This is a genomic window from Bradyrhizobium sp. 2TAF36, assembly GCF_052114925.1.
Lineage (GTDB): Bacteria > Pseudomonadota > Alphaproteobacteria > Rhizobiales > Xanthobacteraceae > Bradyrhizobium > Bradyrhizobium barranii.
In genome coordinates this window covers 57502-111910 of sequence record NZ_JBFRFR010000008.1, presented here as the reverse complement: position 1 = coordinate 111910, position 54409 = coordinate 57502, and the positions used below count along the sequence as shown (strand labels likewise).

General features: G+C 64.5%; 59 protein-coding genes and 1 pseudogene (2 of these 60 running past the window's edge). 27 read left to right on the top strand and 33 right to left on the bottom strand.

All coding sequences use genetic code 11. The annotated features are described in order from the left end of the window. A protein-coding gene (gene epmA / locus AB4Z51_RS06145) for an EF-P lysine aminoacylase EpmA (protein ID WP_441497166.1) crosses the window boundary here: on the bottom strand, positions 1 to 405 show its 5' end (the start). The gene continues 660 nt to the left of window position 1, outside the view; 405 of the gene's 1065 nt are visible here — the first part of the coding sequence; it begins with the start codon at positions 403 to 405; the stop codon falls past the left edge of the window. Between the two features lie 162 nt (positions 406 to 567). On the opposite strand from epmA, the gene efp reads away from it, so the two are divergent. Beyond that, on the top strand, positions 568 to 1134 hold the full coding sequence (gene efp, locus AB4Z51_RS06140; protein WP_063983478.1) for an elongation factor P: 567 nt from the start codon (positions 568 to 570) through the stop codon (positions 1132 to 1134). A gap of 17 nt (positions 1135 to 1151) precedes the next feature. Then, the gene (locus tag AB4Z51_RS06135; RefSeq protein WP_135213540.1) at positions 1152 to 2774 is read left to right on the top strand and encodes a M23 family peptidase; all 1623 of its coding nucleotides are present in this window, start codon (positions 1152 to 1154) and stop codon (positions 2772 to 2774) included. Positions 2775 to 2805: 31 nt separating this feature from the next. On the opposite strand, the gene AB4Z51_RS06130 is transcribed toward AB4Z51_RS06135, so the two are convergent. Together AB4Z51_RS06130 and AB4Z51_RS06125 are read right to left on the bottom strand one after the other, a co-directional pair. Continuing rightward, complete coding sequence (locus AB4Z51_RS06130; RefSeq protein WP_135213539.1) at positions 2806 to 3309, bottom strand: cupin domain-containing protein; 504 nt, start codon at positions 3307 to 3309, stop codon at positions 2806 to 2808. A 32-nt stretch (positions 3310 to 3341) separates the two neighbouring features. Continuing rightward, the gene (locus tag AB4Z51_RS06125) at positions 3342 to 3821 is read right to left on the bottom strand and encodes a carboxymuconolactone decarboxylase family protein (RefSeq protein ID WP_441497165.1); all 480 of its coding nucleotides are present in this window, start codon (positions 3819 to 3821) and stop codon (positions 3342 to 3344) included. A 53-nt stretch (positions 3822 to 3874) separates the two neighbouring features. Here AB4Z51_RS06125 and AB4Z51_RS06120 point away from each other — a divergent pair, with 53 nt between their 5' ends. Next, entirely contained in the window at positions 3875 to 4405 is a 531-nt protein-coding gene (locus tag AB4Z51_RS06120; protein ID WP_135213537.1) for a MarR family winged helix-turn-helix transcriptional regulator, read from the top strand. 6 nt (positions 4406 to 4411) lie between these two features. Here the strand turns inward: AB4Z51_RS06120 and AB4Z51_RS06115 are convergent, their stop codons facing one another. The 3 genes from AB4Z51_RS06115 to AB4Z51_RS06105 form a co-directional block, all read right to left on the bottom strand. Next, entirely contained in the window at positions 4412 to 4600 is a 189-nt protein-coding gene (locus tag AB4Z51_RS06115) for a hypothetical protein (RefSeq protein ID WP_135213536.1), read from the bottom strand. An 84-nt stretch (positions 4601 to 4684) separates the two neighbouring features. Then, positions 4685 to 4936 (bottom strand): hypothetical protein, encoded by a 252-nt coding sequence (locus tag AB4Z51_RS06110; protein ID WP_028161293.1) that lies wholly within the window; start codon positions 4934 to 4936, stop codon positions 4685 to 4687. A gap of 73 nt (positions 4937 to 5009) precedes the next feature. Further along, positions 5010 to 5270: a hypothetical protein gene (locus AB4Z51_RS06105; RefSeq protein WP_135213535.1), complete on the bottom strand. Its 261-nt coding sequence runs from the start codon at positions 5268 to 5270 to the stop codon at positions 5010 to 5012. 133 nt (positions 5271 to 5403) lie between these two features. Here AB4Z51_RS06105 and AB4Z51_RS06100 point away from each other — a divergent pair, with 133 nt between their 5' ends. Continuing rightward, positions 5404 to 6633 carry a lytic murein transglycosylase gene (locus AB4Z51_RS06100; protein WP_135213534.1) on the top strand — a complete coding sequence of 410 codons (1230 nt, stop codon included), beginning with the start codon at positions 5404 to 5406 and terminating at the stop codon, positions 6631 to 6633. A 70-nt stretch (positions 6634 to 6703) separates the two neighbouring features. Here the strand turns inward: AB4Z51_RS06100 and AB4Z51_RS06095 are convergent, their stop codons facing one another. The 3 genes from AB4Z51_RS06095 to recJ form a co-directional block, all read right to left on the bottom strand. After that, positions 6704 to 7501, bottom strand: coding sequence for an aldolase (locus tag AB4Z51_RS06095; RefSeq protein ID WP_071914263.1), 798 nt, complete (start codon positions 7499 to 7501; stop codon positions 6704 to 6706). A gap of 108 nt (positions 7502 to 7609) precedes the next feature. Further along, positions 7610 to 8419 carry an SDR family NAD(P)-dependent oxidoreductase gene (locus AB4Z51_RS06090; protein ID WP_071917473.1) on the bottom strand — a complete coding sequence of 270 codons (810 nt, stop codon included), beginning with the start codon at positions 8417 to 8419 and terminating at the stop codon, positions 7610 to 7612. 92 nt (positions 8420 to 8511) lie between these two features. Further along, on the bottom strand, positions 8512 to 10353 hold the full coding sequence (gene recJ / locus AB4Z51_RS06085; RefSeq protein ID WP_441497164.1) for a single-stranded-DNA-specific exonuclease RecJ: 1842 nt from the start codon (positions 10351 to 10353) through the stop codon (positions 8512 to 8514). A gap of 283 nt (positions 10354 to 10636) precedes the next feature. On the opposite strand from recJ, the gene AB4Z51_RS06080 reads away from it, so the two are divergent. Beyond that, the gene (locus AB4Z51_RS06080) at positions 10637 to 11713 is read left to right on the top strand and encodes a methyl-accepting chemotaxis protein (RefSeq protein ID WP_135213532.1); all 1077 of its coding nucleotides are present in this window, start codon (positions 10637 to 10639) and stop codon (positions 11711 to 11713) included. Between the two features lie 80 nt (positions 11714 to 11793). Here AB4Z51_RS06080 and AB4Z51_RS06075 read toward each other — a convergent pair whose 3' ends face one another. Next, positions 11794 to 12552: a sulfite exporter TauE/SafE family protein gene (locus AB4Z51_RS06075; protein WP_135213531.1), complete on the bottom strand. Its 759-nt coding sequence runs from the start codon at positions 12550 to 12552 to the stop codon at positions 11794 to 11796. A 615-nt stretch (positions 12553 to 13167) separates the two neighbouring features. Between AB4Z51_RS06075 and AB4Z51_RS06070 the strand changes: the two genes are divergently transcribed. Beyond that, the gene (locus AB4Z51_RS06070) at positions 13168 to 13911 is read left to right on the top strand and encodes an SDR family oxidoreductase (RefSeq protein WP_441497163.1); all 744 of its coding nucleotides are present in this window, start codon (positions 13168 to 13170) and stop codon (positions 13909 to 13911) included. Positions 13912 to 13961: 50 nt separating this feature from the next. Continuing rightward, the gene (locus AB4Z51_RS06065) at positions 13962 to 14375 is read left to right on the top strand and encodes a cupin domain-containing protein (RefSeq protein WP_071914269.1); all 414 of its coding nucleotides are present in this window, start codon (positions 13962 to 13964) and stop codon (positions 14373 to 14375) included. 10 nt (positions 14376 to 14385) lie between these two features. Here the strand turns inward: AB4Z51_RS06065 and AB4Z51_RS06060 are convergent. After that, a pseudogene (locus AB4Z51_RS06060) lies at positions 14386 to 14523 on the bottom strand (4-hydroxythreonine-4-phosphate dehydrogenase PdxA); the annotation flags it as partial. On the opposite strand from AB4Z51_RS06060, the gene AB4Z51_RS06055 reads away from it, so the two are divergent. From AB4Z51_RS06055 to AB4Z51_RS06025, 7 genes are all read left to right on the top strand, one after another. Next, positions 14483 to 14962: a GntR family transcriptional regulator gene (locus tag AB4Z51_RS06055; protein WP_343287523.1), complete on the top strand. Its 480-nt coding sequence runs from the start codon at positions 14483 to 14485 to the stop codon at positions 14960 to 14962. The pseudogene AB4Z51_RS06060 and the gene AB4Z51_RS06055 overlap by 41 nt on opposite strands. A 110-nt stretch (positions 14963 to 15072) precedes the next feature. Next, positions 15073 to 15558: a bleomycin resistance protein gene (locus AB4Z51_RS06050; protein ID WP_135213530.1), complete on the top strand. Its 486-nt coding sequence runs from the start codon at positions 15073 to 15075 to the stop codon at positions 15556 to 15558. A gap of 276 nt (positions 15559 to 15834) precedes the next feature. Next, positions 15835 to 16521, top strand: a complete 687-nt coding sequence (locus AB4Z51_RS06045; protein ID WP_135213529.1) for an alpha/beta fold hydrolase — start codon at positions 15835 to 15837, stop codon at positions 16519 to 16521. Between the two features lie 265 nt (positions 16522 to 16786). Continuing rightward, positions 16787 to 18208 carry an L-lactate MFS transporter gene (locus tag AB4Z51_RS06040; protein ID WP_441497162.1) on the top strand — a complete coding sequence of 474 codons (1422 nt, stop codon included), beginning with the start codon at positions 16787 to 16789 and terminating at the stop codon, positions 18206 to 18208. Positions 18209 to 18235: 27 nt separating this feature from the next. After that, the gene (locus AB4Z51_RS06035; protein WP_167767883.1) at positions 18236 to 18394 is read left to right on the top strand and encodes a hypothetical protein; all 159 of its coding nucleotides are present in this window, start codon (positions 18236 to 18238) and stop codon (positions 18392 to 18394) included. 4 nt (positions 18395 to 18398) lie between these two features. Continuing rightward, entirely contained in the window at positions 18399 to 18524 is a 126-nt protein-coding gene (locus AB4Z51_RS06030) for an MFS transporter small subunit (protein WP_275552071.1), read from the top strand. A 55-nt stretch (positions 18525 to 18579) separates the two neighbouring features. Further along, the gene (locus tag AB4Z51_RS06025) at positions 18580 to 18741 is read left to right on the top strand and encodes a hypothetical protein (RefSeq protein WP_244623017.1); all 162 of its coding nucleotides are present in this window, start codon (positions 18580 to 18582) and stop codon (positions 18739 to 18741) included. A gap of 18 nt (positions 18742 to 18759) precedes the next feature. Here the strand turns inward: AB4Z51_RS06025 and AB4Z51_RS06020 are convergent, their stop codons facing one another. The 6 genes from AB4Z51_RS06020 to AB4Z51_RS05995 form a co-directional block, all read right to left on the bottom strand. Continuing rightward, a complete protein-coding gene (locus tag AB4Z51_RS06020; protein ID WP_135213526.1) occupies positions 18760 to 19653 on the bottom strand; it encodes a LysR family transcriptional regulator in 894 nt (297 codons plus the stop codon). 75 nt (positions 19654 to 19728) lie between these two features. Next, a complete protein-coding gene (locus AB4Z51_RS06015; protein WP_135213525.1) occupies positions 19729 to 20448 on the bottom strand; it encodes a haloacid dehalogenase type II in 720 nt (239 codons plus the stop codon). Positions 20449 to 20590: 142 nt separating this feature from the next. Next, the gene (gene glpX, locus AB4Z51_RS06010) at positions 20591 to 21592 is read right to left on the bottom strand and encodes a class II fructose-bisphosphatase (protein ID WP_063983497.1); all 1002 of its coding nucleotides are present in this window, start codon (positions 21590 to 21592) and stop codon (positions 20591 to 20593) included. Between the two features lie 139 nt (positions 21593 to 21731). Continuing rightward, the gene (locus AB4Z51_RS06005; protein ID WP_135213524.1) at positions 21732 to 23048 is read right to left on the bottom strand and encodes a homoserine dehydrogenase; all 1317 of its coding nucleotides are present in this window, start codon (positions 23046 to 23048) and stop codon (positions 21732 to 21734) included. A gap of 30 nt (positions 23049 to 23078) precedes the next feature. After that, complete coding sequence (locus AB4Z51_RS06000; protein ID WP_014495524.1) at positions 23079 to 24299, bottom strand: LL-diaminopimelate aminotransferase; 1221 nt, start codon at positions 24297 to 24299, stop codon at positions 23079 to 23081. A gap of 209 nt (positions 24300 to 24508) precedes the next feature. After that, positions 24509 to 24784, bottom strand: coding sequence for a hypothetical protein (locus AB4Z51_RS05995; protein WP_135213523.1), 276 nt, complete (start codon positions 24782 to 24784; stop codon positions 24509 to 24511). Positions 24785 to 25037: 253 nt separating this feature from the next. Here AB4Z51_RS05995 and AB4Z51_RS05990 point away from each other — a divergent pair, with 253 nt between their 5' ends. Beyond that, complete coding sequence (locus AB4Z51_RS05990; RefSeq protein ID WP_441497161.1) at positions 25038 to 26846, top strand: PHA/PHB synthase family protein; 1809 nt, start codon at positions 25038 to 25040, stop codon at positions 26844 to 26846. A 63-nt stretch (positions 26847 to 26909) separates the two neighbouring features. Continuing rightward, the gene (locus AB4Z51_RS05985; protein ID WP_063983501.1) at positions 26910 to 27308 is read left to right on the top strand and encodes an MAPEG family protein; all 399 of its coding nucleotides are present in this window, start codon (positions 26910 to 26912) and stop codon (positions 27306 to 27308) included. A 19-nt stretch (positions 27309 to 27327) separates the two neighbouring features. Here AB4Z51_RS05985 and AB4Z51_RS05980 read toward each other — a convergent pair whose 3' ends face one another. The 4 genes from AB4Z51_RS05980 to AB4Z51_RS05965 form a co-directional block, all read right to left on the bottom strand. Further along, positions 27328 to 27915, bottom strand: coding sequence for a class I SAM-dependent methyltransferase (locus tag AB4Z51_RS05980; protein WP_085401209.1), 588 nt, complete (start codon positions 27913 to 27915; stop codon positions 27328 to 27330). Between the two features lie 14 nt (positions 27916 to 27929). Then, complete coding sequence (gene argC / locus AB4Z51_RS05975) at positions 27930 to 28976, bottom strand: N-acetyl-gamma-glutamyl-phosphate reductase (protein ID WP_063983503.1); 1047 nt, start codon at positions 28974 to 28976, stop codon at positions 27930 to 27932. Positions 28977 to 29072: 96 nt separating this feature from the next. Further along, complete coding sequence (gene argC, locus AB4Z51_RS05970) at positions 29073 to 30059, bottom strand: N-acetyl-gamma-glutamyl-phosphate reductase (protein WP_135213521.1); 987 nt, start codon at positions 30057 to 30059, stop codon at positions 29073 to 29075. Beyond that, entirely contained in the window at positions 30056 to 30724 is a 669-nt protein-coding gene (locus AB4Z51_RS05965; protein ID WP_135213520.1) for an FMN-binding negative transcriptional regulator, read from the bottom strand. Before AB4Z51_RS05965 ends, argC (AB4Z51_RS05970) begins: the two co-directional genes overlap by 4 nt. A 391-nt stretch (positions 30725 to 31115) precedes the next feature. On the opposite strand from AB4Z51_RS05965, the gene AB4Z51_RS05960 reads away from it, so the two are divergent. Continuing rightward, the gene (locus tag AB4Z51_RS05960) at positions 31116 to 32117 is read left to right on the top strand and encodes an MBL fold metallo-hydrolase (RefSeq protein ID WP_028153053.1); all 1002 of its coding nucleotides are present in this window, start codon (positions 31116 to 31118) and stop codon (positions 32115 to 32117) included. Positions 32118 to 32157: 40 nt separating this feature from the next. On the opposite strand, the gene AB4Z51_RS05955 is transcribed toward AB4Z51_RS05960, so the two are convergent. After that, on the bottom strand, positions 32158 to 32688 hold the full coding sequence (locus AB4Z51_RS05955) for a DedA family protein (protein ID WP_063983507.1): 531 nt from the start codon (positions 32686 to 32688) through the stop codon (positions 32158 to 32160). 271 nt (positions 32689 to 32959) lie between these two features. Here AB4Z51_RS05955 and parE point away from each other — a divergent pair, with 271 nt between their 5' ends. The 3 genes from parE to AB4Z51_RS05940 all read left to right on the top strand — a co-directional run bounded on the left by parE (position 32960) and on the right by AB4Z51_RS05940 (position 37317). After that, a complete protein-coding gene (parE, locus tag AB4Z51_RS05950) occupies positions 32960 to 35005 on the top strand; it encodes a DNA topoisomerase IV subunit B (protein WP_071914292.1) in 2046 nt (681 codons plus the stop codon). A 426-nt stretch (positions 35006 to 35431) separates the two neighbouring features. Beyond that, positions 35432 to 36214, top strand: a complete 783-nt coding sequence (locus tag AB4Z51_RS05945) for an outer membrane protein (RefSeq protein WP_167767882.1) — start codon at positions 35432 to 35434, stop codon at positions 36212 to 36214. A gap of 278 nt (positions 36215 to 36492) precedes the next feature. Further along, entirely contained in the window at positions 36493 to 37317 is an 825-nt protein-coding gene (locus tag AB4Z51_RS05940) for an outer membrane protein (RefSeq protein WP_441497160.1), read from the top strand. Between the two features lie 89 nt (positions 37318 to 37406). Here AB4Z51_RS05940 and AB4Z51_RS05935 read toward each other — a convergent pair whose 3' ends face one another. Then, positions 37407 to 38057 carry a hypothetical protein gene (locus AB4Z51_RS05935; RefSeq protein ID WP_135213518.1) on the bottom strand — a complete coding sequence of 217 codons (651 nt, stop codon included), beginning with the start codon at positions 38055 to 38057 and terminating at the stop codon, positions 37407 to 37409. A gap of 139 nt (positions 38058 to 38196) precedes the next feature. On the opposite strand from AB4Z51_RS05935, the gene AB4Z51_RS05930 reads away from it, so the two are divergent. Both AB4Z51_RS05930 and AB4Z51_RS05925 read left to right on the top strand, forming a co-directional pair. Continuing rightward, positions 38197 to 38382, top strand: coding sequence for a hypothetical protein (locus AB4Z51_RS05930; RefSeq protein ID WP_007609848.1), 186 nt, complete (start codon positions 38197 to 38199; stop codon positions 38380 to 38382). 21 nt (positions 38383 to 38403) lie between these two features. Further along, the gene (locus AB4Z51_RS05925; RefSeq protein WP_135213517.1) at positions 38404 to 39174 is read left to right on the top strand and encodes an SDR family NAD(P)-dependent oxidoreductase; all 771 of its coding nucleotides are present in this window, start codon (positions 38404 to 38406) and stop codon (positions 39172 to 39174) included. Positions 39175 to 39541: 367 nt separating this feature from the next. Here the strand turns inward: AB4Z51_RS05925 and AB4Z51_RS05920 are convergent, their stop codons facing one another. Beyond that, positions 39542 to 40309, bottom strand: coding sequence for an outer membrane protein (locus AB4Z51_RS05920; RefSeq protein ID WP_441497159.1), 768 nt, complete (start codon positions 40307 to 40309; stop codon positions 39542 to 39544). Positions 40310 to 40488: 179 nt separating this feature from the next. Beyond that, on the bottom strand, positions 40489 to 41748 hold the full coding sequence (locus AB4Z51_RS05915; protein ID WP_135213515.1) for an FAD-dependent oxidoreductase: 1260 nt from the start codon (positions 41746 to 41748) through the stop codon (positions 40489 to 40491). A 121-nt stretch (positions 41749 to 41869) separates the two neighbouring features. Between AB4Z51_RS05915 and AB4Z51_RS05910 the strand changes: the two genes are divergently transcribed. Next, the gene (locus tag AB4Z51_RS05910) at positions 41870 to 42154 is read left to right on the top strand and encodes a hypothetical protein (protein WP_063983514.1); all 285 of its coding nucleotides are present in this window, start codon (positions 41870 to 41872) and stop codon (positions 42152 to 42154) included. Between the two features lie 44 nt (positions 42155 to 42198). Here AB4Z51_RS05910 and AB4Z51_RS05905 read toward each other — a convergent pair whose 3' ends face one another. Beyond that, complete coding sequence (locus tag AB4Z51_RS05905; protein ID WP_441497158.1) at positions 42199 to 43719, bottom strand: caspase family protein; 1521 nt, start codon at positions 43717 to 43719, stop codon at positions 42199 to 42201. A gap of 200 nt (positions 43720 to 43919) precedes the next feature. Here AB4Z51_RS05905 and AB4Z51_RS05900 point away from each other — a divergent pair, with 200 nt between their 5' ends. The 4 genes from AB4Z51_RS05900 (at position 43920) to fabA (ending at position 48634) form a co-directional block, all read left to right on the top strand. Continuing rightward, positions 43920 to 44927 (top strand): helix-turn-helix transcriptional regulator, encoded by a 1008-nt coding sequence (locus tag AB4Z51_RS05900; RefSeq protein WP_135213513.1) that lies wholly within the window; start codon positions 43920 to 43922, stop codon positions 44925 to 44927. A 300-nt stretch (positions 44928 to 45227) separates the two neighbouring features. Further along, on the top strand, positions 45228 to 46766 hold the full coding sequence (locus tag AB4Z51_RS05895) for a DEAD/DEAH box helicase (protein WP_063983517.1): 1539 nt from the start codon (positions 45228 to 45230) through the stop codon (positions 46764 to 46766). A 165-nt stretch (positions 46767 to 46931) separates the two neighbouring features. Beyond that, positions 46932 to 47999, top strand: coding sequence for a GGDEF domain-containing protein (locus tag AB4Z51_RS05890; RefSeq protein WP_039149102.1), 1068 nt, complete (start codon positions 46932 to 46934; stop codon positions 47997 to 47999). A gap of 104 nt (positions 48000 to 48103) precedes the next feature. Further along, positions 48104 to 48634 (top strand): bifunctional 3-hydroxydecanoyl-ACP dehydratase/trans-2-decenoyl-ACP isomerase, encoded by a 531-nt coding sequence (gene fabA, locus AB4Z51_RS05885; RefSeq protein ID WP_135213512.1) that lies wholly within the window; start codon positions 48104 to 48106, stop codon positions 48632 to 48634. 100 nt (positions 48635 to 48734) lie between these two features. Here fabA and AB4Z51_RS05880 read toward each other — a convergent pair whose 3' ends face one another. The 7 genes from AB4Z51_RS05880 to sufB all read right to left on the bottom strand — a co-directional run. After that, the gene (locus tag AB4Z51_RS05880) at positions 48735 to 49172 is read right to left on the bottom strand and encodes a TfoX/Sxy family protein (RefSeq protein WP_135213511.1); all 438 of its coding nucleotides are present in this window, start codon (positions 49170 to 49172) and stop codon (positions 48735 to 48737) included. 162 nt (positions 49173 to 49334) lie between these two features. Further along, positions 49335 to 49745: a HesB/IscA family protein gene (locus AB4Z51_RS05875; protein ID WP_071914312.1), complete on the bottom strand. Its 411-nt coding sequence runs from the start codon at positions 49743 to 49745 to the stop codon at positions 49335 to 49337. A gap of 49 nt (positions 49746 to 49794) precedes the next feature. Beyond that, positions 49795 to 50166, bottom strand: coding sequence for an SUF system Fe-S cluster assembly protein (locus AB4Z51_RS05870; RefSeq protein WP_014495549.1), 372 nt, complete (start codon positions 50164 to 50166; stop codon positions 49795 to 49797). Beyond that, the gene (locus tag AB4Z51_RS05865) at positions 50163 to 51410 is read right to left on the bottom strand and encodes a cysteine desulfurase (RefSeq protein ID WP_135213510.1); all 1248 of its coding nucleotides are present in this window, start codon (positions 51408 to 51410) and stop codon (positions 50163 to 50165) included. The genes AB4Z51_RS05870 and AB4Z51_RS05865 overlap by 4 nt, the downstream gene beginning before the upstream one ends. After that, the gene (sufD, locus tag AB4Z51_RS05860) at positions 51407 to 52711 is read right to left on the bottom strand and encodes a Fe-S cluster assembly protein SufD (protein WP_354075584.1); all 1305 of its coding nucleotides are present in this window, start codon (positions 52709 to 52711) and stop codon (positions 51407 to 51409) included. Before sufD ends, AB4Z51_RS05865 begins: the two co-directional genes overlap by 4 nt. Before the next feature lie 11 nt (positions 52712 to 52722). Beyond that, complete coding sequence (gene sufC, locus AB4Z51_RS05855; RefSeq protein WP_028161255.1) at positions 52723 to 53475, bottom strand: Fe-S cluster assembly ATPase SufC; 753 nt, start codon at positions 53473 to 53475, stop codon at positions 52723 to 52725. A gap of 62 nt (positions 53476 to 53537) precedes the next feature. Further along, positions 53538 to 54409 carry the 3' portion of a Fe-S cluster assembly protein SufB gene (sufB, locus tag AB4Z51_RS05850; RefSeq protein ID WP_135213508.1) on the bottom strand. The gene runs 625 nt beyond the window's last position, so 872 of the gene's 1497 nt are visible here — the last part of the coding sequence; its start codon lies off the right edge, out of view; it ends in the stop codon at positions 53538 to 53540.

The window sequence follows — 54409 nt, the reverse complement described above, 5'->3', positions numbered from 1 at the left end:
CGCCATGATGGCGTCATAGGGGGCGCGAGCCCGATACCATTCCAGCATGGTGAATTCGGGCAGATGCAGGTCGCCGCGCTCGCGATCACGGAACACCCGTGCGAATTCGAAAATCCGCTCCTCGCCCGCCGCCAGCAGCTTCTTGCAGGCGAATTCCGGCGAGGTCCGCAAGTACCGGCTGGCACGGCTGCCATCGGGCCACATGATCTCGGTCCGGGGGGCGTGCAGATGGGTTTCGTTACCCGGGGAGACCTGGAGGACCGAGGTTTCGACCTCAAGGAACCCCTGCTCGGCGAAAAAGCCCCTGAGAGACCCGGTAATGGCCCCCCTGGCCTGGAGGAACGGCCGCCGGTCGAGGTGCCGCGAGGGCGACCAGAACGGCGAAATCGGCTTGTCCCCAACCATCAACCGGCCGCCCCGCAGGCCAGCAAAATGCTGGCATTCAACGACAAAATGCGTATGTTGCGGCCCGAAACGGGTGCCGCGGTCTGATTTGAGGCCCCAGGTCCCCCATCAATTTGACCACGTCCTGGCCGGAGCCGGGCCAAGCAAGCAGGAAATATAGCTTTGAGAGTCATCGCCAGTTCTATTCGCAAGGGCAACGTGATCGAGCAAGACGGCAAGCTTTATGTCGTTGTGACCGCCGAGAACATCCATCCCGGCAAGGGCACTCCGGTCAGCCAGATCGAAATGCGCCGAATCTCGGACGGGGTAAAGATCTCCGAGCGCTACAAGACCACCGACCAGGTCGAGAAGGCCACGATTGAAGAGCGCAACTTCACCTTCCTCTATGAAGATGGCGACGGCTTCCATTTCATGAACCCGGAAACCTATGACCAGGTCCAGGTGTCCAAGGACGTCATCGGCGATGCGGCCGCTTATCTCCAGGAGAGTATGACGGTCAAGCTGTCGACGCATGACGTCAACGTGGTGTCGATCGCGTTGCCGCAGCGCGTGACGCTGGAAGTGGTCGAGACCGAGCCCGTGACCAAGGGCCAGACCGCCTCCTCCTCCTACAAGCCCGCGGTGCTCTCCAACGGCCTGCGCACCACTGTGCCGCCGCACATCGCCGTCGGCACCCGTATCGTGGTGATGACCGAAGACGGCTCCTACTCCGAGCGCGCCAAGGACTAAGCGAGGAATCGGAGCAGGTGCCGCCGGGGGCCGAGACAGTGGTTGGGAAAAGTTTCCGCTTCGTCTCGCTGTTTCTGGCGGCGCTTTCGCTTCTCACCGCCACGCCGCTCGCTGCGGACGAAATCCGCAGCCCTTCGCTCACGGCGCTGCGCGTCGATTGGCGCGCAGCGCTCGACCAGCTCCGCACCGAGGTCAACAGCCGTCCCCCGATCGCGGGCGACTTCATCTTCGCGCCCCGCCGTTCGGTGCCACGCTACGATCCGCGCGCGATGCCTGCGCTGGTGCAGCTCAACGCGGTCTCATCGCAATTCTTCACCGGTATCGCCCGCAGCTCCGTGCCCGTGCTGCTGCCGTTCGATGCTGCCGCCTATCTCGAGGCGCAGCGCAATCGCGCGCCGGGGACACTCGCGCTCTCGCACTATCAGGCCGATTTCAATCCCGTCGACATGTTTGATGCCGGCCCCTCAGGTTACAGTGCCAGCTTCTCGCTCGAACCCGGTGCCGGCGACGGCCTGCCGAGCCGCGTCTACACAAGGCCGGTCGAGGTGCAGATCACGGGCTCGGCACTCGTTTACGACGTCGCCGATCCCGCCGGCGGCAAGGGCGAGCAGGTCAAGCCGCTTGCGGCAACCTATCCGGACCTGCGCAGGTTCATCCGGGAAGGCTATGTGCGCTACGCCTTCACCCGCTTCGGCGTTGCCTATGTCGTCTCCATCCAGTGCCTGGACAGCATCGCAAAGCCGCGGAGGCTCGCCTGCAAGGAAGCCTATCCGGTTGCCGAGCGCTTCCTGAAAGGGCTCCGCATCGCCGGCGGCCAGCGCATGCGGCCGCTGACGGACATGGCCTCCGGCATCATCGATCGTCCTTCAGCGCGGTCGCCGGATTTCACCTACCGACCGAGCGGCGATATCATCCCGAACACCGGCTATCGCAACAAGGCCGGCCATCCGGATGTGATGGCCTATGCGCAGATCCGTTTTCCGCTCGAAAAGGCGCCCGCCTTCGTGCGTTCGCAATCCTACGGCAAGCGCGACAAGAGCGACGGCCCGACGGCCTATCCCTGGCGCGACAATTTCTGCGAGTCCCGCAGTTTCGAGGTCTGGCAGTGCGGCGGCGGTTATGGCCACCAGGGCGAGGACATCCGCGCCGCCGAATGCCCACCGCCCGGCGAAGGCCACGAACCCTGCGATCGCAAGCAGCGCGGCGTCGTCGCGGTGCGCGACGCCATCGTGATCCGCGGCGCCAAGGATCAGGCCGCGACGCTCGAGGTCAACAGCCGCACCGAGCATATCCGCTTCCGCTATATGCACATGAACCCGCAGGCGCTGACCGCCGACGGCATGCTCAACGGCCGCATCGTCACCGAAGGCGAGAAGATCGGCGTGGTCTCCAACTATCTCGACCATCCCGCCGGCACATCGATGCATTTGCATTTCGACGTGCAGGTGTTTACCCGCGACGGCTGGATCTGGGTCAGTCCTTACGTCACGCTGGTCTCGGCCTATGAACGCCTGATCCACGCCCGCGGCCGCGAAGTCGGCCCCGAGATCGCCGGCACGCCGCAGCCGGTGGCGCATGCGTTGCCGGAGGACGTGATCAAGCCGGACCTGCGCGAGGGATCGAGCGGCGAGGAGAATTAAGGGGCGAGTTCGCTCATGCGGCCGCTACGGACTACTCCAACAGCGTCGTCAGCTGCGCGCCCTCGTCCGCCACGAATACCGCGATCAATTCCGCCGGCTCGGTCGTGCTGGCATTGGCCGAGACCAGATGCGTCGATCCCGGCGGCTCGAAGAAGGACTGGCCGACACCAAATGTCTCGACAGGACCGCCGCCAAGCTGGGAACGGATTTCACCCTTGGTGATGTAGGCGGTCACCGAACCCGCGTGACGATGCGGCCGCGAGAATCCGCCGGGCCCGTAGAACACACGCACGATGGTGACGCGCTTGCCCGGGACGTTCGGTAGCGCGTAGGAGCCGATCGGCTCGACCTTGTCGAGCGGTGAGCTCTCCGCTGCGGTCGCGCAGAGCGGCGCCAACGCGCCGGATACGGCGTCCATCGTCACCGGCAACGCGTTGCCGATCGCAAGCGCGCAGGCGAGCCCGCCGACGACGGCCAGCGCCATCGAGCGCGATGGCACCGGACGCTGCGCATGGGTCAAACTCATTGCAGTCATGATAACCTCCCCTTGTTTTCTCGTTGTTGCAATCAAGATACCGCGGCGCTCGCTGCGACCGGCCGCTTCGCCGGTGTCCAGCGATACGCGGCGCCAAAGCGGTTCCAGACGTTGATCGAGGCGACCGCCGAGGTCAGGTACATCAGCTCGGCCTCGGAGAATTCGCCGGAAGCGTCCGCATAGACCTCTTCACTGACGCCATCGGGCAGGAAGGTCAGCGCCTCCGCCCAGGCCAGCCCGGCCCGCTCGCGCGCGGAAAAGACCGGCGCCTCGCGCCAGACCGCAACCAGATTAAGCTTGTCCACGGGCACCCCGATCCGCTCCGACAACAGGACGTGGTGCTGCACGCAGAAGGCGCAGCCGTTGATCTGCGAGGCGCGCAGCTTGACCAGCTCGAGCAGCTGCTTGTCGAGGCCCGCCTTGGCCGCCACCTGGCCGAGCGCCAGCACCAGCTCATACGCATCGGGTGCGATCTTCTTGAAATCCTCGTACTCGCTGCGGGCGTGTGACATTGCCGTTCACCTCGTGTATTGTAAGACTACTTACATCTTATAAGAGCTCTTATATGACACGCAAGACCGCTGCCATCACGAAATCGAAGGCTTCGCGGAAGCCGGCCGCGCCTGCCGAAATCGCTGCCGTTCGCGTGCCTGCGCCCGGCGAAGGCAAGCGCGGTGAGCAAGGTTATCTCGGCTATCTGCTGCGACAAGCCCACGCCGCGGTCCGCCTGACGATGGAACGGACGCTCGCCGACCTCGGCGTGACGTCGCCGCAATTTGCCGTGCTGACCATGCTGAACGCCTATCCCGGCCTCTCCGGCGCCGACGTCGCCCGGCTCACGTTCCTGACCCCGCAGACGGTCGGCGTGATCATTCGCAACCTCGATCGCGACGGTGCGATCGTGATGACGCCTCATCCGGTCCACGGCCGGATCCAGCAATGGACGCTGACGCAGCGGGGAACGACGCTGTTGAAGGCTTGCAGGGAGCGCGTGATCGCGCTGGAGAAGCGCCTTGCCGCAAGTCTGGACGCCAAGGCAGAGACCGCGATCCGGCGCTGGCTCGCCGGCATTGCCGCCGATTTGCAGGAGGACTAACCGGCTCTAGTCGCCGCCGCCTCCGTCACCACCGCAGCCGCCGTCGCCTCCATCGGCATCCGAGAAATCGCTGACGGCGCCGTCGCCCTGGATGCCACGACCAAAGTTCTCGGCGATGATCATCAGGATCACGACAAACAGCCCGGCGCCGAACGGCCAGGGATTGGTACGGATGATGTCGAACAGCTCCCGCATGCGCGCATTCTGGGCAGACGGAAGCAAACCGACCGTAAAGCGACAGGCTTGAAATTGGGGATATCCGGGCAAGCCTAAGGACGCTCAGCCGCCCTTCAACGCTTTCTTAACCTCGCCGTCGGGCCAGGCATCGCCCGCCGCGCTCACGCGCACGCGGCTCTGATCGGCGGCATTCACCAGCACATGCGAACTCGTCCGATCACCGCTCGGCTCGAGACGCAGATCGGTTTCGGGCTTCCAGCTCAACGTGGTCGCGAGATCGCCGGGATAGATCCGCCATTGCGATCCGTCGTCGAGCTCGACGACGTGGCTTTCCGCATGTGCCCGTATCTTCATTCCACCCCGAATTCTTGATGAGCAGACTGCGTGTAGAAGGCGAGCCCCGGCGCTCGGCCGGGGCCCTGCTCCGTCAGTCGTTGTCGTGATGAAGCACGGTCTTGCTGCGATTGCCGAATTCATCTTCCTTCTTGATCACCGTGGTGCGGTTGGCAGGCTCGCGCTCCCTGATGACCGTAGTGCGGTTGCGATCGCGGTCCCGCTCACGATATTCGTGGGACTGTCCGACCGTCACGCCCGCACCGACCGGGCCGACGTGAACGCCGACTTCGTCAGCGAATGCAGGGGCGGCGATGGCCGTGACCATGGCGGCGGCAAACAGATATCTCTTCATCTTCGTCCTCCAGTGTATGCGGAGGGAATGCGGGACTGCGACACTTTGTTCCGGCGGAACGCGGCGCGACGGCCTGTTCCCGGTGTTCCAGGAACCGGCCCACAGCAGCCGTGTTTCCCGCTAGAATGGGTCCATGAAACAAGCTGATTCCTCGGCCAATCACAGCCGCCGCGCCCTGCTTCGATCCACGCTCGGCGCAGCCGCACTCATCACATTCCCCACGCAGCTTCTCGCCGCGCCTCCGGGCTTCGACGAATGGCGCGAGGGTTTTCGTGCGCGCGCCATGGCGAAGGGCATTTCGGCCGCGACCTGGCAACGCGCGATGGCGCGGGTCGAGCCCGACATGAGCGTGTTCAAGCAGATGCGCAACCAGCCCGAATTCCACGAGCAGGTCTGGCAATACATCAACCGCCGCGTCTCGGACTGGCGCATCATCAACGGCAAGATCGCACTGAAAAACAACGAGGCGCTGCTCGCGCGCATCGAGCGCGATTTCGGCGTCGAGCGCGGCACGCTGCTGGCGCTGTGGGGCGTGGAGTCCGCCTATGGCGATCCGCTGGTGCAACAAAACCACATGACGCCGGTATTCCCCTCGCTCGCCGCGCTCGCCTGGAACGAGCCGCGGCGAAAAGCCTATTGGGAGACCGAGCTGATCAACGCGCTGCGCATCGTCGACAAGGGCTGGAGCACGCCGGAGCAGATGCAGGGATCCTGGGCCGGCGCGATGGGGCACTCGCAATGGATGCCGGAGGTCTGGCTCAATGTCGGCATCGACTATGACGGCGACGGCAAGGTCTCGCCGTTCGGCAAGCCCGACGACGCGCTGGGCTCAACGGCAAAGTATCTGGTCAATCGCGGCAAGTGGCGCCGTGGCGAGCACTGGGGCTACGAGGTGCGCGCATCCGGCGAGGCGAGCGGCAACCGGACCTACGCGGCGTGGCAGGCGGCCGGCGTCACCCGCGCCGATGGCCAGCCGTTTCCGCAACCGAATGCATCCGCGCAGATGTGGACGCCGGTTGCGGGCGGGCCGACATTCCTGCTGGGACCGAATTTCTATTCGGTGAAGAGCTACAATCCCTCGATGAACTATGCGCTCGCAATCTGCCATCTGGGCGACCGCTGCCTCGGCGCGCCGCCCTTTATCCAGCCCTTCCCCGGCTCAGAGCGCGCGCTGACGCTCGCCGAGGTGCAGGAGATGCAGACGCGCCTGACCAAGGCCGGTTTCGACACCGGCGGCACCGACGGCCGCGTCGGCAACGACACCATGAAGGCGATCAAGGATTTTCAGCAGCGCGCGGGGATCACGCCCGCCGATGGTTATGGTGGGCTGAAGGTGCTGGCGAAGTTGCGGCAGGGATCGTAGGGCCCGCTCTCTCACTTTGTCGTTCCGGGGCGCGCCACTTGGCGCGAGCCCGTAATGACGGCGGTTGGGGTCAGTGCCGGTACTGCGGCTCTTCCGCGTCCAGCTGGCGGCGGATCGCGGCGAGATGCAATCGCGCGGATTCGGAATCGCCTTCGCGCATCTGCCTGTAGGTTTCCGCCGCGATCGCGGGATCGACCGGCAGCACCTTTCGTCCCGTCGACATCGCCAGCACCTGCACCTCGGCGGCGCGCTCGAGATAGTAGAGATCGTCCCAGGCCTCCGCGATGGTCGGCGCCAGCACCATCACGCCATGATGCTTCATGAAGACGATGTCGGCATCGCCGACAGCGGATGCGATCCTCGCGCCCTCGCGGTTGTCGAGTGCGAGGCCGTTGTAGTCGCGGTCCACCGCGGTGCGGCCGTAGAATTTCAGCGCGGTCTGGCCGGCCCAGATCAGGGGATCACCCTCGGTCATCGACAACGCCGTGGCGTAGGGCATGTGGGTGTGGAAGGCGACCTTCGCGCGCGGCAGGCGCTTGTGCATCTCGGCGTGGATGTAGAACGCGGTTGCCTCGGGCGCGCCCTCGCCGTCGAGCACGTTGCCGTGGAAATCGCAGATCAGGAGCTTTGACGCCGTCAGCTCGCGGAAGGCGTAGCCGTATGGATTGACCAGGAAGAGATCGTCATGGCCGGGCACCACGGCCGAGAAATGGTTGCAGATGCCCTCCTCAAAACCATTGCGCGCGGCCATGCGGAAGCAGGCCGCGAGGTCCTCGCGCGCGGTGCGGATCGCGTCGGTGGCGAGATCAGGCCGGTTCGAGCGGAACGGCGCAGGTGCGGATGAGGAGGATTGAAGGCTGTGCGCCATGGCGAAGGAAACCTCTTTCGGTCGGAAGAGGCCCGCGTTGTACAGGGCCGACGCCTCTGCGTCAGCCCCCGCCGGCGCCACCCTGCCCTTCGCGTCTTGCGCGGCGGCTTATTGCCGCCGCGGCACGCCGCCGGCGTTCATGCCGCCATCGATGACGAGCTCGCTGCCGGTGACGTAGCGCGACGCATCGGAGGCCAGATACAGCACGCCGGAGGCGATCTCCGCGGCCTGCCCGGCGCGACCGAGCGGCGTCGCGACCTTGGCCCGCTCCTCGGGGTCGATCGGGGCGTTCTGGCCGGCCCCCGTCGCCCCCGTCGGGATCTTGCCCCAGATCGGGGTGTCGATGATGCCGGGGTGCACGGAGTTGACACGAATGCCGTCGCCGGCCGCCGCACACTCCATCGCGATCGATTTGGCAAACAGCCGCACACCGCCTTTGGTCAGCGAATAGGCCGACAGGCCCGGCGCACCGCGCAAGCCCGCGAGCGAGGACATCATGACGATGGAGCCGCCGCCGGTCTTGCGCATCAGCGGCAGGCAATGCTTCACGGACAGAAACACGCCGTCGAGGTTGATCGCGTTCTGCTTGTGCCAGTCAGCGAGCGTCATATCGACGATCGAGGGTACCGCAATGCCGATGCCGGCATTGGAGACCATGATGTCGAGCCGGCCATAGCGCTTGGCGATCTCGGCGACGATCTCGATCCAGGGCTCCTCGCTGGTGACGTCCTGCTCCAGGAAGATCGCCTTGCCGCCGGCTTTGGTCACGCGCTTGGCGAGCTCGGGGCCGCGCAGCTCGTCGATATCGGTGACGACGACAGTGGCGCCTTCGCGGGCGAACAGCTCGACGATCGCCTCGCCAATACCCGACGCACCGCCCGTCACCAGCGCGACCTTGCCCTCAACCTGCCCTGCCATGTTCACTCCCATTTTTTGTTGTTTGAGCGGCTCATTTTTGACGCATGATCTCCGCGCAAACGCGTACCGCGTTTGTCGCGAGGGATCTTGCGTTATCTAATCACGGATGGCCCCTGATCCGGTAGCGCGACGTCGACGACGCGGAATTGCACGCGCTCGGCGCCCTGGTACCGGTCGACCGACAACGATCCCGCGACATGCAATTGCTGACCGCGATTGGCGAGAAGTGCATTGCCGAGCTTCTGGCCGACCGAACGGAACGCAATGCCGTTGACGATCGAGCCGTCGCCAGACTTGAAGCGTAGCCTCAAATGCGCCTGTCCGACCTCATCGGCATAGACGAGCTGATGCGATGGCAGCGCCAGCACGACCTCCGGATTGCCGCTGCCGAAGGGACCGGCGCGGTTGAGCGTGGTCGCAAGCTCCGTCGTCACGGCGCGCGCGGACACCGCGCCGTCGACATAGAGCTCGTTGACATGGCGCGCCTCGGCAACGTCCCGCGCCAGCGCATTTTCGAGATAGGCGCGGAATTCGGCGAGCTTCTCCTTCCGCAACGTTACGCCCGCGGCCATCGCGTGGCCGCCGCCCTTCAGCAAGATGCCGTCGGTCACCGCCTGCCGCACCGCCTTGCCGAGATCGACGCTGGCGATGGAGCGGCCCGAGCCGGTGCCGATGCCGCCGGGCTCCAGCGCAATCGCAAAGGCCGGCCGTGAAAACTTCTCCTTCAGGCGGGACGCGACTAGGCCGACCACGCCGGGATGCCAGCCTTCGGAGGCCGTGACGATGACGCCAATCTTGTCCTCTAGCCCGATCGAGGCCAGCGCCTCGGCTTCGGCCTGCGCTTCGGCCGCCTGCTCGATGACGCGGCGCTCGCTGTTGAGGCGATCGAGCTCGGCCGCAATCCGAGCCGCCTCGACGCTGTCGCCTTCGAGCAAGAGCCGCACGCCAAGGTCGGCGCGGCCGATGCGGCCGCCGGCATTGACGCGCGGCCCCAGCATGAAGCCGAGATGCCAGGCCTCCGGCGGGCCGTTGAGCCGCGCCACGTCCATCAGCGCGGTGTGGCCGACATGGTCGCGCCGCCGCATCGCGATCAGGCCTTTTGCGACGAAAGCACGATTGAGCCCGATCAGCGGCGCGACATCCGCAACAGTGCCGAGCGCGACGTGATGCAGCATGCCGAGGAGATCGGGCTCGGGCATCTCGCTCGTCCAGAAGCCGCGCTGGCGCAGCTCGCGGTTGACCGCGACCAGCGTCACCAGCACGAGGCCGACGGCGGCGAGATGGCCAAGGCCCGAGAGATCGTCGAGCCGGTTCGGATTGACCAGCGCATCGACCTCCGGCAGCTCCGTGCCGGCCTGGTGATGATCGATCACGACCACGGACATGCCGAGGCGCTTGGCTTCAGCGAGCGGCTCGATGCTGGTGGTGCCGCAATCGACGGTGACGAGCAGCGTGGCGCCCTTCGCGGCCAGCGCGCGGATCGCTTCAGTGTTCGGGCCGTAGCCTTCGAAAATCCGGTCGGGAATATGGATCAGCGGATCGAGCCCGCAATGGCGCAGATGCCAGGCGAGCAGCGCCGCCGAGGTCGCGCCGTCGACGTCGTAGTCGCCGAAGATCGCGACCTTCTCGCCGCGCATCGCTGCGTCCGCGATCCGCTTCGCGGCGGCCTCCATCTCGGTCACAGTGTACGGGTCCGGCAACAGCTTGCGGATGGTCGGATCCAGGAAGTCGCTGACGCCATCGATGTCGATGCCGCGGCCCGCCAGCACCCGTGCCAGCAACTCCGGCAGCTGGTGCCGCTGCACGATGGCGAGCGCCTTGGCAGCCCCGCGCGCATCCAGCCGGTCGAGCCAGAGCTTGTCGGTGAGCGAGCGCGCGACGCCCAGAAACGCCTGGGGCACTTCGACGGGCAAGGCGGTTGCGGGCGGCGTCATGAGTCGAGACTGGCTTGAGGAACCCGGGAATCGAACCGGGCGTTGCGGCGATCGGCCGACAATGACGATTGACCTGGAATCCCCCGGGATTTGCAATGTCCACGCCGCACAAAGCGGTGGATTGCCGCTTTGCTGCGCGGACTGACTATCATTTGGGCATTCCGTGGAACAGCAAATTAAGCAGGCGTTAGGCGGAATCTTCGAAAAAGACTCGTATTCGATCTGTAATTAGTTGTTCCGGGTTCGTTGCAGATCAGGCCTCATTGCCAAGGGAAGCTCCCCGATGTCTGCTGCGCTGGGTCTGAAAGCCAAGCCGATCGCCACCGAACCCGCTGATGACGATTCCGATATCTCCGCACTGATCAATCGCCTGACCGCGGAGGTCAACCAGATCGCAGTCGACAAGACCAAGGCGATTCAGCAGATCACCAACCAGATGAAGATGCTGGCGCTGAACGCGCTGATCGAGAGCTCGCGCGCCGGCGCGCAGGGCGCCGGCTTCGCGGTGGTGGCGCAGGAGGTGCGCGGCGTCGGCCAGCAGGTCGAAACCATCGCGCGCGAGCTCGAAACCCAGCTGACGAAGCGCACCGGCGATCTCGTTGCCTCGATCGACCGCATGAGCCAGCGCTCGCGCGGCGAGCGCATGGTCGACCTGTCGCTCAACGCCATCGAGCTGATCGATCGCAATCTCTATGAACGCACCTGCGACGTGCGCTGGTGGGCGACCGATTCCGCCGTGGTCGATTGCGCGGCCTCGCCCAACGCTGCTGCCGTCTCCCATGCCTCGCAGCGCCTCGGCGTGATCCTCGGCGCCTACACCGTCTATCTCGACCTCTGGCTCTGCGACCTCGACGGCAATGTCATCGCCAACGGCCGCGCCGACCGCTTTCGCGTCGTCGGCCAGAACGTCGCCCACACAAAGTGGTTTCGCGAGGCGCGAACCTTGCGCTCCGGCGACGACTATGTCGCCGGTGACGTCGAGAACCAGCCGCTGCTCGGCAATGCCCAGGTCGCGACCTATTGTGCCAGCGTCCGCGCCGGCGGCCAGGCCAACGGCGCGCCGATCGGCGTGCTCGCCATCCATTTCGACTGGGAGGCGCAGGCCCGCGCCATCGTGCAGGGCGTGCGCGTCGGCGACGGCGACAAGGCGCGCGTGCTGCTGGTCGACTCCAATCTGCGTGTCATCGCAGCTTCCGACGGCCAGGGTATTTTGAGCGAGCGCATCGCGATCTCGCTGAACGGCCAGCGGTCCGGCTTCTATCACGACCGCACGGGCGCGCTGGTCGCGTTCCATGCGACCCCGGGCTACGAGACCTATCGCGGCCTCGGCTGGTACGGCGTGATCGTCTGCGGGGCGTGACGACATCATCGCGTGATCTGTGAGCGCGGCAGCGTGACCGTCGAACGATGGTCGCGCCGTGATGCGGAGTGACTTGCAGCCTATCCGAGATAGCCAGACACTCCGTCCCACAACAGCTTCAACGCCGTCACGGCCAGCAAGCCATGGCACGCCCGGTAGATGTGCCGCTGGTCCAGCTTTCCGTGCAGCCGCCAGCCGAGCCAGACGCCGCTGGGAATGGCAAAGAGGCACGCCGCCATCACGATCCAGACGTTGCCCGCCGGCCGCACCAGCAACAGCCAAGGCACCGCCTTGATCGCGTTGCCGACGGTGAAGAACAGGCTCGTCGTTCCCGTGTAGACCTCCTTGCTGAGGCCAAGCGGCAGGAGGTACATCGCCAACGGCGGTCCGCCGGAATGCGCGACCATGGTCGTGACACCCGAGGCAAGACCAGCAGCAACCGCCTTCGGCGAGGAGCGCGGACGAATGACCACCTTCGGATCACTCACGAGCCATATGCCCACGAAGCTCAACGTCACGACCGCCATCACGATCGCCACGGCGCGATGGTCCAATACACGGAACAAGAGATAGCCGAGGGCAATGCCGATCACGAGCCCGGGCAACAGCACCACCAGGTCTGGCTTCGACCATGTCGAGGGCTTCCAGTAGCGCAGCGCGAACAGGTCCATGGCGAGGAAGAGCGGCGCGAGCAGGCCGCCCGCCGTGACAGGATCCATCACGCACGACAGCAACGGAATGCCTACGATGGAGAAGCCGCCGCCGAATGCGCCCTTCATGAAGCAGATCAGGAAGACGCCGGAAAAGGCGATGATCACCGTGGCGGCCGTCAAATCCATCTGCGCATCTCCATGACCGGCACGCTCGCGCCTCGGCGCACGTCACGCCGAAACATCGCGGGCGAGACTCGGCTCAGGTCGCCGTGACTTCGTCATCGGTTGCTGTTGGGCCGGCATCGGTCGACGTCGCTTGCGAGGTCCGAGGCGGCTCGGCCTCCGCTGGAAAAAGAGACCGGGCAGCACTGAAGGCAGGCCAAAGGTCATTCCGAGGAATGCCAGAAACACATCAAGATAACTCACGCTCATTCTGTTGCTCCGCTTTGTCGGGCGCGACCACCTCTCGGTGCATTTGAGGGTCGATGTGCTGCAATATGAACCGGTACAAATATCAGTACAATAAGAACATTGCCCTCGGTGCAATTTCGTCGCCTCCGCACGAGCAGAGCAGACGCAGCAAACCCTTTGCGTTGGACTTCGATCCGACTACGGCGGGCGCGGCGCCCACCCCGTCGCAATGAGACTTCTGAGCATTTTCCGGCAAGGCAGGCCGGTTACAGGCAAGAGCTTGCCGCATTGCTCGGCTACGCTGCGCTTCGCATCACGTTGGGCGGACGTGACGTGATCGGCCCACGGACCTGGATCACTCACGCTCGCCCCATGCCGAGGAGACATGCCATGAAGATCGTCGTGATCGGCGGGACCGGATTGATCGGATCCAAGCTCGTGACGAAGTTGAAACAACACGGCCACGAGGCCGTTGCAGCCTCGCCGAAATCAGGCGTGAACGCCGTGACCGGGGAAGGCCTCGCAGCAGCGCTGGCTGGCGCGGATGTCGTCGTCGACGTTGCCAACGCGCCGTCCTGGGAGCCCGCCGCCGTGCTCGATTTCTTCCAGCGCTCGAGCACTAACCTCGTCGCGGCAGAGGCGGCCGCGGGCGTGAAGCATCACGTGGCGCTGTCGATCGTGGGGACCGAACGGTCGCCCGACAATTCCTATTTTCGGGCCAAGCTCGCCCAGGAGACCATCATCAAATCCTCGTCGGTCCCCTACTCCATCGTTCGTGCCACCCAGTTCTTCGAATTCCTCGGCGCCATTGCTGAAACGGCTGTGGTCGAAGGAAAGATCGTCGTCCCGTCCGCACTGTTTCAGCCGATCGCCGCCGAAGACGTCGCTGATCGCCTCGCAGAGGTTGCCATGGGCCGGCCGCTCAACGGCACCATCGATATCGCAGGACCCGAGAAGGCCCCCTTCAATGAATTCATTGCGCGGCGCCTGAAAGCGTCCGGCGACGCCCGACCGGTGTTGGGAGACCCGAAGGCACCGTACTACGGCGCCCCCATCGACGACACATCGCTGAACCCGCTCGGCGAGGCGCGGCTCGGAAAAACGCCGCTCGCAACGTGGCTCGCAAGGCTCTGAGGATCCGCCAGACCTTCCATCACGACAACCACTGCAATGAAGGAAATCCCATGCGCAGATTGCTGATCGCAACGGCGGTTTATGCCGCATCAGTCCTGACGGGCCATGCGGCCGAACCGGCACCTCTGGCCAAAGTGACGGTCGTGTTCGACCAGGCGCTGCCGAACGTCCCGGGCAAGAGCATGAAGGGCGTGCTGGTCGAGTATGGTCCCGGAGGCTCCTCGCCGGCCCACATGCATCCGCGCTCCGCATTCATCTATGCGACCATCCTGGAAGGAGCGATCCGCAGTCAGGTCAATGACGAGCCCGCCAAGGTCTATCGCAAAGGCGAGAATTTCTTCGAAAAGCCCGGCGACCGTCACGCCATAAGCGCGAATGCCAGCGATACCGAACCTGCGAAGCTGCTGGCCGTCTTCGTCGTGGATTCAGCAGACAAGGAGCTGGTCACGCCGATCACGAAGTAGCGCCGGCTCGTCACGCAGCGCGGCGCGCGGCCATCTCCGCGGCGAGCAGCAACGCGGCGCGGCTGGCGCCGATCGACGCGATGCCTTGCCCCGCGATGTCGTAGGCCGTGCCGTGCGCGGGCGTGCAGATCGGGAATGGGAAGCCACCGAAGGTCTGCCAGGGTCTCGAGGCGCTCGCCGGCGAGCTCGCCTGCGAGCGCATCAGCGACGCCGGGATCGGCGAAATCGCCGCCGCACATGACGACATGGTCCGGCATTATCGCGAGGGCGATCTGATCCAGTATTATCGTGGCAACCGCGCCATTCACGAGGCCATCGTCGCCGCAGCCGAAAATCCCGCGCTGACCGGGCTCTATGCTTCCGTGACCGCGCGCATTCGCCGCGCGCGTTATGTCACGCCGATGACACCGCAGCGCTGGGCGTTCGCCGTGAAGGAGCACGAGGCGATCCTGAACGCGCTGCAGCGGCGCGATGGCGCCGGCCTCTCCCACATCCTGCGTGCGCATCTGCGCCACAAGCGCGAAGAGGTTTTGCAGGCGGGCTTTGCCGAGACGGAAGGAAACGACCTCGCGCTGCGGATCGCATGAGGCGGCCGTGCCCGGCGAGCACTCGTTCGCCCCATTCCGCGTCTGGCCTTCGCGCCGCTTCGCTGCGATAACCGCCTCGAAGATCGGTCATAAGATCAGGCGACGCCGCAATGAACAAACCACTGCTGCCCTCTGACCCCGTCGCGCGTGCGACCTCCAACAGCACGGGAAGCGCACCGCAAGGCGGCTTTGCCGATCTCGTTCCCGAACTCGGCGTTTCCAGCATTCAAGCCAGCCTGCCGTTCTGGCGCGACTTGCTCGGCTTCGAGCTCGCCTATGATCGCCCCGATGCGCGATTTGCGTATCTCGTCAGGGGGCGTTTGCAGGTGATGCTCTGCGAATTGAATGGACGCTGGGAGACGGCCGAGATGCAGCGGCCATTCGGACGCGGCGTCAATTTCCAGATGGTCGTCGATCGCATTGATCCCATGCTGAGGGCTCTCGGCGATGCCAAATGGCCGCTCTACGAGCAGCCGAACGAAGCCTGGTATCGGGTCGGCGACCAGGAATTCGGCCAGCGCGAATTCCTCGTCCAGGATCCGGACGGTTACCTCGTGCGCTTCGTCGAACGCCTGGGCATGCGCACGCCATCCTGACGCAAAGATTCGTCCAGTCCTGCCGCATCGCGCAATCAGGAGACACTATCGCGACGGTGCACGCTGCCCGGACCATTGAACTGATGCACGCTCTCTGTCGTGTGGGGTAAACGCTGCATTCGGCTCACGAGCCGAACTTGCTCAATTTCGCATTCGCCCGATTATCCTTGCGACCCTCTGTCAGCTGACGTGGTCGCGCGTTAGACGTGAAGCTCCCCCGCTTCACGCTCCGCGAGCACCTCGGCTCGCCGTTGCGCAGCCAACGGAGACCATCTCATGACCAAACCAAGCATCGTTTTCGCGCACGGCCTCTGGGCTGACGGATCGTGCTTCGGCAAGCTGATCCCGGCGCTGCAAGCCGAAGGCCACGAGGTCCTGGCGAGCCAGCACGGGCTCGATTCACTCGCAACCGACGTCGCCTGCGTGACGGCGTGCTTTGGCCGTGTTCCCGGACCCGTGGTCCTCGTCGGCCACTCCTATGGCGGCACACTGATCACGCATGCCGGAACCGATCCGCGGGTCACCGCGCTGGTCTACATCGCGGCGCTCGCGCCCGCTGCCGACGAAACTTCGCAGAGCCAGATTGCAAAATTTCCGACGACGCAGGTGTTCGGCCACATCGACGCGCCGGCGGGCCGTGTCTGGCTCAAGCCAAGCGGCCTGACGCACTTTGCCGGCGACCTGCCCGAAGCCGAGCAAAAGCTGGTCTACGCAACGCAAGGGGCGCCGGTTGCGGATCTCCTGACCCAAAAGGTCGATGGCACAGCGTGGACCTCGAAGCCGAGCTGGTACATCCTCGCCAGCAAGGACCAGACGGTTCACCCCGATCTGCAACACTTCGTCTCGAAGCGCATGAACGCCACCGTGACCGAAGTGCCTTCGTCCCACGTCCCCATGCTGTCGAAGCCGGATGTGGTGCTGGATGTGATCCGAAAGGCTGCGAATGCGGTCACAGCGAAGTAGCATCAGCTGACATACCATACCGAACCAATGCAGATGACGTTGTCATTCTTCAGATCAGGTCCGGGCGGCGCGAGACCGCCCGGACCTTTTGTCCATCGCGAAAACGCCATGACGATTTCTGCTTTTTCTAATATCGATTAATCCGATTGTAACAGCGCATATTATTCGTTTGCCAAAATCCTCCTTCTGCGTAGCCTGATCCCGCGCCATCGCCCGGCTGCCCGTAAAGGCCGCCCCCGAGAACAGCGAGGCACCGGAGGATTGGATGACGACGACGCTCGACGCATCGGGAATGCCTGCACGTTCGCTGCTGCCCTTCCTCGATCGCGAGCACACGATCGCAAGGCCGGGCTACAGCCGATGGATGGTGTCGCCCGCGGCGCTTTGCGTGCATTTGTGCATCGGGCAGGCCTACGCCTTCAGCGTCTTCAACCTGCCGATGACCAAGCTGATCGGCGTCACCCAATCGGCACCCGGCGACTGGAAGCTCACCGAGCTCGGCTGGATTTTCTCCATCGCGATGGTGTTCCTCGGACTGTCGGCCGCAGTGTTCGGACGCTGGGTCGAGGAAGGCGGCCCGCGCAAGGCGATGTTCACTGCCGGCGTTGCCTGGGCGAGCGCATTCCTGATCTCGGCCCTCGGCGTCTATCTCCACAATCTCTGGATCATCTATCTCGGCTACGGCGTGATCGGCGGCTGCGCGCTCGGCATCGGCTACATCTCCCCGGTTTCGACGCTCATGAAGTGGTTTCCCGACCGACCGGGCATGGCCACCGGCATGGCGATCATGGGCTTTGGCGGCGGCGCGCTGATCGCTTCCCCGCTCTCCGTATGGCTGATGAGCAAGTTTGCGACCACGAGCGACGTCGGCGTGCTCGGTGCCTTCATCACGCTCGGCTGTGTCTACTTCGTCTTCATGATGGTCGGCTCCGCCATCGTGCGCGTGCCGGCGCAGGGCTGGAAGCCGGAGGGTTATGTGCCGCCTGCGGCCGCCACCAGGCTGATGACCAGGAACGACGTGTTCGTCTACCAGGCGATCAAGACGCCGCAGTTCTGGCTGATCTGGATCGTGCTGTTCTGCAACACCACGGCCGGCATCGGCGTGCTCGGCCAAGCCTCAGCGATGAGCCAGGAGATGTTCCCCGGCCACATCACCGCGGTGGCGGCCGCAGGTCTCGTCGGCCTGATGAGCCTGTTCAACATGGGCGGGCGTTTCAGCTGGGCCTCGCTATCCGACTTCATCGGACGCAAGAACACCTATTTCGTCTACATGGTGCTCGGAATCGCCCTCTACGTGACCGTGCCCTATGCCGGCGCGAGCGGCAATGTCGTGCTGTTCGTGCTGTGCTTCCTGATCATCGTCAGCATGTATGGCGGCGGCTTTTCCACCGTGCCGGCCTATCTGCGCGACATGTTCGGCACGCGCTATGTCGGCGCCATCCACGGCATCCTGTTGACGGCCTGGTCGATGGCCGGAATCGCCGGGCCTGTGCTGATCAACTACATCCGCGAATACAACGTCACGCACGGCGTGCCGAAGGCGCAGGCCTACAACACGACCATGTACATCATGGCCGGACTGCTCGTGGTCGGCTTCCTCGCCAATCTCTGCGTCCGTGCCGTCGACAAGCGTCATCACATGAAAGGCGAGGACAGTTCAGGTCTCGAGGCGGCGCGTGCTGCCTGACGTTCGGACGAACACAAGGAGGCGACCATGACCACGACATTACGGACCGAAGCGTCATTCTCCCAATCGCTGCTGAGCTGGATCGCCTGGAGGGCATCCCGGACGATGGCGGCGATGCGGCCGGTGCATCGTGCCACCGAGATCGCGGCTGCAGCCGCGGCGAGCAACAATCCCTCGGGGGCCTGACATCATGCAGACCGCTCAGACGGCAAAGACCACCCCGCTGCAATTGGCGCTGGCCTGGAGCTTTGCGGGCATCCCCCTGCTCGCGGGCGTGATCCAGACCCTGCTCAACGTCATGAAGCTGTTTCAGTAGGCGGCGAATGCGTCCCACGAGCAAGCGTGCGCCGCTTCTCAGAGGTGCGCGACAGTTGATAACCGACGAAGGCTTCACGATCACCGTGCTGGCCGCGGTGATCGCCGCTGCAATTCTCACCATCGGCTTCGACGCGACTGCGGACATCGTCGTCGCGACGCTCGCACTTGGCGCGGTGACGGCGCTCGCCGAGACCCGCCTGCACCGGCGCGGATAGATCCAGTCAAACGAGCCGTCAGCGGCGCCTGCGCGCGCCACGCGCCGGCGTTTCCGTCACGCGCCGGGTCTGCTCGGCGGCGAGGTCGCGCATGATCGCTATCGCGCTCTGCACATGGTCGTCGGGCTGGTCGACCGAATAGACGACATAGGCCGGCATCGAGAATTTCGGCGCTCCCACCACCAGGTGCAGCCGCCGCGCCTTCAGCAGCGGCTCGACGATCCGGTGCGCAAAATAGCCGGAGCCGCCGTTGGCGAGGACGTGCTGCAGCCCGAGCCAGCCGATGTTGGCGGTCAGCGCAGGCCCCGCGAAATTGGGAAAGACGGCACTGTGCCGGGCGTAGAATTCGGGCCCCCAGTCGACATAGACGTAGCCCTCCTGCGGCTCCGGATCGCTCCTGGGATTGGTCGACACCAGCACGAGCTGCTCCTCGATCAGCAACTCGACCTTGAGGCCGGGGCGGCTTTGCGGGGTGTACATCACGCCGATGTCGATGCGTCCCTCGACCAGCCCCTGCATCAGTTCGGGCTCAAGGGCACTCTCGGCCCGGATCGAGATCTGCGGATTGGCCTCCTGCATGCGCGGCACCCAAAGCAGCAGGAACTCCTCCCACAGGCCGATGCGGCCGCCGAGCACCAGCACCCCGCTAAAGCCCTTGGGGAGGCCGACGTCATGGCGGGCCTGCTCGACAGTGCGAACAAGCGTCGAGGCATGGCGCTGAAATTGCCGCCCCGCCACCGTAAGCGTCGCGCCTGCCTTGTTGCGCACGAACAGCGTGCAGCCGAGCAGCTCCTCGAGCGAGTGGATCCGCGTGCTGACGGTGGACTGGCTGACGTGAAGCCGGTCGGCGGCGGTGATGAAATTGCCGGTGGCAACCACCGTCAGGAATGTACGCGCGAGCTCGGTATCCAGGGGCGCACCTCACACATCGACATTGTCGATATGAAAGGCGCTGTCTTGAAGGATGTCAAACAGAAGCGATGCCGCTCAGCAGCCGAGCTTGTCGGCGACCCCGCCAAAATCCTTGGCGACGATGTCCCAATTGCCGGTCGCCTCGAAGTCGACCTTCTGAAGCGGACCGTATTCGGTCGGCCGCGCCACGAACGCGGTCTTCAGCCCGTTCTTCTGCGCGGCGGCGAGATCGCCGTTGTGGGCGGCGACCATCATCACCTGCTCCGGCTTGAGGCCGAGCAGGCGCGCGGCGCCGAGATAGGTCTCGGGATCGGGCTTGTAGTGCTCGAACAGCTCGGCCGACATGATGAGGTCCCACGGCAGGCCTGCGAACTTCGCCATGTTGGTGAGCAGCGCGACATTGCCGTTCGACAGCGGCGAGATCACGAATTTCGACTTCAGCCGTGTGAGGCCCGCGACACTGTCGGGCCAGGGATGCAGACGGTGCCAGCCCTTGGTGATGTAGTCGAGGTCGGCCTCGGTCAAACCCTTGATCGCGAACTTCTCGACCAGCTTGTCCAGCGAGCGGCGGTGCAGGACGTCGAGGATGACATAGCCACGTTCGGGGTGCTTGCGCACGTCATCCATGGCGGCCGTGTACATGCCGCGCCAGCCGTCGACCAAAGCGGTCCAGTCGGCGGAGATGCCGCGGCCCTTGCCCCACCACGTGAGGTCGGTGATCAGGCTGGTGCGCCAGTCCACGACGGTGCCGAACACGTCGAAGACCAGGGCTTTGACGGAGGAGAGATCGGACATGTGCGCTTCCTCTTTTGTTGTTCTTGTCATTCCGGGGGGCGCGTCAGCACCAACCCGGAATCCAGAAGTTATGGCGCGAGATTCCGGTTTCTCCGGGCCGCGCGCTTTGCGCGGTCCCGTCGCGCCGGAATGACGAAGCGCGTCAGCCCAGGTAAAACTTCTCCAACTGCCGGTGCTCGGCCTTGATGTAACGCACGGTGCCGGTGACGGAGCGCATCACGACCGTCTCGGTCTCGATCACGCCGTCCTTGCGGAACTTGACGCCCGACAGCAACGAGCCCGTGGTGACGCCGGTGGCAGCGAACAGGCAGTCGCCGCGCGCCATGTCCTCGATGCCGTAGATCATCTTGGGATCGTTGACGCCCATCTTGGCGGCGCGCTCGCGCTTCTCGTCGGAATCCAGGATCAGGCGGCACTGCATCTGGCCACCGATGCAGCGCAGCGCCACGGCCGCGAGCACGCCTTCCGGCGCGCCGCCGGTGCCGAGATACATGTCGACGCCGGTGTTATCGGGGTCGGCGCAGTGGATTACGCCGGCCACGTCGCCGTCGGTGATGAGGCGGACGGCGGCACCGGTCGAGCGCACGCTCTCGATGATGCTGGCATGGCGCGGGCGGTCGAGCACGAGAACGGTGATGCCTTCCGGCTGGACACCCTTGGCCTTGGCGAGGCGGCGGACGTTGTCGGCGGGCGAGGCATCAATTTCGACAACACCCTTGTCGTAGCCGGGACCGATCGCGAGCTTCTCCATGTAGACGTCAGGAGCGTGCAGCAGCGTGCCGCCGTCGGCCATCGCCATGGTGGCAATCGAGCCCGGCATGTTCTTGGCGCACAGCGTGGTGCCTTCGAGCGGGTCGACCGCGATGTCGACCTGCGGGCCGGCGTTCATGCCAACCTTCTCGCCGATGAACAGCATCGGCGCCTCGTCGCGCTCGCCCTCGCCGATCACGATGGTGCCCTCGATCGGCAGCTTGTTGAGCTCGCGCCGCATGGCGTCCACCGCGGCCTGGTCGGCCGCCTTCTCATTGCCGTGCCCGCGCAGCCGCGCCGAAGACACCGCCGCCCGCTCCGTCACCCGCACGATCTCCAGCGTGAGGATGCGCTCGAGCAACGCGTGCGGCGGGACTGAAATATGGGTCGACATCGGCTAACTCCTTCGGAACAGTTTTGGACGGAAATCTCCGCCCGCATCAACTCGTAACACCCACAGTTCGTTCGAACCGTGTCCTATTGTTTGAGCATGACCTTTCCGGAAAACCTCTTCACACTTTTCCGGGTCATGCTCAGTTCTTCTCGATCCGGATCACCTGTGGCCGTCCGCTGATCACCTTGTCCTTCTGCACGGCCGCGAGCGCGCGTCGCACGGCGTCCTCATGCGTCGCATAGGTGATCAGGATGACGGGCACGGGCACCGCCTTGCCGTTCGCCGGCGCAGCGCCGCCATTGGGATGACGCTGCACGATCGACTCGATCGAAATCTTCTGCTCCGCGAGCCGGGTCGCGATCGCGGCCGCAGTGCCCGGGAAGTCGCGCGCCAGCAGGCGGATATAGTAGCCGCCCTCGTGCCGCTCCATCGGCGCTTTCTTGGTGTCGCGCAGATGCGAGATCGGCCGGCCGAACGGATTGGCGCGGATGCCGCGCGCAACGTCGGCGATGTCGGCGACGACGGCGGATGCGGTCGCAGCACCGCCGGCGCCGGGGCCGACCAGCGTGATCGGAGGGATGCCCTCGCCATCGATCGTGACCGCATTGGTGACACCCATCACCTGCGCGATCGAGGAGGATTTTGGAACCATGGTCGGATGTACGCGCTGCTCGATGCCCTTGGCGGTGCGAACGGCAACACCGAGCAGCTTGAGCCGGTAACCGAGATCGTCGGCCGCGCGCAGATCTTCCGGCGCGATGGATGAGATACCTTCGACATACACCGCGCTTTGAGCAACTTTCGTGCCGAAAGCGAGGCTGGCGAGAATGGCAAGTTTTTGCGCCGTGTCGTGGCCATCGACGTCGAAGGACGGATTGGCCTCGGCGTAGCCGAGCCGCTGCGCATCCTTGAGACATTCGGCGAAGGACAGGCCCTCCTGCTCCATCCGCGTCAGGATGTAATTGCAGGTGCCGTTGAGGATGCCGTAGACGCGGGTGACGCCGGTTCCGGCAAGCCCTTCGCGTAACGTTTTGATGACAGGGATCGCGGCGCCGACCGCTGCCTCGAAATTCAGCGCGCCGCCGTGCTTTTCGGCGGCCTTGGCAAGCTTCAGGCCGTGCTTGGCGAGCAGCGCCTTGTTGGCGGTGACGACCGACTTGCCCGCATTCAGTGCCGCTTCGACCGCAGAGAGAGCGGGATCACCGGCGCCGCCCATCAGCTCGACGAAGCAGTCGATGCCGGGATGCGTGGCCAGTGCCATGGGGTCCCTGACCCATTCGACGCCACGCAGATCGACGCCGCGCTTCTTCGCCTTCGAGCGCGCGGTGACGGCGACGACGCGAATGCCGCGGCCGCTGCGGCCCGCGAGCACGCGGGCCTGGGTCTCGATCAAACGGACAACTTCGGCGCCCACGGTGCCGAGCCCCGCTATGCCCACTTTCAGGGGTGCAACCATGATGCCTTAGAAAACCTGCCGAAGAGAAACTTAACGCCGATTGGCGAGCGGAACGACGTTGTGCAACGTTTCGATGCCGCTTTCAAGGAAGCGCCGCACGCCGCGCGCGGCCTGCCTGATCCGCTGCTCGTTTTCCACCATGGCGATGCGGACATATCCTTCACCGTGCTCGCCGAAGCCGACGCCGGGCGAGACCGCGACGCCGGATTTCTCCACCATCAGGGTTGCGAACTGCATGCTGCCGACGCTGCGGAAGGCCTCCGGCAGCGGCACCCAGGCGAACATCGAGGCTTCCGGCGGCGGGATCTCCCAGCCGGCGCGGCCGAATGACTCCACCAGCGCGTCGCGGCGCTTGCGGTAGGTGTCGCGCATCTCCTTGATGCAATCGTCGGGGCCGTTCAGCGCGGCAGTCGCGGCGACCTGCACCGGCGTGAAGGCGCCGTAGTCGAGGTAGGATTTGACGCGGGCGAGCGCGGCGATCACGCGGTCGTTGCCGACCGCAAAGCCCATGCGCCAGCCGGCCATCGAATAGGTCTTCGACATCGAGGTGAACTCGACGGTGACGTCGATCGCGCCGGGCACCTGGAGCACCGAGGGCGGCGGGTTGTTCTCGTCGAAATAGACTTCGGCATAGGCGAGATCGGACAGGATCAGGATCTCGTGCTTCTTCGCGAACGCGACGAGGTCCTTGTAGAAGTCGAGGCTCGCGACATAGGCGGTTGGGTTCGAGGGGTAGCAGACGACGAGCGCGAGCGGCTTCGGGATCGAATGCACGATCGCCCGTTCCACCGCCTCGAAGAATTGCGGCGTCGGCTCCGAGGGCACCGAACGGATCACGCCGCCCGCCATCAGGAAGCCGAAGGCATGAATCGGGTAGCTCGGATTCGGGCAGAGGATGACGTCGCCGGGCGCGGTGATCGCCTGCGCCACATTGGCAAAGCCCTCCTTCGAACCGAGTGTCGCCACGACCTGGGTGTCGGGGTTGAGCTTCACGCCGAAGCGGCGGGCGTAATAAGCGGCCTGAGCCCGGCGCAGCCCGGGGATGCCGCGGGAGGCCGAGTAGCGGTCGGTGCGCGGCTTGCCCAGCGTCTCCTTCAGCTTCTCCAGCACATGCGCCGGCGCCGGCAGGTCCGGATTGCCCATGCCGAGGTCGATGATGTCGGCGCCGGCATTCCGCGCGGCCGCCTTGGCCCGGTTGACCTGCTCGAACACGTAAGGCGGAAGGCGGCGGATGCGGTAAAACTCTTCCATGGCTCTCTGGGCTCCGGGCAACCGGTCAGGACAGAATCGACCGGCCATGACAGCCGCTCGGGAAAGCTCTCGCCCCCTCGCGAAAATCACTCAAAATCAAACGCTTAGAGTAATATTCGACGGCAGGAGCTGAAGTCGTTCGCCCTGACTCTCGGCTGAACTGAGGTCTTTTAGCACGGCATGGCGGGGGCGCCAGCGATTACGCCGCGTTACTTGGCGTCTTTTGCGGCAACCGATTGGCGTTCGCGCGCGGCGGCCAGCTCGGCTTCAATCTTGGCGCGCTGGTCCGGCGGGATGATCGCCTGATCACGATCCGGCGGCAGATCGTGCACCGGAAGGTAGGAGCCGGGCTCCCTGGGATGGGCCTGCGCGTCGGTGGGCGTATAGTCAGCCAGCTGACTCGAGCAGCCGCCCAAGGCAAGCGCCGCCATCAGCAGCGCGCCACAGATCGGCAGCGACTTTTGCAGGTCCCTCAACGCTAACACTTGGGAAATCCCCTACTCGTCCCAATGCGAGGCTGCCGGAACTTAACCCGACAACCTGCCCAAGCTCAAACCATTGCTGCCCACAAATGGTACGAGCGAGAATACTTCCAAGGCCCACTGCGGAAGAGGTGCACGCTGATTGTGACAAAACCAAGGGGCTTTGTCGCAGTGCAGCACATGTTGGAGCTTGTTTAACGCCAAACATGCGAGCTTCGCGGTGACGAATACGGAATGAATCGTTACTGTTCTGCTCATGAGTAGCGCCACGACCGACACACCCAAATCCGAAACGAAGTTCGATGCGGAAGCCTTCGCGATGAATGTCGCGCAGGCGATGGAGAGCGGCGGCAAGGCGCTCGCCGCGTATCTCAAGCCACGCGAGAGCGGCGAGGTGCAGGATCGCCCGCCGGCCGAGCTGACGGAAGTGGTCAAGGCCTTCACGTCGGTCGCCGAATACTGGCTGTCGGACAGATCCCGCGCGTCGGATCTGCAGACCAAGCTCGCCAAGGATTATCTCGACCTCTGGGGCTCGGCGGCGCGCCGCATGGCCGGCCAGGACGCCCCGCCCGCGATCGCGCCCTCGCCGCGTGACAAGCGCTTTGCCGATCCGGAATGGAAGTCGAACCAGTTCTTCGATTTCATGATGCAGCTCTATCTGCTCACGACCAAATGGGCGCAGGAGCTGGTGCGCGACGCCGACGGGCTCGACCCGCAGACCCGCCGCAAGGCGGAGTTCTACATCCAGCAGATCACCAACGCGATCTCGCCGTCCAACTTCGTGCTGACCAATCCGGAAGTGCTGCGCGAGACGGTCGCCAGCAGCGGCGAGAACCTCGCGCGCGGCCTGAAGATGCTGGCCGAGGACATCGCGGCCGGCAAGGGCATGCTGAAGATCCGCCAGTCCAATCCGGACAATCTCGTCGTCGGGGTCAATATGGCGACGACGCCGGGCAAGGTGATCTACCAGAACGAGATGATGCAGCTGATCCAGTATTCGCCGACCACGGAGAACGTGCTGCGCACGCCGCTCCTGATCGTGCCGCCCTGGATCAACAAGTTCTACATCCTCGATCTCAAGCCGGAGAAATCCTACATCAAGTGGTGCGTCGACCAGGGCATCACCGTGTTTGTGATCTCATGGGTCAATCCCGACAAGCGGCTCGGCAACAAGAGCTGGGAAGACTACATGAAGGAAGGCCCGCTCACAGCGATGGACGTGATCGAGAAGGTCACCGGCGAGTTGAAGGTGCACACCGCCGGCTATTGCGTCGGCGGCACCATGCTCGCGACCACGCTGGCCTGGCTCGCCGAGAAGCGCCGCCAGCGCGTCGCGTCGGCGACGTTCTTCGCCGCGCAGGTCGACTTCACCCATGCCGGCGATCTCCTCGTGTTCGTCGACGAGGACCAGATCGCGGCCCTCGAGCAGGACATGAAGGCGGCCGGCGTGCTCGAAGGCTCGAAGATGGCGATGGCCTTCAACATGCTGCGCTCCAACGATCTGATCTGGTCCTATGTCGTCAGCAACTATCTGAAGGGCCAGCAGCCGAGCGCGTTCGACCTCCTGCACTGGAATTCGGATGCGACGCGCATGACCGCATCGAACCACTCCTATTACCTGCGCAATTGCTACCTGGAGAACCGGCTCTCCACCGGCACCATGGTGCTCGACAACACGCTGCTCGACCTCTCCAAGGTCAAGGTGCCCGTCTACAACCTCGCCACCCGCGAGGACCACATCGCGCCGGCCGAATCGGTGCTGTACGGCTCGCAGTTCTTCGGCGGCCCGGTGAAATACGTCCTGTCCGGCTCGGGCCACATCGCCGGCGTGGTCAACCCGCCCGCCTCGAACAAGTACCAGTACTGGACCAACGACAACGTCAAGGATGTCAACGTCGCCGAATGGATGAAGGGCGCGGTGGAGCACAAGGGCTCGTGGTGGCCGGACTGGCGGCAATGGCTGGGCGAGCTCGATGCGGAGGAAGTCCCGGCGCGCGTGGTCGGCAGCGAGGCCCTGCCCCCGATCGAGGACGCGCCCGGCAGCTATGTCAGGGTTCGCGCATAGCGGACTCGCCCGCGCTTTCGTATAGACTCGCTCTCAACGCAGCGAAGACACAGGGGACGGACCATGACGCGCGAATTGTTCTGGCTGACACTGACGGTGATCCTGACCGGGATCCTCTGGATTCCCTACACCATCAACCGCTGCCAGGTTCGGGGGCTCAGTGGCGCCTTGGCCAATCCCTCGCGCGCCGACAAGCCGCAGGCGGAGTGGGCGAACCGCCTGATGTTCGCGCATGACAACGCCGTCGAAAACCTCGTGCTCTTCGCGCCGCTGGTGCTGATCCTGAACGCGATCGACTATTCCTCGAAATGGACCGTGCTCGCCTGTGCGGTCTATTTCTGGTCGCGTGTCGCGCATCTGATCGTCTATGCGCTCGGAATCCCGGTGTTCCGGACTCTCGCCTTCACCGTCGGCTTCCTCGCCCAGGCCGTGCTTGCGCTGGCAATCTTCAAGGTGCTCTAGAAATCGGGTCTCTTAGGGATCAGGCCCTGCGTACGACGAGGTTCAGCATGTTGGCTGGCGTCTCGTCGAAACTCTGGATCACGTTGGTGTCCGACGACAGCGTGATCCACGAACCTGCGCTGGCGTAAGTCATCTCGAGCCACTCCCGCGAGACGTAGCTGTAGTACCGCCCGAGGCTGTCTCGCGCGTCGCCCTCGCCCATCTTGTAGCTGGCGTAGAACACGCCTGATGGCTTGAGTGCACGGTGGATCTTTCCAAGGATGCCGGCGAGCTCGTCGCGTGGCACATGCAGCAGACAGGCGCTCGCCCAGACGCCGTCATAGGCCTCGTGCCCATCCAGCTGGTCGAACCGCATCGCCTCGACGGGATGACCAAGCCGGCGCGAGGCGATCCCGGCCATTTCGGGCGAGCCATCGGTCGCACGCACTGAAAAACCTTCGGCGAGCATCACTGCGGAATGATTGCCGGCACCGCAACCGAGCTCGAGGATCGCGCCTCCCGGCGGCAGCAGGGCGAGAAAGCCCCGCAACCGCGTCGATGCGGCCTTCGCCCAGCCGGCATAGGCCTCGGCGTTCTGCCGGTAGAATTGCAAGGTCGCTTCGTCCACCGCAGTACCTCGTGTCATGGAAACAGCGCGATCTGCTCCAACCCCGCCGTCTCGGGCAGCCCGAACATCAGGTTCATGTTCTGGATCGCCTGCCCGGCCGACCCCTTCACCAGATTGTCGAGCGTGGAAATCACGATCGCCCGGTTCTTGATGCGGTCGGCGACGACGCCGATCTGCACATAGTTGGAGCCGCGCACATTCTGGGTCTGCGGCAGCACGCCCTTCCTGGCGACATGCACGAAGGGCTCGTTGGCATAAGCCTGCTCCAGCGCGCTTCGCAGATCGTCCGGCGTCGCGCCGTTGAGCTTGACGTAGGAGGTGCAGAGTTCGCCGCGCGCCATCGGAATAAGATGCGGCGTGAAGTTGATCGTCACTGCGGAACCGGCGGCGACGCCGATCTCCTGCTCGATCTCGGGCGCGTGCCGGTGGGTGCCGACCGAATAGGGCGACAGCCCCTCGCCCGCCTCGCTGAACAACGTGTTCTGTTTCAGCCCGCGGCCGGCGCCGGTGACGCCCGATTTCGCGTCGATGACGATGTCGTCGACGTCGATCAGCTTGGCTTTCGCAAGCGGCACCAGCGCGAGCAGCGCCGCCGTGGGATAGCAGCCGGGACAGGCGACCAGCCGCGCCGACGTGATCTTCTCGCGATAGAATTCGGTGAGACCGTAGACCGCTTCGCCCTGCAGTTCGAGCGCCCGGTGCTCATGGCCGTACCATTGCGCATAGGTGCTCTTGTCCCGCAGCCTGAAATCGGCGGACATGTCGAGGACCTTGATTTTGGGATTTGCCTTGAGGACCGCGGCGATGATTTCCTGCGTGGTGCCGTGCGGCAGTCCGCAGAACACCGCATCGAGCTTGCTCCAGTCGACCTTTTCCCATTCCACGAGTTTCGGCAGGTCCAGCATGAAAAAATGCGGAAACACGTCGCCCATCGACTTGCCGGCATGGGTGTTGGCGGTGAGCGCGACGATCTCGGCATTCGGATGCCGGGCCAACAGGCGCACCGCATCGGCCCCGGTGTAACCGGAGGCGCCGAGAATGCCGATCTTCTTCGAGCTCATCACGCGTACCTTTCAGGCGTCATTTGATCGTCTTGCCGGGGTCGAAAGTCGCAGCGTCGCTTCGTCCACCGGGCTGGCCTCCCGAGCAACGTTCGATCAGCTATTGTCGGCAAGGCCCAGCATCAGCCGCATGTTCTGCACGGCCGCACCCGAGGCGCCCTTGCCGAGATTGTCGAGCCGGGCGACCAGTACCGCCTGGTGATATTTGTCGCTGGCGAAGACGTGGAGCTCAAGCGTGTTGGTCTCGTTGAGCGCCTCCGGCTCGAGCTTGCCGCCCTTGGTCGCCTCGTTCTGGAGCGGCATCACCGCGACATACTTTGAGCCGGCGTAACGCTTGGCCAGCGCGGCCTGAAGGTCCGCACCGCTGGGCTTGCCTGGCAGCGCGTCGAGCTGGAGCGGCACCGAGACCAGCATGCCCTGCCGGTAGTTGGCGACCGAGGGAATGAAGATCGGCCGCCGCGTCAGTTTCGAATAGAGCTGCATCTCCGGCAGATGCTTGTGCTCGAAGCCGAGGCCGTAGAGCTCGAAGGACGGCGCGCTGCCGTCTTCGAAGCTCGCGATCATCGACTTGCCGCCGCCGGAATAGCCGCTCACCGCGTTGACGGTGACGGGATAATCGGGCGGCAACAGACCGGCATCGACGATTGGCCGCAGCAGCGCGATCGCACCGGTCGGATAGCAGCCGGGATTGGAGACCTTCTTCGCGGCCTTGATCTTGCCCGCCTGGTCCGGCGTCAGCTCCGGAAAGCCGTAGGCCCAGTCGGGCGCGACCCGGTAGGCGGTGGAAGCGTCCAGCACCTTCGGCGCCGAAGCGCCCATGCTGTCGACCAGCGCGACTGTTTCCTTCGCGGCATCGTCAGGCAGGCAGAGGATCACGAGATCGACCTCCTCCATCAGCGCCTTCTTGGCCGCGGGATCCTTGCGCTTGTCGTCGGAGATCGTCTTCACGTTGACGTCGCTCTGGAGCTTCAGCCGCTCGTTGATGCCGAGCCCGGTGGTGCCGGACCCGCCGTCGACGAAGACGGTGGCGGGCTTCTTGGCCGCGCCGGTGGTCGGGGCCTTGGTGGTTTCGGTGAGGCTCATGGCGCGCTCCTTTCGAGCATGTTGGTTTCGTTCGCGAAGGCCTCCGGCCTCACGTCCTGCATCAGCTGTGAAATCTCTCTGGCGTCGGCTGCGGGTTGCGCACCGAGCGCGTTGGCGATCGCGGTATAGTCGGCGTCCGATTTGTGCTGGTTGAGCTTGAAGCTGCCTTCGACCTCTTCAACCGTCATGACCAGGCCCACGATTCCCTTCTTCAACGCTTCCAGTCGGCCTGCCGTCATCTTCGCCGATGTCCACGGCGCTTTCGGCAACAGCCAGCTCTCGAACTTGTCGCTCAGCGTGTCGATCTGCACCGCCAGCTGATCGTCCGACAAGGGGCGCACCGGCCCGCTCAGATGCACCGACTGGTAGAGCCAGGTCGGCACCTGATCCGGCGAGACGTACCAGTCGGGCGATACATAGGCATCAGGGCCGTTGACCGCGAGCAGCCAGGAGGTCGTCCCATCCGCCAGCTTTAGCAGCGGATTGTGACGGGCGACATGAAAGGCGGCCTGCGGCGTGCCGTCAGCGGCGTAAGTCAGGTAGAACGGCAGCGGCGAGGCGACCGGCTTGTGGCCGTCAAAGGCGCACATCGTGCCGAAGCCGCGCTCCTCGGCGAATTTCAGGCTCGCGGCGCGGTCCTGCTTGAAAAAGGGTGGCGTGTACATCGTGGTCTCCTGCTGGGCCTCCTCGGGGGGCCGCCGGATCAGATCGCGCTGACAGGAGAGAGAATGCCGCGGATCGGATCCAGCGGCAAAGACGATGATCTCAAACGCGATCGACCGCCCAAACCGCTAAAGAGCGGCGGCGGCGACGGGCGAACAGGATGGTCGCGGCGTTGATCATGGCGCGCGGCTATAAGGCCGGCGGGTTCCAGGGTCAAGTCCAAATCGATGGGGCGTGACGGCTGCCGCACCTCGTGACGGCAGGATGCCGCACGGATGTCATCGGGTCGCAGCGGAATTTCCCTTAAACATGGGGGTTCCCGAGAGAGGACCGGCGCGCCACAACCCCGCCGGTTCGTGCCTTTCGTTCGCAACCCAGCCCCAGGACATCGCCATGACCGAGATCACCCGTCGCGCAACGCTAGCCGGCGCCGCCGCCTCGGCGCTCCTGCCCTTCGTGAAGACCTCGCCCGCGAGCGCCGCCGCGCCCCCGGCCGCAACCCAGAATGCGAGCTTCTACCGCTACAATGTCGGCACTCACCAGATCACCGTGGTCTGCGACGGCGTCGCGACCGTCAACCTGACGGACAATTACGCGGCCGGCGCCAGCAAGGACGACATCAACAAGATCTTCGCCGAGAACCATCTGCCGACCGACAAGGTCACCCACACCTTCAATCCGGTCGTCGTCAACACCGGGCCGAAGCTCGTCGTGATCGATACCGGTCTCGGGCCCGACCAGTTCACGCAGACCAAGGGCAAGGTCGGCCAGTTCCACAACAACCTTGCGGCGGCCAGCATCGACCGCGCGGCAGTCGACACCGTCATTATCTCGCACTTCCACGGTGACCACATCAACGGCCTGCTCGCGGCCGAGAACAAGCCGGCCTTCCCCAACGCCGAGATCATGGTTCCGGCAGTGGAATGGAAGTTCTGGATGGACGACGGCGAGATGAGCAAGGGGACCGGCAATCCGATCCTCGAAAGCAACTTCAAGAACATCCGCCGCGTGTTCGATGCGCTCGGCCGCAAGGTCACGCAATACGAGTCCGGCAAGGAAGTCGCGCCCGGCATCACTTCGGTGGCGAGCCCGGGCCACACGCCGGGACACAACTCCTTCATCGTCGCGTCCGGCGCGGAAAAGGTACTTGTGCAGGTCGACATCACCGCAGGCGCAGCGTTCCTGTTCGTGAAGCACCCCGAATGGAACATCGCCTCCGACGTCGACAAGCCGCTGGCGCAAGAGACGCGGCGCAAGCTCTACGACATGGCGATTGCCGAGAAGATGCCGATCCAGGCCTTCCATGCCGCCTTCCCAGGTCTCGTCCGCGTCGAGAAGGAGAAGGATGGTTCGGGCTATCGCTGGATTCCGTCGATCTGGAACGCCTCGCTTTAAGCTCTGCCGTATGCGCTGACCGGGCGGCCGAGCTGCCCGGTCAGATCACGCGCCAGATCCATTCCATGATCTTCGCGATCACGTCGCCGAACAGCAACAGCGCCGCGGACCAGACCAGCGCCGAGATGAAATTGGCGGCCTGAAAACTCCAATAGGGCATCTCGAAAATGCCAGCTGCGAGCGGCACCGAGGCGCGCAAGGGGCCGAAGAAGCGGCCGATGAAGATGCTGGGCACGCCCCAGCTCCGCACGAAGGCTTCGCCCCTGGGCAGCAGCTCCGGATAGCGCGAGAGCGGCCACATCTGCGCGACCTGCTCCTTGTAGCGATAGCCGAACCAGTAGGAGACCCAGTCGCCGAGCGCAGCACCGATGCCGCCGGCGATCCAGACCGGATAGAAGCTGATGCCGCTGGCCCCGATCAGCGCGCCGATCGCAACCAGCGCCCCCCAGGCCGGGATCAGCAGCGAGATGAAGGCCAGCGACTCCCCGAAGGCGAGCAGGAACACGATCGGGGCCGCCCAGGCCTGGTGAGCGCGCACGAAATCGGCCAGCGCGTGCGCGTACTGCTCCATTCCAGATTGCCTTCCCGCCCCGTCACGGTCCTGTCAGATAAAAGGACTGGTAAGCCAAGGACTTGTGTGACATCAAGTCACAAAGCCGGGCCTGAGCCGGGCCCAGGTGTCAAATTGCCGGGAATTGGTGGGGCCTGCGGCGTAAAATCGCCGGGATTGGCTCCCACCCACACCCGCCGAGCGGACCTGCGGTGACCTTTGCAGGCCAGCCGTGGCATAGTCGGCCCAACCGATTCGCCGCCATCGCGGCCATCAAAGTGCATCAAAATATATGTCCAAGCAGTTGAAGCCAAAAGCAAAAGACGATTTTTTCGGCGGCGATGAGCCGAAGTCGCGCGCGCCCGCCAAGGCGGCCTCGCGCGGGACCGGCGGCGAAGCCGACTACACTGCGGCCGATATCGAGGTGCTCGAAGGCCTGGAACCGGTGCGCCGCCGGCCCGGCATGTATATCGGCGGCACCGACGAGAAGGCGTTGCATCACCTCTTCGCCGAAGTCATCGACAACTCGATGGACGAGGCGCTGGCCGGGCACGCGACCTTCATCGGAGTCGAGCTCAGCGCCGACGGGTTCCTGACCGTCACCGACAACGGCCGCGGCATCCCGATCGATCCGCATCCGAAGTTCCCGAAGAAGTCGGCGCTCGAAGTCATCATGTGCACGCTGCATTCGGGTGGCAAATTCGACTCCAAGGTCTACGAGACTTCCGGCGGTCTGCACGGCGTCGGCATCTCCGTGGTGAACGCCCTCTCCTCGCTGCTCGAGGTCGAGGTCGCGCGCAGCCAGAAACTCTACCGGATGACGTTCGAGCGCGGGCACCCGAAGGGCAAGCTCGAGGATCTCGGCAAGATCAACAACCGCCGCGGCACCCGCGTGCGCTTCAAGCCCGACACCGACATCTTCGGCGCCAAGGCCGCGTTCAAGCCGCAGCGCCTGTTCAAGATGACGCGCTCGAAGGCCTATCTGTTCGGCGGCGTCGAGATCCGCTGGAATTGCGCACCAGAGCTCCTGAAGGGCGTCGAGGATGTGCCGGCGGAAGCGACCTTCCACTTCCCCGGCGGCCTCAAGGATTACCTCGCCGCTGCGATCCACGCCGACACCCTGGTGCATCCCGACATCTTCTCGGGCAAATCGGGCCGCAACGGCGCGCATGGCGCCTGCGAATGGGCTGTCGCCTGGACTGCGGATGCCGACGGCTTCCTGTCCTCCTACACCAACACGGTGCCGACGCCCGATGGCGGCACGCACGAATCCGGCCTGCGCAGCGCGCTGCTGCGCGGCCTGAAGGATCACGCCGAGCGCGTCGGCCAGGGCAAGCGCGCGTCATCCATTACGTCGGAAGACGTGATGGTGGGCGCGGCGGTGATGCTGTCGGTGTTCGTGCGCGAGCCTGAATTCCAGGGCCAGACCAAGGATCGTCTCGCCACCGCCGAAGCGCAGCGCATCGTCGAACAGGCGATGAAGGATCCGTTCGACCACTGGCTGTCGGGCAATCCGAACATGGCCAACCGGCTGCTCGACTTCGTGATCGACCGCGCTGAGGAGCGGCTGCGCCGTCGCCAGGAAAAGGAAACGGCACGCAAGACCGCCGGCAAGAAGCTGCGCCTGCCCGGCAAGCTCGCCGACTGCACCGATGCCGGCACCGAGGGCTCCGAGCTCTTCATCGTCGAGGGTGACTCGGCAGGCGGCAGCGCCAAGCAGGCCCGTGATCGCAAGACGCAAGCGGTGCTGCCGCTGCGCGGCAAGATCCTCAACGTCGCCTCGGCCGGCAAGGACAAGCTGACCGCGAACGCGCAGCTCTCCGACCTCGTGCAGGCGATCGGCTGCGGCCAGCTTTTGCAATATCGCGAAGAGGATCTGCGCTATCAGCGCATCATCATCATGACCGACGCCGACGTCGACGGCGCCCACATCGCCTCGCTCCTGATCACCTTCTTCTACCGGCAGATGCCGCGGCTGATCGACGAGGGCCACCTCTTCCTCGCGGTGCCGCCGCTCTACAAGCTGACCCATGGCTCGAAGTCCGTCTACGCACGCGACGACAAGCACAAGGAGACGCTGCTCAAGAGCGAGTTCAACGCCAACGCCAAGGTCGAGGTGAACCGCTTCAAAGGTCTCGGTGAGATGATGCCGGCGCAGCTCAAGGAAACCACCATGGATCCGCGCAAGCGGACGCTGCTCAAGGTGGTGCTGCTCGCCGACGACCGCGACACCACGGCGGATTCGGTGGAGCGCCTGATGGGCACCAAGGCCGAGGCGCGCTTCGCGTTCATCTCGGACAAGGCGGAGTTCGCGAGCGAGGAGCTGCTGGACGTCTGAGGCAGTCTTCCGCCGTCACACAAAAAGCCCCGGCCGACACCGGGGCTTTTTTGTTTGCGGCTGCTCGCGGAGGCGCCGACCAGACCGCCTCCGCTGCCCGACTCATCTTGGGGCGGAACGACTCGGTCAACGACTCACCGGCATCAAGGCTGAGGCAGGATTGCTACCATTTCGGACAGAGCCGGATTTGCTAACGAGAAGTTACCGGAATTCGATCTTCGGAAAATGACGCAACACATTGGAATCATATAGCTATTTCTGATTTCGGAGATCGCGCCCGAAATCGCTGCCAGGCGGCGTTTCCCGGCGACTGTGCCTGTCCGGCAACAGCATTTCGGCGGAAAGCAGCTATAGTCCGGGCATCAGATCAATCGGACTTCAGTGCGCTCGCGCCTGCCGGACAGACCAAAGCTTGGGGATTTTGAAATGAAGAAGATTTTGCTCGCACTCACCGCGGTTGCCGCGATGACCGGCTCGGCGTCGGCGGCCGATCTGGCTGCCCGTCCCTACGTGAAGGCCCCGCTTCCGGCGCCCGTCGCCAACTGGACCGGCTTCTACATCTTCGGCGGTGGTGGTGGTGGCCTCTCGAACTCCGATCAGTCCGTCCAGACCACGGTCGGCGCGGTTCCGCTGACGATCGGCCAGCGCCAGGGTGGCTCGGGCTGGTTCGGCACCGTCGGTCTCGGCTATGACTGGCAGGTCAGCAGCACCTGGGTCGCCGGCGTGTTCGCTGACGGTCAGTTCGGCAGCATCCGTGGCACGGTTCAGGATCCCTTCTTCGGCATCACCGGCTCGCAGAAGCTGGAAGACTCCTGGGCCGCTGGTGTGCGCCTCGGCTATCTGGTTGCTCCGAACGTTCTCTCCTACGTCAACGGCGGTTATTCCGGCGCTCACTTCGGCCAGACCAACTTCCTGACGCTGGCCGGCGTTCCCGCTGGTGCCCACCTCAACAGCTACAACCGCAATGGTTGGTTCGTTGGCGGCGGCGTCGAGAACAGCCTGAACATCTTCGGCATCTCTTCGCCCGGCTGGTTCATGAAGACCGAATATCGTTCGGCCTTCTACAACGCCAAGACCCAGGACGAACTGATCGACGGCACCAACCTCCCGACCGGCAACAGCATCCGCGCCAACAGCTGGAACCAGACGATCTCGACCTCGCTGGTCTACCGCTTCAACTGGACCGGTCCGGTCGTCGCGAAGTACTGATCTGATCTGAAATTCAGACGTCAAAGCCCCGGCATTGTCCGGGGCTTTTTCGTTGCGGCTTCTGTTTTGCGGAGTTCAAGGCTCGATACATCGAGAGCTCCGGTGCGCGGTGCCCCAGCGGGTCGTGCCAGTCCGGAGGCGTCGCCTCAAGCTCTGCGTTCCCAATTCATATGTACCTGACCGGCAACAGCTTTTTGGCTGGAACCGCCTATAGCTTGGTCATCCGATGACTCGAAGTTCAGCGCGCGCGCGGAACAGACCAAGGTTGGGATTTAATCATGAAGAAGTTTTTGCTCGCTCTGACGGCATTGGCGGCGATGACCGGTTCGGCCGCGGCGGCTGACCTTGGGGCCCGCCCCTATGTGAAGGCTCTGGCGCCCGCGCCCGTCCAAAGCTGGACCGGCTTCTACATCTTCGGCGGCGGCGGCGGCGGTCTGTGGTCCGCTGACAGCAACATCCAGAGCACTGGTGTTGCTGGAGGGTTCGGTGCCTTCGGACCGGCGGGCACCGCTATAACCCGCGATACGCGCCTGGGCGGCAGCGGCTGGTTTGGAACCGTCGGCGCCGGTTACGATTGGCAATTCAACGGCCGCTGGGTGGCCGGCGTCTTTGCTGACGGACAGTTCGGTGACATCAGTGGCTCGCTGACCGACCCCGCCTTCTGGCAAACGGAAGGCCGCCAAAAGCTTCGCACCAGCTACACGGCCGGCGCGCGGTTAGGCTATCTCGTTGCGCCCAATGTCCTGTCTTACGTCAACGCCGGTTACTCGGGTTCGGAATGGTCAGGCACGTCTCAGACGTTTCTGGGTGTGGGACCGGGCGCCAGTACCGCGACGCAGACGACCACTGGCTCCTTCCACCGCGATGGCTTTTTCGTTGGCGGTGGCGTCGAGAACAACCTCGACATTTTCGGAATTGCTGCGCCCGGCTGGTTCATGAAAACCGAATACCGTTCGGCGTACTATGACCGCATTTCCCGGCCCACGACGTTTGCTCCGGGCAATAATTTCGGCGCGCCGGCGGTGGGTCTGACGGGCACCGCAATTACCTTCAAGCCCTGGGTCCAGACCATCAGCACGTCGCTGGTCTACCTCTTCAACTGAAGCGCCCCAACTCCTGAGACAGGTCCTGATCCAGTCTAGTTAGACGTCAAAGCCCCGGCATCGTCCGGGGCTTTTTCGTTGCCGGATTGTCAGCGGCCGACGCTCGCCTTCAGAGGTCGGTACGCCTCTCCAAGCCGGTTCTCGATCCCCGCCCAGTCGGCCTCAGTGATCGCCTCGCCCCGCGCATCGCGAAACGCCATGGCCTCTCCCCGCGCGATGCCGAACTGCCTGATGCCGGAATCGTCCGCGCTCTTGCCGTAGGTCAGCGCCGCCACGCGTGCGATGGTGAGGCCATAGTCGCGCGGATCCACCGCCTCGCGCCGCGCCTGCCACCAGTCAAGCTCGAGACGGGCGGCCTCGTGCGCGTCGAACGACACTGGCGCGGCCGATGCAAAATCCCGGTAGTATCCAACGAGCGCTGGCAGGGCCGCATCGGCCTCCCGGCGTGATCGCGTCGGCTGGAACTTCCTGGCGGCCCCGGCGGCGCCGAGCGCGATCTGCAAGCTTCCTAGCGGTGAAAAGCCGAACTGCGTCCGGGTCGCTTCGTAGAGATGGTGGAACAGCGCGGCATAGCGCTTGTCGTAATAGTCGCGCCACATCGCTGTCTCGAGCCGCGCCATCCCGGCCGGATCGAACGCCCGCAGATCCGCACGACGCGGAATGACGGCATAGGCCGCCACCAGTGCGACCGCAGCCGCGATGCCAAGGGCGCTACCCAGGATCATCTTCCGCACGGACATGGATCCTCCCAGCGGCCCTGCATCCGCAGCCATTGTATCCAAACCGAAGCTACGGCTAGTCTGGCGGGAAGTTTTCGTGATCCGCGGCGATCGTTGATGCCGTGGGCCACGACAGAAGCAAACCAACGGGGAGGAATGCATGCGCAGATTTCTGCTGATCGCAGGCCTTTTTGCCCTCGCCGTCGGGCTGCTCTGGATCGGACAGGGAACGGGCACCGTCGCCTGGCCGCGGTCGAGCTTCATGGTCAACCAGTTGCAATGGGCCGGCTATGGCGCAGCCATGGCCGGCTTCGGACTGGTCCTGATCTGGCAGAGCAACCAATAGAAGAAACCAGGGAATACAAATATGACATCCAACCGGTTCGATCTCCGCGGCAAAGTCGCGATCGTCACAGGGGGCAATGGCGGCATCGGTCTTGGCCTCGCCCACGGACTCGCCGATGCCGGCGCCGATATCGCCGTGGTCGCACGTAACGAAACCAAGTCGGCTGTTGCCGTTGCCGATCTCAGAGAGCGCGGCGTGAAGGCGATTGCCGTCACCACCGACGTCACCGACAAGGCGGCGGTCGCGGCCATGATCGACCGCGTCGTCAAGGAGCTTGGCCGGATCGACATCCTCATCAACAATGCCGGCATGAGCATCCGCAAGCCGCCGCACGAGCTCGAGCTCGACGAGTGGAACAAGGTGATCGACACCAACCTCACCAGCGCTTTCGTGTGCTCGAAGCTGGCCTATCCGGCGCTGAAGGCGTCGGGCAACGGCAAGGTGATCAATATCGGCTCGATGATGTCGATCTTCGGCGCGAGCTTCGCCACCGCCTATGCGGCAAGCAAGGGCGGCATCGTGCAGTACACGCGCGCGTGCGCCAATGCGTGGGCGCCCGACAACATCCAGGTCAACGCCATCCTGCCGGGCTGGATCGACACCGACCTGACGCGCGGCGCGCGGCAGCAGGTCTCGGGACTGCATGAGCGCGTGCTGGCGCGCACGCCCGCGGGACGCTGGGGCGATATCGACGACTTCGCCGGCATCGCCGTGTTCCTCGCCTCGTCCGCCTCGAACTTCGTCACGGGCACTGCGATCCCCGTCGACGGTGGATTCTCCGTGATGGCGTAAGCTTGGCCGCGGCCGACGAAAAAGCCCCGGCAGATGCCGGGGCTTTGAAAGCTCTCACGTTCGGAGAGATCAGTACCTTGCGACGACGGCCGAGGGACCGAAGCGGTAGTTCACGCCGACGCGCACCGCATCAACGACATGGCTGAAACGATACGTCGCGGAGTCCGTGAGGGCAGAAATAGGCAAGTGCTATTTACCTACTGCACCCTTATGCACCGTCACGGTCAGTTTCCGGAGATGACCATCCGCTGCGCCGTCCCGCCTGTGGCGACAACGACGCGCGAATCGGCAGAAAAAAGCCCCGGACGGAGCCGGGGCTTTCAGTTGTTGGCAGTACTTTTTTAGCTTCGGTCGTTTGTTGACGTGCTCAGTAGCGCGCGATGACCGGTGCGTCGAACTTGTAGCTTGCGCGCACGACGGCCCACTGGATGTCGCGCGGCTTGGCATCGAAGGTGTAGTTACCCGAGGTGCCGCCGAGCTGATAGGTCTGGCTGCCGAAGGCCGCGTAATTGTACTCGAGGCCGACGATCCAGTTGCGGGTGATGCCGTATTCCCAGCCGGCGCCGACGGTCCAGCCGTTGGCCCAGTGGGTCTGACCGCCCGAGCCGGTCGAGGGCGCAACGGTGTCGCTGACGTTGAGACGGTTGTTCACGCCGGCATAGCCGCCCTTGATGTAGAACAAATTGTTCTGCACGGCGAAGCCGGCGCGGCCGACGACGGTCGCGAGCACGTTGGCGCGCCAGGTGAAGATGTCGTCAGCGGCGCCGAAGGCGGTGTTGACGACCGCACCCTTGTTGTCGAGGCCGGAGATCGTGCCTTCCATGCCGAACACGTAGTTGTTGGCCTGCCAGTTGTAGCCGATCTGGGCGCCGCCCATGATGCCAGCGCCACGCTGGCGATAGCCCTGGCCCGGAACGAGATCACCGAACGGCGCGCCGGTCCCGTTGTTGATGAACTGCTCGTTGGTCCATGCGCCACCGATGTGGCCGCCGACATAGAAACCGGTCCAGTTGAACAGCGGCTCCGCATAGGCGGGCGCCTTCGTGTAACGCGCACCGAGATCGGCGGCTGAAGCAGCGCCGGTCGAAACCAGAGCGGTCGTGCAGGCGAAGGCGGCAATCAATTTATTACGCATGGTACACCCCGTGTCCTTTGATGGGTGCACGGTCACACGCAGGTCTTACTCAAATTTGAATCAAGAAAGTTAAGACGCCGGATTGGCAAGCGGCGCGACGTGAATCCGTTTGCGCTGTTGCACGCACGCAACGCGCGGCGCGCGATTTAACGCCGCGTTATCCCTACCGACCTCCTGCACTACGATGCCGGCGCGGCCTTGGACTGCACATGCTCGGGCCGCACGCCGAGCGCAATCAGGCGCGCCGGAATACCCTGAAGCCATGGCAGCGCAGTGATCAGGCGCACGACCAGCGGCACCTTCAGCGGCCGATCGGCGCCCTGCAGGGCGCCGCTGATGATGTTGTTCTGCACGATCATCTGCATGCGCTGCGTCATCCTCACCGGGAATTCGCGGCGTCGGCGCACGGCATCGAGTTCATTCTCGGTTGGGCAGCCCTGCCGAAGCTTGTCGGCCAGCAAATTGGCGGTCGCAACTGCGTCCTGCACGGCGAGATTGACGCCGACGCCGCCGACCGGCGACATCGCGTGCGCGGCATCGCCGATGAGAAGCAGGCCCGGCCGCGTCCAGCGCGCCAGGCGGTTGATCGCGACGGTGAGCAGCTTGACGTCGTCAAAGCTCTTCACATCGGCAATGCCGGATCGAAGGATCGGCGCCATGCGCACGACGTCGTCGAGCAGCGCCTGCAATCCCCTCGCCTTCACTGCCTCGTATTGTCCCTTCGCGATGACATAGGCGCACTGCCAATAGTCGCCGCGGTCGAACGTGACCATCATCTTTCCGGGCTCGACGCGCGCGAACAGGTTCTCGGTCTCGTCCGCCTTGCGGCCGACGCGGAACCACAGCACGTCCATCGGCGCGCCGATCTCCTCGACGCGGAGCCCCGCACGCTCGCGCACCGTCGAATGCCGGCCATCGCAGGCAATGGTGAGATCGGCTTCGATGTCGATCGGCCCATCCGGCGTCATCGCGCGCACGCCGGCGATGGTCTCGCCGCGACGGATCAGATCGACGGCTTCCGTATTCATCATCACCTTGAGCGAGGCGAAGCGCTGGCCGGCCTCACGCAGGAAATTCAGGAAGTCCCATTGCGGCATGAAGGCAATGAACGGGTACTTGGTGCGGAGCCGGCGGAGATCGGCGATCCGCACGGGCGTGCCGCCAAACAGGCCGTCCATCATCTGCAGGCGCTGGTGCGGCAGCTTCAGGAACCCATCGATCAGGCCGAGCTCATCCATCACCTGGAGCGTCGAGGGATGCACGGTATCGCCGCGAAAGTCGCGGAAGAAATCCGCATGCTTCTCCAGCACCACGACGTCGATGCCGGCGCGTCCCAGGAGATAGCCGAGCATCATGCCGGCCGGCCCGCCGCCGACGATGCAACATCGGGCTCTCACGGAGTGACGCACGGTCTGCTCTGGGGTATCAGATTCCGTCATCAACTCCTCGCTTACAACTTTAGTACTCTGTGCGGTGCAACAAGCCGGAATTGGTTTGCCGCAATGCCGAATGGCCGGTAGCGTTGCTGATAATTTCGATTGATTTCAGGATGATCCCGCGTTGCGCACCATACTGATAGTGCTTGGCATCTGGCTGCTGATCAACGTGCTTTTCGTCGTGATCATGCTGCCGCCGCGCAAGCCGCGGAAGCCGGATCCTCAGGAGGCGGGAACGCTCGCGCCGGCACGGATCGACCAGAACGGCTATCCGTTCGAGGAACAGGAGAAGGTCCTGCTTCGCCATGTGGTCATCTCGATCGCCATGGGGACGTTCTTCTCGCTTGCGCCGCCCTTGATGGAAGCGATCGACGCCATCAAGCGCTACATCGGGAAGCGTCGCGGCTAGTTTCCCGCGCCAACTGCGCTCGCCGCCCAACAATGGCAGACCGCTCAGTTGTTGCTGCGGTTCGCGGCCCGAAAACTCTTGATTTCCGACACGCTGCCATCGCGGTAGGTCAGTTCCACCGAGACGAACTGCGTCGCCGGGGCAAGCTTCATGTAGAGCGGCATGCCGGCGCTGATCGCGCTGGGATCGCGCATGTCGCAGCCCGGCATCTTCAACACCTGGTTCGGAACGGCGGTGTCGATGCCGATGCGCACCTCGCGGATGGCGCACCGGTAGGACACGAGATGCGTGTAATAGACGAGCAGCCCGTTGAACTCGCGGAACGACAGCCAGCTCGTCGCGGTCATGTCGAGAATCTTGCGCTGGTCGCGGATCAGCGCGGCCTCGGGATCGAACTTGATCGGGAATGGCCCCTGCATGTCGCCGGACTGATCGACATAGCGGACCTCGATGGTGCCGGCCTGCGCATCCGGCGGCAATTCGATCGACGGGTTCGGCATCCGCTTGCGCGTGCGCGGATCGAGCGTGTCGATGAAGCCGGTCTCGCGGAAATCGCCATTGCCGGCCATGCGCCAGGAAATACCGAGCGTCGGGTCGGCGAAGGAGAACACCACGCTCCAGCCGCCATTGTGGCGCGAGAAGCTGGCGATCGGCGCGTTGGTGGTTTCTTCCTTCGGCACGCGCGGTACCGACACCGGCGGGAGAGCCGCGAGCTTCTGCGGCGGCGGATCGGCCGGGCGCGCAGCGGCCGTCGCGTCCTTGGCAACGCCGCTGAGGAAGACGTCGTCGACCATCTGGTCGAAATAGACCGGCACCTGCCTGTGCTTGACGGTGTCGGCCATCTCGCTGACGAGACGGCGGGTGCGCTGCGCCACCTGCACCAGGTTCTCGCCGGGCTGGAGCAGCTCCTTGGCGAAGGTGCGCGTGAACACCGAATTGGGATTGGCGTCGTCGTTGGAGAGACGATCGAGTGCGGTCTGGCGGGGACCTGCGGAGAACACCGAGAACACGCCTTCGGGCAGCTGCACCATCGGCGCGAGGCCGCCGCCGCCGGCGACCGCGCGGGTGCCTTTGCGCTCGAACGGGTTGTTGCGGCAGGCGTCGAACACCAGAATCGACGTGCGCGCCTTCTTGTTCTGAAGGCGCTCGACGATGCGGTCGGCCAGGATGGAAGCGTCGCGCACCAGCTCTTCCTGCCCTTCGGTCGCCGCCGGTACGTCAGTCGGCAACAGGTAGTTCTGGCCCGCGATCTCGAAGCCGTGGCCGGCGTAGAAGAAGAATGCGGTGTCGCCGGGCTCGATCGTCCTGTCGAACGCGAGCAGCGTCTCGGAGAATTGCTGCCGGCTCTGGTTCTCGGCGACCATCACCGAGAAACCGAGCTGCTTCAGTGTATCGCCCATGGTGCGGGCGTCGTTGACCGCCTTGAGGAGCTTGGGGACGTTCCTGTAGTCGTTGTTGCCGACGACGAGCGCAACGCGCTTCTCGGCTTGTGCGGGCAGCGCGAAGCCGCTCAGGCTCACCGCAAGGCCAAGGGCCGCCAGAATTCTGAAAAGCCGACGCGTCATCGTAAAATTCCCGTTGCAGAACGGCGCTCCGCCGGCCCCCTCGAACAGCGATTCATTGGAACCCTCTGCCGTTGATGATAGTCGGTCCAGCCATATCGACGGTTCAACGCGCAGAGCCCACGGGTTCCGTCATCTGGACTATGGCAGATTCCTCCGGAATCTGCTTTTTCTAGGAAGCTGCGCTGCAAGCGGGGGCTGCCGTGTATCGATGGTGTACTAACGAGGTCGAGCCGCATGACCGGTTCGACTATTGGCGCGAGGTCCGGTCCAAGGGCCTGTTCGGCGTCACCGCCGAACTCGAGCGCGAGCGCCGCGCGGACTTCTACGGCGAATTCTCGCTGCGCCAGCTCGGCGGCGGTGGGCTCGTCGAGCTGAAGGCGTCGCACTACACGGTCGAGCGCAGCAACTCCGACATCGCCTACGCGCCCGGCGACAGCATCTGCGTCTACCAGCAGCTCGGCAGCGGCGGCTGGTTCGGCGGCATGCGCACCGGCGACTTTGCGATCGCCAACGGCAGCTTCGCCACCAGCCATACCGACCAGCCCTATCGCACCGCGCCGCTCGGCGCAGGCGGCTTCCACCTGCGCATCCTGAAGATCCCCGTGAGCAGCCTCTCCACGCAGGACAGGCGCATGCGCGAGCTTGCGCCCCGGACGTTCAACGATCCCGGCCTGGCGCCCCTGCTCGGCGCCTGCTTCGCCGACCTCGATGAGGCCGCCGCAGGCGATAACGGCGCCACTGATGCGACCTCAGTCGCCCAGACCTCCTTGGATCAGGCCTTGGATCAAGCCTCGCTCGTCCAGGCCTTGGCCCATCTGGCGCTGATCGAGCGCGGCATCGTGCGGCCCGGCAGCCGCCGTGGGCAGGCCGCGCTGCGGACCGCCCGGCTCTCACAGGCGCGTCGCCTGATCGCGCGCTATCTGCAAGACCCCGATCTGGCGCCGACGATGGTGGCTGACCAGCTCGGTGTGTCCGTGCGTCACCTGCACATGCTGTTCGAAGCCGCGGCGAAGAGCTTTTCGCAGACCGTGACGGACGAACGCCTGAAACAGAGCCGCCGCCTGATGCGCGAGGCGCCGGACCGGCTGATCGCTGATATCGCGACCTCCTGCGGCTTCGAGAGCCTGGCGACCTATTACCGGGTCTTCAACGCCGCCTACGGAATGGCCCCCGGCGATTTCCGGGCCCGGGGCCCGGAGGGGCGTTAGCCGTCCCTCCGGCAGCTATCGCCCGGTTGACGGTGGAGGCGGAAAAGCCCAGTCGGGCCCGCTATTTGAGCAAAAACCTCAGGTTTTTTAGGGTCTTCCCGCGCCCGCTCCATTGACTTTGGCCGATTCCCGCCTATGTTCCAGGGCGACGCGGCTCAGATCGAAGACCGATTCTTGAGCCTTGCGCTTTGTTCGCGTGAGTCAGCACCCCCAGCTTCTTTGAGAGCGCGCCGTTTCGGGGTGGAACGCGACAGCCTTAATTACTCTCGATTCCGAACGGCGGTTTCGACCAGAGGCTCAATGTCCTTTTCAAATCTCGGACTGTCTGAAAAAGTCCTCGCCGCAGTGGCGGCCACCGGTTACACCACCCCCACCCCCATTCAGGAACAGGCGATCCCCCACGTCCTCGCACGCAAGGATGTGCTCGGCATCGCCCAGACCGGCACCGGCAAGACCGCGGCCTTCGTGCTGCCGATGCTCACCATCCTCGAAAAGGGTCGCGCCCGCGCGCGCATGCCGCGCACGCTGATCCTGGAGCCGACCCGCGAGCTCGCGGCGCAGGTGAAGGAAAACTTCGACCGCTACGGCGCCGGCCAGAAGCTCAACGTCGCCCTGCTGATCGGCGGCGTATCCTTCGGCGACCAGGATGCCAAGCTGACGCGCGGCGTCGACGTGCTGATCGCCACCCCCGGCCGCCTGCTCGACCACACCGAGCGCGGCGGCCTGCTGCTCACCGGCGTCGAGCTGCTCGTCATCGACGAAGCCGACCGCATGCTGGACATGGGCTTCATTCCCGACATCGAGCGCGTCTGCAAGCTCGTCCCGTTCACGCGGCAGACCCTGTTCTTCACCGCGACCATGCCGCCGGAAATCCGGCGCATCACCGAGACCTTCCTGCATAATCCGCAGAAGGTCGAGGTCTCCAAGCCCGCCACCACCGCCGTGACCGTCACGCAGTGTCAGGTCCCGGCCGGGCGCGAGGCGCATGAGAAGCGTGAATTGCTGCGACGCCTGCTGCGCGAGGCCAAGGATCTCCAGAACGCGATCATCTTCTGCAATCGCAAGCGCGAGGTCGCCGTCGTTCACAAATCACTGCAAAAGCATGGTTTCAGCGTCGGCGCCCTGCATGGCGACATGGACCAGTCGGCCCGCACGGCGGCGCTCGAACAGTTCCGCAAGGGCGAACTGCCGCTGCTGGTCGCCTCCGATGTTGCCGCCCGCGGCCTCGACATCCCTGAGGTCAGCCACGTCTTCAATTTCGACGTCCCCCACCACCCCGACGACTATGTTCACCGCGTCGGCCGCACCGGCCGCGCCGGCCGGTCCGGTATGGCGATCTCGCTCGTGACGCCGCTCGACCAGAAGTCGATGGTGGCGATCGAGAAGCTGATCGGCCAGAGCATTCCGCGCGCCGAGGGCGATTTCGAAGTGCCCGCGGACGCAGGCGAGCAGAGCGCACGTTCGCGCGAACCGCGCGGGCGCGACCGTGAACGTTCCCGCGGCGGACGCGGCAAGCCGCAGCGTGGCCGCGATCGTGAGCGCAGCCACGAGCCCCGCGAACCGCGCGGCGAGGCGAGGCCTTCCGCAGAGACACAGCCCGCTCCTGAAGCGAGACCTGCACGTGAGCCGAGGCCCGCACGGGAGGCGAGGCCTCCGCGTGAAGCGAAGCAATCATCGGAGCCGCGCGGTGGATCGCGCCAGCAAGCCAATCCATCGCATGTGCCGTCGATCGGCCGCCCCGAGCCGCGCCGCCAGCGCGAGGCCGATACCGAGCCCGGCGATCACTCGCACCTTCCGGCGTTTCTGCTCCGGCCAGTGCGTTCTCCCGCCGGCGCCTGACGCGCCGGCGCGACTCAGGTTCGGTTGAGCAGAGCCGCTTCACACTTATTCTGATGCATTCGCGAACGTCTGTTTACAGAGCGTTCACGATCGTCCGTTAGCCTGCGAACATAATTTAAGTATTGCTGCGGTCGATGGCGCACCGACCGCTGTGGGGTATGTTCAGTGGTCAAGGTGCTCGACGAACACGAACGCACGATGGCGTTCGCCGAAGTGGCTCTCGGTCAGATCCGCTCGCTTCGACAGACTGCAATTCCCCGCAATTACGAGATCTGGTACGTCTACGCCACCGGCTATAACGCGCCGCTCAACAAGATCATCAACGAGACGCTGGCGCGCCACGGCAAGCTGACCGAAGGCGATCTCGAGCAGATCTACGAGACCTATCTTTCCCACATCAAGACCACCGACCGCATCGACAAGGTCGGCGCACGCGTCATCGGCGAGATCGACGACGTGATGACGGTGCTGAGCGAAGCGCTCGGGATGACCGGCTCCTACGATGCCAGCCTGTCGGGCGCGACCGAGCAACTGTCGTCGGCCAAGAACCGCGACCAGATCAAGTCGATCGTCGAGACGCTGCTGCGTTCGACCAGCGAGATGCGCGAGACCAACAAGGCGCTGGAAGACCGGCTGACCCTGTCCAAGAACGAGATCAGCAATCTCCAGCAGAGCCTGGAGGCGATCCGCGCCGAGAGCCTGACCGATCCGCTTACGGGATTGGGCAATCGCAAATATTTCGATCGCATGATCGGCATGGCCGTGCAGAGCGCGCTCGCCTCGGGCGAGCCACTGTCGCTGCTGCTGTTCGACATCGATCATTTCAAATCGTTCAACGATTCCTACGGCCATCTCACCGGCGACCAGGTGTTGCGGCTGGTCGGCCTGTCCATGAAGCAGACCATCAAGGGACAGGACATCACCGCGCGCTATGGCGGCGAGGAATTCGCGGTCCTGCTGCCCAACACGGCGCTGCGCCAGGCCCTCACCGTTGCAGATCACATCCGCCGCGCCGTGATGGCGAAGGAATTGAAGAAGAAATCGACCGGCGAGATCCTCGGCCGCGTCACCATCTCCGTCGGCGTCTCCATGCTCAAGCAGGGCGACGATCCCGACGCACTGATCGAGCGTGCCGATGCCTGCCTCTATGCCGCCAAGCGCAACGGGCGCAACCGCGTGATCTGCGAGGCCGATCCGGAGTTCGCGATCGAGTCGCACAGCCGGGTGGCCTGACGCCGAAGCAGCGCGCCGAAGAAACGGCCGGCGCTTGACATTCCAACCCGCCGAACGACATCTTCCCCGCCGCCCGACTACGAGCGTCGAGAGGACTTGTCGTCTTGCCCAATCCCCATGACTTTCACACACCGCAGCCGTCGTACACCAGGGATGAACTGCTGAGATCGAGCGACGGCGGCTATTTCGGCCCGGGCAACGCGCAATTGCCGGCCCCGCCGATGCTCATGATGGATCGCATCACCGAGATCAGCCTGGACGGCGGCGAGTTCGGCAAGGGCCACATAGTCGGCGAGCTCGACATTGTGCCCGGCCACTGGTTCTTCGATTCCCACTATCGCGGTGACGCGATGATGCCGGGAAGTCTCTGCCTGGATGCGATGTGGCAGATGATCGGCTACTGGCTCGGCTGGTCGGGTTCACCGGGCAAGGGCCGCGCCATCGGCGTCGGCGAGGTCGACGTCACGGGATCCATCACACCCGACACGGGCTGCGTGCGCTACGAGGTCGCCATGCGTATGGTCCGGCGCGGCAAGCTGGTGCTCGGAATTGCCGGCGGTCGTGTGCTTGCCGATGGAGTCTGCGTCTTCATGGCCAAGGACATGAGGGTCGGACTGACCAAGGCGGTGGACTGAGGTCTCGTAGGGTGGGCAAAGGCGCGCAGGCGCCGTGCCCACCATCTCTCCAGCACCTTTATCCTGAACGGTGGGCACGCTTCCGCCTTCGCTCTACGAGCTACGGCGGACGAGTCGCTTTGCCCACCCTACGAACCGCTTTCTTGGCTGCTCGCTTCTTCACAGTCTTCTTCGCCGGCGTTTTCTTCGCCACCGCCTTCTTCCCCTTCGGCCGCTTCTTCACCTTGGCGCGCTGGGCGGTGGCGAGCGCTGCCCTCGCCCATTGCGCAAGCTCCTCGGAATCGTCGAACAGGCGCGCCGGCAATTCCCAATAGGAATTCACCAGCACGGTTTTGGCGCGGGTCGAATACTGGAACGGCTTCGAGCCTTCCGCTTCAAAGTCCGGGATGGTGACCTCGTCGGCGCGGAAGAACAGGCCCGCGCGCAAGGCGAGCGCGAAGTTGATGCCGTCGGCGGAGATGCCGTAGCCGGAGAACATTTTTCGGATGGTGACGGGGCCGAAATCGGCGAACAGGTCGATCAGGAATTCGCGGTCCATGGCCAAGCTGTCTCCCCACGGTCGTCCCCGCGAACGCGGGGACCCATAACCACAGGGAGGAGTTTAGCGAAGACTACCAGCCAGGAAAGCTTGGTACTGATACCTAGCGTCATCGCCAGATCACGCGGTATGGGTCCCCGCGTTCGCGGGGACGACAGCGACTTACCCGTCGATCTTCGCGGGCCGCAGCTCGACCGACTCGCCGCAGCCGCAGGCGGAGACCTGGTTGGGGTTGTTGAAGACGAACTGGGCCTGCATCTTGTCGGCCTTGTAGTCCATCTCGGTGCCGAGCAGGAACAGCACGGCCTTGGGATCGACCAGGATCTTGACGCCCTTGTCCTCGACGACCTCGTCGGTCGGGCGGACATCATGGGCGTATTCGACCGTGTAGGACTGGCCGGCACAGCCGCCGTTCTTCACGCCGACGCGCAGGCCCACGATCTCGGAATCGGCGCGGCTCGTCAGCTCGCTGATGCGCTGGGCGGCGGCATCGGTCAGCCGCATCACCTGCGGACGCGGGCGCCGCGGTTTCGGAGTGGATGCTGGTGTTGGGCCGGACGATATCTGTGTCATGTCAGTGATGTGGTCCGTTGCTGAGCGAATTCAATGCCAGAGTTACGCGTCACCACATGTTGAGCACGAGGCGGGCCTCGTCGCTCATGCGTTCCGGCGACCACGGCGGCTCCCAGACGACCTTGACGTCGACCACGCCGACGCCGGGGACGCTGGCGACCGCGTTCTCGACCATGGTCGGGAGCTCGCCGGCAGCCGGGCAGTTCGGCGTCGTCAGCGTCATCTGGACGTCAACCGAGCGGTCGTCCTTGATCTCGACCTTGTAGATCAGGCCGAGTTCGTAGATGTCAGCCGGGATCTCCGGATCGAACACGGTCTTGAGGCCCGCGATGATCTCGGTGGTGAGACGCTCGGTCTCCTCAGGCGGCAGCGCCGACTGGGTCTCCATCGGATTGGCTTTGACTTCGGCCGTGTCACTCATGCGAACAAATCCCGCGCCTTCAACAGCGCCTGTGCCAGATGATCGACTTCTTCCCGCGTATTATACATGCCGAACGACGCCCGGCAGGTGGCAGTCACGTTGAACCGCTCTAAAAGCGGCATCACGCAATGGGTGCCGGCGCGCACGGCGATGCCCTGGCGGTCGATCACGGTGGCGACGTCGTGGGCGTGGGCGCCCTTGAGCTCGAAGGAGATCACCGGGCCCTTGCCCCGGGCGGTGCCGATCAGCCGCAGCGAATTGATCTCGCGCAGCCGGTCCTGGGCGTAGGTGGTGAGATCGTGCTCGTGGGCGGCGATGCGCTCCTTGCCGATCGAACTGACGTAGTCGATGGCCGCGCCAAGGCCCACGGCCTCGACGATCGCGGGCGTGCCGGCCTCGAACTTGTGCGGGGGATCGCCATAGGTGACGATGTCGCGCGAGACCTCGCGGATCATCTCGCCGCCGCCGTTATAGGGACGCATCGCGACGAGGTGGTCGTACTTGGCCCAGAGGATGCCGATGCCGGTCGGCCCGTAGACCTTGTGGCCGGTAAAGACATAGAAATCGCAGCCGAGATCCTGGACGTCGACAGGCAGATGCACTGCACCCTGGCTGCCGTCGACGAGCACGGGAATGCCGCGGGCGTGGGCGATTTTCACGACGTCCTTGATCGGCACAATGGTGCCGAGCGCGTTCGACATCTGCGTGATCGCGACCAGCTTGGTCTTCGACGTCAGCAGCTTCTCGAACTCGTCGATGAGGAAGTTACCCTCGTCGTCGACCGGCGCCCACTTGATCACGGCGCCATGGCGTTCCCTGAGGAAATGCCACGGCACGATGTTGGAGTGGTGCTCCATGATCGAGATGACGATCTCGTCGCCCTCTTTGATGTTCGGTTCGCCCCAGGACGACGCGACGAGGTTGATCGCCTCCGTCGCGTTGCGGGTGAAGATGACCTCTTCGGTCCGCGGCGCGTTGATGAACTGCGCAACCTTGCTGCGACCGCCCTCATAGGCCTCGGTGGCGGCATTGGCGAGGTAATGCAGGCCGCGATGCACGTTGGCGTATTCGGACGTATAGGCCTGCGTCATGCGGTCGAGCACGGCGCTCGGCTTCTGCGCCGAGGCGGCGTTGTCGAGATAGACCAGCGGCTTGCCGTAGACCTGCATGGCGAGCGCCGGAAAATCCTGGCGCACGCGTGCGACGTCGTAGGCACCGTTCTTGACTGCGGGATGCGTGCTCATTGGCGCCGCTCCAGCCAGCGCTCGGCGATACCGATCACGTGCTCGCGCAAACCGTCATCGGCGATCTGCTCGATCGCCTCACCCACGAAAGCCTGGATCAGCAGCGCCTGGGCCTGCTTCTCCGGGAGGCCGCGCGCCTTCAGGTAGAACAGCAGGCTGTCGTCGAGCGCGCCGGCAGTGGCGCCGTGGCCGCAGGAGACGTCATCGGCGAAGATCTCGAGCTCCGGCTTGTTGTCGGCCTCGGCTTCGTCCGAAAGCAGCAGCGCGCGGGTCATCATCTTGCCGTCGGTCTTCTGCGCGTCGGGACGGACGATGATGCGGCCCTGGAACACCGAATGGGCGCGATCGTCGATCACCGCGCGGAAGACCTCGCGGCTGACGCAGTTCGGCACGGCATGATCGACCACCAGCGTGGTGTCGCCGTGCTCGGTCTTCTGGAGCAGGTTCACGCCGTTGACGGAGAGGTCGCTGCCCTCGCCCGCCATCGTGATGAAGCCCTGGAGGCGGCTGACGGCAGCGCCAGTCGTCATGTTGAAGAAATTGAGCTTCGTGTTCGCGCCGACCGTGACGAACTGCGAAGTCACATTCACTGCGTCGGGTGCATCGTCCAACAGGCGGATATGCGCGACGTCGGCATTGTCGCCGACCGAGAGGATGACGGCGTCGTTGACCTGGTAGGCCTTGGCACCGGCCGCAACAAAGCTCTCGATGATGGTGGCGCGAGCGCCGTTCCCGACCGCGATCTGTGAACGGCTGAAAGCCGACGCGGACGAAGCGGTCGCGATGTGGATGATCTGGATCGGCGCGGACAGCTGCGCACCGTCGGCGATCGACAACACGACGCCGTCGGTTGCCAGCGCCGCATTCAGCGCGATCACGGCATCGGTGGCCGCGGTCTTCAGGAGACCTGCGTCCTTCTCCAGCGCTTCCCGCAGCATCTTGAGGCCCGCCTCAGAGGCAAGCGCCTTGACGTCGGAGAGATCGGCCGCGAACACGCCGTCGACCAGCACCAGCTTGCGGGCGCCTTCGATCGCATGCGCCTTGACGGCATCCGCGGCACGCTTCAGCGCGGCCGCATCGGGGCTGGCTGCAAGCGGCAGCACCTCGCCGACCAGTGCACGCAGGTCGGTGTATTTCCATTCCTCGATCCGGCGATGCGGCAGGCCGAGACGCTCATAGGTCTCGAACGCCTCGCGGCGTACCGCGATCACAGAAGGCGAACCCGGCAGGCGGCCTTCGGCGCTGGCGAAGAGATCGCTCACCGCACGGCCGTTTCCGGTCTTTGCCACAGCAACGTTCATCCTAAAATTCCTTACGCGGCATCCTCGAACTGGGCGTAGCCGGACGCTTCCAGCTCCAGCGCCAAGTCCTTGCCGCCGCTCTTCACGACACGGCCCTTCGACATCACGTGCACGACGTCGGGCACGATGTAGTTCAGCAGCCGCTGATAATGGGTGATGACGACCATCGCGCGCTTGGGCGAGCGCAGCGCGTTGACGCCGTCGGCCGCAATGCGCAGCGCGTCGATGTCGAGGCCGGAATCCATCTCGTCGAGGATGCACAGGCTCGGCTCGAACAGCGCCATCTGCAGCACCTCGTTGCGCTTCTTCTCACCGCCGGAGAAGCCGACATTGACGCCGCGCTTGAGCATGTCCTGCGGGATGTTCAGCGACTTCGAGACCTCGCGGACCTTCCTCAGGAAGTCCGGGGTCGAATATTCGCTTTCGCCGCGCGCCTTGCGCTGCGCGTTCAGTGCGGTGCGCAGGAAGGTCATGGTGGCGACGCCGGGAATCTCGACCGGATACTGGAACGCCAGGAACACGCCCTTCGCGGCGCGCTCGTTGGGATCCATCTCCAGCAGGTCCTCGCCCTTGAACAGGATCTGGCCGTCGGTAACCTCGTAGCCGGGCTTGCCGGCGATGACGTGGGAGAGCGTCGATTTGCCGGAGCCGTTCGGCCCCATGATCGCGTGAACCTCGCCCTCGTTCACGGTCAGCGTCAGCCCGTGGAGGATCTCACGCTCTTCGACACGAACCTTCAAATCCTTCACTTCAAGCAAAGCCATCTTGGTGTCCAGTCTATTCAAATGATGCATGGAGCGCCGTAGCGCACCGCGAGGGTCGGCGATTAGCCGACCGACCCTTCAAGCGAGATCGAGATCAGCTTCTGCGCTTCCACCGCGAATTCCATCGGCAGCTGCTGAAGCACGTCCTTGACGAAACCGTTGACGACGAGGCCGACGGCTTCTTCCTGGGTGAGGCCGCGCTGGATGCAATAGAACAGCACGTCCTCGGAGATCTTCGAGGTCGTCGCCTCGTGCTCGAACGTCGCCGAGGAGTTTTTGGCCTCGATATACGGCACGGTGTGCGCGCCGCATTTGTCACCGATCAACAGGGAATCGCACGCCGTGAAGTTGCGCGCGCCGGTCGCTTTCCGGTGCGCGGTGACGAGCCCGCGATAGGTGTTCTGCGACTTGCCGGCGGCGATGCCCTTCGAGATGATCCGGCTCGACGTGTTCTTGCCGAGGTGGATCATCTTGGTGCCCGAATCGACCTGCTGGAAACCGTTCGAGATCGCGATCGAGTAGAACTCACCGCTGGAATTGTCGCCACGCAGGATGCAGCTCGGGTACTTCCAGGTGATGGCGGAGCCGGTCTCGACCTGGGTCCAGGAAATCTTGGACCGGTCGCCACGGCAGTCGCCACGCTTGGTGACGAAATTGTAGATGCCGCCCTTGCCTTCCGAATTGCCGGGATACCAGTTCTGCACCGTCGAGTATTTGATCTCGGCATCATCGTGCGCAACGAGCTCGACCACGGCGGCGTGCAGCTGGTTCTCATCGCGCTGCGGCGCGGTGCAGCCTTCGAGATAGCTGACGTAAGAACCCTTGTCGGCGATGATCAGCGTGCGCTCGAACTGGCCGGTGTTGCGCTCGTTGATGCGGAAATAGGTCGACAGCTCCATCGGGCAGCGCACGCCCGGCGGCACGTAGACGAACG

Coding starts and splice junctions, on each gene's coding strand:
- AB4Z51_RS05870 (WP_014495549.1), bottom strand. CDS start 50,166: ATGAGTGACACGGCCGAAGTCAAAGCCAATCCGATGGAGACCCAGTCG.
- AB4Z51_RS06125 (WP_441497165.1), bottom strand. CDS start 3,821: ATGTCACACGCCCGCAGCGAGTACGAGGATTTCAAGAAGATCGCACCC.
- AB4Z51_RS05965 (WP_135213520.1), bottom strand. CDS start 30,724: ATGTACACGCCACCCTTTTTCAAGCAGGACCGCGCCGCGAGCCTGAAA.
- AB4Z51_RS06070 (WP_441497163.1), top strand. CDS start 13,168: ATGAAGATCGTCGTGATCGGCGGGACCGGATTGATCGGATCCAAGCTC.
- AB4Z51_RS06095 (WP_071914263.1), bottom strand. CDS start 7,501: ATGGCGCACAGCCTTCAATCCTCCTCATCCGCACCTGCGCCGTTCCGC.
- AB4Z51_RS05945 (WP_167767882.1), top strand. CDS start 35,432: ATGAAGAAGATTTTGCTCGCACTCACCGCGGTTGCCGCGATGACCGGC.
- argC (WP_063983503.1), bottom strand. CDS start 28,976: ATGAGCTCGAAGAAGATCGGCATTCTCGGCGCCTCCGGTTACACCGGG.
- AB4Z51_RS06015 (WP_135213525.1), bottom strand. CDS start 20,448: ATGTCCGATCTCTCCTCCGTCAAAGCCCTGGTCTTCGACGTGTTCGGC.
- AB4Z51_RS05875 (WP_071914312.1), bottom strand. CDS start 49,745: ATGACACAGATATCGTCCGGCCCAACACCAGCATCCACTCCGAAACCG.
- AB4Z51_RS05985 (WP_063983501.1), top strand. CDS start 26,910: ATGACGCGCGAATTGTTCTGGCTGACACTGACGGTGATCCTGACCGGG.
- AB4Z51_RS05915 (WP_135213515.1), bottom strand. CDS start 41,748: ATGACGGAATCTGATACCCCAGAGCAGACCGTGCGTCACTCCGTGAGA.
- argC (WP_135213521.1), bottom strand. CDS start 30,059: ATGAGCCTCACCGAAACCACCAAGGCCCCGACCACCGGCGCGGCCAAG.
- AB4Z51_RS06120 (WP_135213537.1), top strand. CDS start 3,875: ATGACACGCAAGACCGCTGCCATCACGAAATCGAAGGCTTCGCGGAAG.
- AB4Z51_RS05935 (WP_135213518.1), bottom strand. CDS start 38,057: ATGTCCGTGCGGAAGATGATCCTGGGTAGCGCCCTTGGCATCGCGGCT.
- AB4Z51_RS06115 (WP_135213536.1), bottom strand. CDS start 4,600: ATGCGGGAGCTGTTCGACATCATCCGTACCAATCCCTGGCCGTTCGGC.
- AB4Z51_RS06045 (WP_135213529.1), top strand. CDS start 15,835: ATGACCAAACCAAGCATCGTTTTCGCGCACGGCCTCTGGGCTGACGGA.
- AB4Z51_RS05960 (WP_028153053.1), top strand. CDS start 31,116: ATGACCGAGATCACCCGTCGCGCAACGCTAGCCGGCGCCGCCGCCTCG.
- AB4Z51_RS05905 (WP_441497158.1), bottom strand. CDS start 43,719: ATGACGCGTCGGCTTTTCAGAATTCTGGCGGCCCTTGGCCTTGCGGTG.
- AB4Z51_RS06050 (WP_135213530.1), top strand. CDS start 15,073: ATGAACAAACCACTGCTGCCCTCTGACCCCGTCGCGCGTGCGACCTCC.
- AB4Z51_RS06075 (WP_135213531.1), bottom strand. CDS start 12,552: ATGGATTTGACGGCCGCCACGGTGATCATCGCCTTTTCCGGCGTCTTC.
- AB4Z51_RS05880 (WP_135213511.1), bottom strand. CDS start 49,172: ATGGACCGCGAATTCCTGATCGACCTGTTCGCCGATTTCGGCCCCGTC.
- AB4Z51_RS06000 (WP_014495524.1), bottom strand. CDS start 24,299: ATGGAAGAGTTTTACCGCATCCGCCGCCTTCCGCCTTACGTGTTCGAG.
- AB4Z51_RS05920 (WP_441497159.1), bottom strand. CDS start 40,309: ATGCGTAATAAATTGATTGCCGCCTTCGCCTGCACGACCGCTCTGGTT.
- sufC (WP_028161255.1), bottom strand. CDS start 53,475: ATGGCTTTGCTTGAAGTGAAGGATTTGAAGGTTCGTGTCGAAGAGCGT.
- AB4Z51_RS05925 (WP_135213517.1), top strand. CDS start 38,404: ATGACATCCAACCGGTTCGATCTCCGCGGCAAAGTCGCGATCGTCACA.
- AB4Z51_RS05940 (WP_441497160.1), top strand. CDS start 36,493: ATGAAGAAGTTTTTGCTCGCTCTGACGGCATTGGCGGCGATGACCGGT.
- AB4Z51_RS06005 (WP_135213524.1), bottom strand. CDS start 23,048: ATGGTTGCACCCCTGAAAGTGGGCATAGCGGGGCTCGGCACCGTGGGC.
- AB4Z51_RS05930 (WP_007609848.1), top strand. CDS start 38,197: ATGCGCAGATTTCTGCTGATCGCAGGCCTTTTTGCCCTCGCCGTCGGG.
- recJ (WP_441497164.1), bottom strand. CDS start 10,353: ATGACGCCGCCCGCAACCGCCTTGCCCGTCGAAGTGCCCCAGGCGTTT.
- parE (WP_071914292.1), top strand. CDS start 32,960: ATGTCCAAGCAGTTGAAGCCAAAAGCAAAAGACGATTTTTTCGGCGGC.
- AB4Z51_RS06080 (WP_135213532.1), top strand. CDS start 10,637: ATGTCTGCTGCGCTGGGTCTGAAAGCCAAGCCGATCGCCACCGAACCC.
- AB4Z51_RS06110 (WP_028161293.1), bottom strand. CDS start 4,936: ATGAAGATACGGGCACATGCGGAAAGCCACGTCGTCGAGCTCGACGAC.
- AB4Z51_RS06030 (WP_275552071.1), top strand. CDS start 18,399: ATGCAGACCGCTCAGACGGCAAAGACCACCCCGCTGCAATTGGCGCTG.
- AB4Z51_RS05955 (WP_063983507.1), bottom strand. CDS start 32,688: ATGGAGCAGTACGCGCACGCGCTGGCCGATTTCGTGCGCGCTCACCAG.
- AB4Z51_RS06065 (WP_071914269.1), top strand. CDS start 13,962: ATGCGCAGATTGCTGATCGCAACGGCGGTTTATGCCGCATCAGTCCTG.
- sufD (WP_354075584.1), bottom strand. CDS start 52,711: ATGAACGTTGCTGTGGCAAAGACCGGAAACGGCCGTGCGGTGAGCGAT.
- AB4Z51_RS05990 (WP_441497161.1), top strand. CDS start 25,038: ATGAGTAGCGCCACGACCGACACACCCAAATCCGAAACGAAGTTCGAT.
- glpX (WP_063983497.1), bottom strand. CDS start 21,592: ATGTCGACCCATATTTCAGTCCCGCCGCACGCGTTGCTCGAGCGCATC.
- AB4Z51_RS05865 (WP_135213510.1), bottom strand. CDS start 51,410: ATGAGCACGCATCCCGCAGTCAAGAACGGTGCCTACGACGTCGCACGC.
- AB4Z51_RS06040 (WP_441497162.1), top strand. CDS start 16,787: ATGACGACGACGCTCGACGCATCGGGAATGCCTGCACGTTCGCTGCTG.
- AB4Z51_RS06090 (WP_071917473.1), bottom strand. CDS start 8,419: ATGGCAGGGCAGGTTGAGGGCAAGGTCGCGCTGGTGACGGGCGGTGCG.
- AB4Z51_RS06035 (WP_167767883.1), top strand. CDS start 18,236: ATGACCACGACATTACGGACCGAAGCGTCATTCTCCCAATCGCTGCTG.
- AB4Z51_RS06100 (WP_135213534.1), top strand. CDS start 5,404: ATGAAACAAGCTGATTCCTCGGCCAATCACAGCCGCCGCGCCCTGCTT.
- AB4Z51_RS05895 (WP_063983517.1), top strand. CDS start 45,228: ATGTCCTTTTCAAATCTCGGACTGTCTGAAAAAGTCCTCGCCGCAGTG.
- AB4Z51_RS06105 (WP_135213535.1), bottom strand. CDS start 5,270: ATGAAGAGATATCTGTTTGCCGCCGCCATGGTCACGGCCATCGCCGCC.
- AB4Z51_RS06130 (WP_135213539.1), bottom strand. CDS start 3,309: ATGACTGCAATGAGTTTGACCCATGCGCAGCGTCCGGTGCCATCGCGC.